Source organism: Aestuariibaculum sp. M13 (assembly GCF_024723255.1).
Taxonomy (GTDB): Bacteria; Bacteroidota; Bacteroidia; order Flavobacteriales; family Flavobacteriaceae; genus Aestuariibaculum; species Aestuariibaculum lutulentum.
This window is the reverse complement of the sequence record NZ_JANIAC010000001.1, coordinates 1523658-1581328: the sequence shown is the minus strand read 5'-3', so window position 1 is coordinate 1581328 and position 57671 is coordinate 1523658. Positions and strand designations below refer to the sequence as shown.

General features: G+C 35.7%; 44 protein-coding genes (1 of these 44 only partly in view). 15 read left to right on the top strand and 29 right to left on the bottom strand.

All coding sequences use genetic code 11. The features are described from left to right. The 8 genes from NO995_RS06835 to NO995_RS06800 form a co-directional block, all read right to left on the bottom strand. Positions 1–1703 carry the 5' portion of a BatD family protein gene (locus NO995_RS06835; protein WP_258226897.1) on the bottom strand. It extends 70 nt beyond the left edge of the window, so the window shows 1703 of its 1773 coding nt (coding positions 1–1703); it begins with the start codon at positions 1701–1703; its stop codon lies off the left edge, out of view. An 82-nt stretch (positions 1704–1785) separates the two neighbouring features. Beyond that, on the bottom strand, positions 1786–2661 hold the full coding sequence (locus NO995_RS06830) for a tetratricopeptide repeat protein (RefSeq protein WP_258226822.1): 876 nt from the start codon (positions 2659–2661) through the stop codon (positions 1786–1788). 108 nt (positions 2662–2769) lie between these two features. Further along, positions 2770–3807 carry a VWA domain-containing protein gene (locus NO995_RS06825; protein ID WP_240572616.1) on the bottom strand — a complete coding sequence of 346 codons (1038 nt, stop codon included), beginning with the start codon at positions 3805–3807 and terminating at the stop codon, positions 2770–2772. A 37-nt stretch (positions 3808–3844) separates the two neighbouring features. Further along, entirely contained in the window at positions 3845–4852 is a 1008-nt protein-coding gene (locus NO995_RS06820) for a VWA domain-containing protein (protein ID WP_258226821.1), read from the bottom strand. Next, entirely contained in the window at positions 4852–6528 is a 1677-nt protein-coding gene (locus tag NO995_RS06815) for a BatD family protein (protein WP_375141542.1), read from the bottom strand. The genes NO995_RS06820 and NO995_RS06815 overlap by 1 nt, the downstream gene beginning before the upstream one ends. A gap of 7 nt (positions 6529–6535) precedes the next feature. Then, complete coding sequence (locus NO995_RS06810) at positions 6536–7402, bottom strand: DUF58 domain-containing protein (RefSeq protein ID WP_258226819.1); 867 nt, start codon at positions 7400–7402, stop codon at positions 6536–6538. A gap of 44 nt (positions 7403–7446) precedes the next feature. Then, positions 7447–8448 (bottom strand): AAA family ATPase, encoded by a 1002-nt coding sequence (locus tag NO995_RS06805; protein WP_375141546.1) that lies wholly within the window; start codon positions 8446–8448, stop codon positions 7447–7449. Between the two features lie 187 nt (positions 8449–8635). Beyond that, positions 8636–9775: a DUF4382 domain-containing protein gene (locus NO995_RS06800; RefSeq protein WP_258226817.1), complete on the bottom strand. Its 1140-nt coding sequence runs from the start codon at positions 9773–9775 to the stop codon at positions 8636–8638. A 271-nt stretch (positions 9776–10046) separates the two neighbouring features. Between NO995_RS06800 and NO995_RS06795 the strand changes: the two genes are divergently transcribed. Then, positions 10047–10799 carry an SDR family NAD(P)-dependent oxidoreductase gene (locus NO995_RS06795; RefSeq protein WP_258226816.1) on the top strand — a complete coding sequence of 251 codons (753 nt, stop codon included), beginning with the start codon at positions 10047–10049 and terminating at the stop codon, positions 10797–10799. A 3-nt stretch (positions 10800–10802) separates the two neighbouring features. Then, positions 10803–11936 carry an ATP-binding protein gene (locus NO995_RS06790; RefSeq protein WP_258226815.1) on the top strand — a complete coding sequence of 378 codons (1134 nt, stop codon included), beginning with the start codon at positions 10803–10805 and terminating at the stop codon, positions 11934–11936. Between the two features lie 151 nt (positions 11937–12087). On the opposite strand, the gene NO995_RS06785 is transcribed toward NO995_RS06790, so the two are convergent. Together NO995_RS06785 and nhaA are read right to left on the bottom strand one after the other, a co-directional pair. After that, entirely contained in the window at positions 12088–13641 is a 1554-nt protein-coding gene (locus NO995_RS06785) for an aldehyde dehydrogenase family protein (RefSeq protein ID WP_258226814.1), read from the bottom strand. Positions 13642–13689: 48 nt separating this feature from the next. Further along, on the bottom strand, positions 13690–15054 hold the full coding sequence (nhaA, locus tag NO995_RS06780; protein ID WP_258226813.1) for a Na+/H+ antiporter NhaA: 1365 nt from the start codon (positions 15052–15054) through the stop codon (positions 13690–13692). A 149-nt stretch (positions 15055–15203) separates the two neighbouring features. Between nhaA and NO995_RS06775 the strand changes: the two genes are divergently transcribed. Together NO995_RS06775 and NO995_RS06770 are read left to right on the top strand one after the other, a co-directional pair. Next, positions 15204–16226: an isoaspartyl peptidase/L-asparaginase family protein gene (locus NO995_RS06775; protein WP_258226812.1), complete on the top strand. Its 1023-nt coding sequence runs from the start codon at positions 15204–15206 to the stop codon at positions 16224–16226. A 51-nt stretch (positions 16227–16277) separates the two neighbouring features. After that, positions 16278–16736 (top strand): hypothetical protein, encoded by a 459-nt coding sequence (locus tag NO995_RS06770; RefSeq protein ID WP_258226811.1) that lies wholly within the window; start codon positions 16278–16280, stop codon positions 16734–16736. Positions 16737–16739: 3 nt separating this feature from the next. Here the strand turns inward: NO995_RS06770 and NO995_RS06765 are convergent, their stop codons facing one another. Genes NO995_RS06765 through NO995_RS06755 form a run of 3 tightly spaced genes read right to left on the bottom strand, consistent with a single transcriptional unit; the run spans position 16740 to position 18392 of the window. Continuing rightward, positions 16740–17276: a YciI family protein gene (locus NO995_RS06765; protein ID WP_258226810.1), complete on the bottom strand. Its 537-nt coding sequence runs from the start codon at positions 17274–17276 to the stop codon at positions 16740–16742. Beyond that, positions 17267–17737 carry a CYTH domain-containing protein gene (locus tag NO995_RS06760; RefSeq protein ID WP_258226809.1) on the bottom strand — a complete coding sequence of 157 codons (471 nt, stop codon included), beginning with the start codon at positions 17735–17737 and terminating at the stop codon, positions 17267–17269. The genes NO995_RS06765 and NO995_RS06760 overlap by 10 nt, the downstream gene beginning before the upstream one ends. After that, on the bottom strand, positions 17724–18392 hold the full coding sequence (locus NO995_RS06755) for an NAD(P)H-binding protein (RefSeq protein ID WP_258226808.1): 669 nt from the start codon (positions 18390–18392) through the stop codon (positions 17724–17726). Before NO995_RS06755 ends, NO995_RS06760 begins: the two co-directional genes overlap by 14 nt. Before the next feature lie 56 nt (positions 18393–18448). Between NO995_RS06755 and dinB the strand changes: the two genes are divergently transcribed. Next, a complete protein-coding gene (gene dinB, locus NO995_RS06750) occupies positions 18449–19546 on the top strand; it encodes a DNA polymerase IV (RefSeq protein ID WP_258226807.1) in 1098 nt (365 codons plus the stop codon). Positions 19547–19609: 63 nt separating this feature from the next. Here dinB and pyk read toward each other — a convergent pair whose 3' ends face one another. The 5 genes from pyk to NO995_RS06725 all read right to left on the bottom strand — a co-directional run bounded on the left by pyk (position 19610) and on the right by NO995_RS06725 (position 23893). Then, entirely contained in the window at positions 19610–21043 is a 1434-nt protein-coding gene (pyk, locus tag NO995_RS06745) for a pyruvate kinase (RefSeq protein WP_240572600.1), read from the bottom strand. A 3-nt stretch (positions 21044–21046) separates the two neighbouring features. Continuing rightward, the gene (locus NO995_RS06740) at positions 21047–21529 is read right to left on the bottom strand and encodes an IPExxxVDY family protein (RefSeq protein ID WP_240572599.1); all 483 of its coding nucleotides are present in this window, start codon (positions 21527–21529) and stop codon (positions 21047–21049) included. A 119-nt stretch (positions 21530–21648) separates the two neighbouring features. Then, positions 21649–22389: a ribonuclease III gene (gene rnc, locus NO995_RS06735; RefSeq protein ID WP_240572598.1), complete on the bottom strand. Its 741-nt coding sequence runs from the start codon at positions 22387–22389 to the stop codon at positions 21649–21651. A gap of 7 nt (positions 22390–22396) precedes the next feature. Continuing rightward, on the bottom strand, positions 22397–23647 hold the full coding sequence (fabF, locus tag NO995_RS06730; RefSeq protein WP_240572597.1) for a beta-ketoacyl-ACP synthase II: 1251 nt from the start codon (positions 23645–23647) through the stop codon (positions 22397–22399). A gap of 12 nt (positions 23648–23659) precedes the next feature. Further along, entirely contained in the window at positions 23660–23893 is a 234-nt protein-coding gene (locus tag NO995_RS06725) for an acyl carrier protein (RefSeq protein WP_008269813.1), read from the bottom strand. Positions 23894–24080: 187 nt separating this feature from the next. Here NO995_RS06725 and NO995_RS06720 point away from each other — a divergent pair, with 187 nt between their 5' ends. The 4 genes from NO995_RS06720 to NO995_RS06705 all read left to right on the top strand — a co-directional run bounded on the left by NO995_RS06720 (position 24081) and on the right by NO995_RS06705 (position 28294). Further along, positions 24081–24653: a phosphoribosylglycinamide formyltransferase gene (locus tag NO995_RS06720; RefSeq protein WP_258226806.1), complete on the top strand. Its 573-nt coding sequence runs from the start codon at positions 24081–24083 to the stop codon at positions 24651–24653. 37 nt (positions 24654–24690) lie between these two features. Further along, positions 24691–25332: a ribonuclease H family protein gene (locus NO995_RS06715; RefSeq protein ID WP_258226805.1), complete on the top strand. Its 642-nt coding sequence runs from the start codon at positions 24691–24693 to the stop codon at positions 25330–25332. 55 nt (positions 25333–25387) lie between these two features. After that, on the top strand, positions 25388–26314 hold the full coding sequence (locus NO995_RS06710) for a PfkB family carbohydrate kinase (RefSeq protein WP_258226804.1): 927 nt from the start codon (positions 25388–25390) through the stop codon (positions 26312–26314). Positions 26315–26395: 81 nt separating this feature from the next. Next, positions 26396–28294: an amidophosphoribosyltransferase gene (locus NO995_RS06705; RefSeq protein ID WP_258226803.1), complete on the top strand. Its 1899-nt coding sequence runs from the start codon at positions 26396–26398 to the stop codon at positions 28292–28294. A 715-nt stretch (positions 28295–29009) separates the two neighbouring features. Here the strand turns inward: NO995_RS06705 and NO995_RS06700 are convergent. Continuing rightward, entirely contained in the window at positions 29010–29618 is a 609-nt protein-coding gene (locus tag NO995_RS06700) for a superoxide dismutase (RefSeq protein WP_258226802.1), read from the bottom strand. 126 nt (positions 29619–29744) lie between these two features. Here NO995_RS06700 and NO995_RS06695 point away from each other — a divergent pair, with 126 nt between their 5' ends. The 6 genes from NO995_RS06695 (at position 29745) to NO995_RS06670 (ending at position 40241) form a co-directional block, all read left to right on the top strand. Further along, the gene (locus tag NO995_RS06695; protein WP_258226801.1) at positions 29745–32876 is read left to right on the top strand and encodes an exodeoxyribonuclease V subunit beta; all 3132 of its coding nucleotides are present in this window, start codon (positions 29745–29747) and stop codon (positions 32874–32876) included. A gap of 135 nt (positions 32877–33011) precedes the next feature. Beyond that, a complete protein-coding gene (locus tag NO995_RS06690) occupies positions 33012–34319 on the top strand; it encodes an OmpA family protein (RefSeq protein WP_240572590.1) in 1308 nt (435 codons plus the stop codon). Positions 34320–34446: 127 nt separating this feature from the next. Then, positions 34447–35838, top strand: a complete 1392-nt coding sequence (locus NO995_RS06685; RefSeq protein ID WP_258226800.1) for an OmpA family protein — start codon at positions 34447–34449, stop codon at positions 35836–35838. A 79-nt stretch (positions 35839–35917) separates the two neighbouring features. Beyond that, positions 35918–38686: a PD-(D/E)XK nuclease family protein gene (locus NO995_RS06680; RefSeq protein ID WP_258226799.1), complete on the top strand. Its 2769-nt coding sequence runs from the start codon at positions 35918–35920 to the stop codon at positions 38684–38686. Beyond that, positions 38687–39529 carry a S9 family peptidase gene (locus NO995_RS06675; protein ID WP_258226798.1) on the top strand — a complete coding sequence of 281 codons (843 nt, stop codon included), beginning with the start codon at positions 38687–38689 and terminating at the stop codon, positions 39527–39529. It begins immediately after the preceding gene. Next, a complete protein-coding gene (locus NO995_RS06670; protein ID WP_306468583.1) occupies positions 39522–40241 on the top strand; it encodes an NUDIX domain-containing protein in 720 nt (239 codons plus the stop codon). The genes NO995_RS06675 and NO995_RS06670 overlap by 8 nt, the downstream gene beginning before the upstream one ends. Before the next feature lie 66 nt (positions 40242–40307). Here the strand turns inward: NO995_RS06670 and NO995_RS06665 are convergent, their stop codons facing one another. The 10 genes from NO995_RS06665 to NO995_RS06620 form a co-directional block, all read right to left on the bottom strand. Further along, entirely contained in the window at positions 40308–41495 is a 1188-nt protein-coding gene (locus tag NO995_RS06665; RefSeq protein WP_258226797.1) for an aldose epimerase family protein, read from the bottom strand. Positions 41496–41561: 66 nt separating this feature from the next. Next, on the bottom strand, positions 41562–43547 hold the full coding sequence (locus NO995_RS06660; RefSeq protein WP_258226796.1) for an alpha-L-arabinofuranosidase C-terminal domain-containing protein: 1986 nt from the start codon (positions 43545–43547) through the stop codon (positions 41562–41564). A 19-nt stretch (positions 43548–43566) separates the two neighbouring features. Beyond that, on the bottom strand, positions 43567–45930 hold the full coding sequence (locus NO995_RS06655) for a glycoside hydrolase family 127 protein (RefSeq protein WP_258226795.1): 2364 nt from the start codon (positions 45928–45930) through the stop codon (positions 43567–43569). A 2-nt stretch (positions 45931–45932) separates the two neighbouring features. Beyond that, complete coding sequence (locus NO995_RS06650) at positions 45933–46919, bottom strand: arabinan endo-1,5-alpha-L-arabinosidase (RefSeq protein ID WP_258226794.1); 987 nt, start codon at positions 46917–46919, stop codon at positions 45933–45935. 9 nt (positions 46920–46928) lie between these two features. Continuing rightward, the gene (locus NO995_RS06645) at positions 46929–47903 is read right to left on the bottom strand and encodes a glycoside hydrolase family 43 protein (protein ID WP_258226793.1); all 975 of its coding nucleotides are present in this window, start codon (positions 47901–47903) and stop codon (positions 46929–46931) included. Between the two features lie 30 nt (positions 47904–47933). Then, on the bottom strand, positions 47934–49634 hold the full coding sequence (locus tag NO995_RS06640; RefSeq protein WP_258226792.1) for an arabinan endo-1,5-alpha-L-arabinosidase: 1701 nt from the start codon (positions 49632–49634) through the stop codon (positions 47934–47936). 11 nt (positions 49635–49645) lie between these two features. After that, positions 49646–51202 (bottom strand): alpha-N-arabinofuranosidase, encoded by a 1557-nt coding sequence (locus NO995_RS06635; RefSeq protein ID WP_258226791.1) that lies wholly within the window; start codon positions 51200–51202, stop codon positions 49646–49648. 255 nt (positions 51203–51457) lie between these two features. Next, the gene (locus tag NO995_RS06630; RefSeq protein WP_258226790.1) at positions 51458–53023 is read right to left on the bottom strand and encodes a RagB/SusD family nutrient uptake outer membrane protein; all 1566 of its coding nucleotides are present in this window, start codon (positions 53021–53023) and stop codon (positions 51458–51460) included. 31 nt (positions 53024–53054) lie between these two features. Then, entirely contained in the window at positions 53055–56414 is a 3360-nt protein-coding gene (locus tag NO995_RS06625) for a TonB-dependent receptor (RefSeq protein WP_258226789.1), read from the bottom strand. A gap of 99 nt (positions 56415–56513) precedes the next feature. After that, positions 56514–57668: a FecR family protein gene (locus NO995_RS06620; RefSeq protein ID WP_258226788.1), complete on the bottom strand. Its 1155-nt coding sequence runs from the start codon at positions 57666–57668 to the stop codon at positions 56514–56516. Between the last annotated feature and the right edge of the window lie 3 nt (positions 57669–57671).

Sequence of the window (57671 nt, the reverse complement as noted above, 5' to 3'; positions counted from 1 at the left end):
ATATCCATTGGCGTATATCGTGCCAATTCGCAGCTCTCTAATATGCTTTTAAAATCTTTAACCACATCATGTTCTACTTGCTTTTCAGTTAGTAATTCAGTAATATTCTCTTTACTTAAATCACTGGTTTCGATATGCAGTTTTGCTTTTAGATAATTATGTAATGCTTTCTCTAAAGCAATATAAAACTCTTCTTTTTTACCTAAAGATTTCTTGGCATGACCTAAATACTTTCTTGCCAGTTTATCTGCCTTACGAATTTTATTTCCGTAAACATCGGCATCGCGAACGGCTTTTTGTTTTCTAATAACAATAGCTACCGGGATTACTAAAAACGGTAATAATAATAAACTCCAGAATATATTAGTCTTGAAAAACTGAGAACGTTTCATGCTCTCAAATGCCGTATCTGTTTTTATAAACGCAAATTGATCGTTATTTAGTGTCACGGCTTGTTTTACCGTACTTGCAGTTCCTACGTTATTTGCAGAAGTATTATTGGTAGGACCTTCTAAAACATCAATAACCATTTCCTCCGACGACAAACGTTTATAGGTTTTCGTTTTTAAATCGAAATATGAAAATGAAATACTCGGAATCGGGTATTTACCTTTATACTGCGGCACTACCGTATAACTATCGGAAATACTTCCCTGCATGCCCGATAAATTAGTCCTCACCTCTTCATTGTATTCCGGTTCGTAAACCTCCAATGAACTTGGTAAAGATACCTTTGGCAACTTGAATAGTTTTAAATTACCGTTACCTTTTACTGTAACTTTAAGCTGAAGCGATTCTGCCGCACTTAACTCCTTTTTAGAGGCGGTAACATCGAAAATAAAATCTCCCACAGCACCGGTAAAATCCGATGGTTTACCGGCTTCTGGCAAGGCTTTTACATGAATCGTTCTGTTTCCTGCTGAAACCGTTCTGTTAGTTCGCGTCATTAACACCCCTCCAAAAATATCGCGACGGTTTGTAGGTACGCGTAAAGCAATATCCAATGTTAAAGGTTCAATAGTTAATTCACCTGTTTTCTGCGGATATAACACGGTTTTACGTAATACTAAGAAGCGATAATTTTCACCTTTGTAGGTTCCGTTTTGTACTTTTTGTCCTTGGGTATCTATATTCTGACTCCAGAAATCATTAAAACGAGGCGTGTCAATTTCATTCCAGTTATCGACAGCAACTGTAGGCGACACATAAAGTTTATAAACCACAGTAATCGCTTCATTTAAATACGGATCTTCCTTTGAGACCTCAGCCACCAAGTGCACACTTTCCGATGCTATATAATCCGGATTATTAGGATCCTTCGGAATATCGACTGCTGCAGTCACTTCAATTTTAACAGGCACTGTTTTATATACTTCCCCATCTATAGTTATAGACGCCTGGTTTATGGTAAATAATCCACGGCTTTTAGGAGCTAAAAAATAACTGTATGTTTTTTTAAAGGTGCGCACACCATTAATCCAGGAATTACTAACCGACTGATTTGGCCCACCAACAACAGTAAAATTTGAAAAATCGGGAGGATTAAAATTATCGCCATCCTGATTCATTTCAAAGTCTATGCGCAGGCGCTCGTTAACACCTAAAGTTTGCTTGCTTACTTTTGCTTCAAAGGTTACTTGTGCTGTTAAAATACTTGTAAATAGTATAGCTAACAGAAAGGTTATGTGTTTTATAAGTTTCATCATATTACGACATTAGATCTTTTGTTTACCCATAGGATTTCGTTTGAAATTGCAATTTGTAAACTGAAAATCGTCTATCCGTTTACCAGTCTTTTTCTGTTTTTATTTTTACGCCTTTAACCTTTTCTGCGTTCATTTTTTCCTGAACTTTTTGCTCCTGGTTATTCATGGCTTCTAATAAATTCTTTATTTGCTGAGGTGACATTTGCCCTTGTCTAGGTTGCTGAGGCTGTTCTTTCTCATCGCCCTGTCCTTTATCATCTTTTTCGTCTTTAGGCTTACCATCTTCATTTTCTTTATCATCACCATCCTTCTTATCCTGGTCGCCTTCGTCTTTATTATCTTTATTCTGATCGTCTTTGTCGTCGCCCTGATCTTTATCGTCTTTGTTTTGCTGATCTTCCTTATTCTCCTGATCCTTGTCCTTCTGCTGATCCTGATTATCTTTATTATCCTTATTATTTTCGTCCTGATCCTGCTGATCCTGATCTTTTTGTTGCTCAGCACATACTTTAGCCAACCCTAAATTGTAACGGGTTTCTTCATCTGAAGGATCATTCCTTAAAGCATTTTTATAAGCTTCAACAGCTTCCTTACACTTCTTATTCTCCATTAATACATTCCCAATATTATGGAATGCCTTATGCTTTTCAGATTTTGAAGTCGCGGTTTTAGTAGCCTGCTCTAAACGGTACAAGGCTTCATCTATATTTCCTTTTTTAATATAGGAATTCCCTAAATTATAAATTCCTGCAACAGATGATGGTTGTTCTGAAACTGCTTTTCTGTAAGCCATCTCTGCTGAAACAAAATCGTCATCCTCGATTAAATTATTAGCTTCATAAACATAACCATCGGCCTTTTTTTGTGCCAACAAAGCAAGCTTTTGCGCTTCTTCATCCTGAGCAAAAGCATTACAAACAAATAATGATAATATGATTAATACTAAGTTTTTCATCACTAATTTTATAATTCTAAGATATAAAACCCTATATTTTTGATAGTTAAAAATTATATAAAATATTCTTTTTAAATCCCTTTAATAAGATTTCCGCTTTCGCGGAAATTATAGGTTTTCATTAAATAAATTCAATTTCTTTAACCAGGCGGTTTTACGGTCTAATAAGAAAATATCAAGCAATAAAAAGAAAATAGCGAAGCCTAAAAACCACTGAAACTGATCTTTAAAATCGGCAAACTGTTTGGTTTCAAATTCCTTTTTATCCATATTGTTTAAAATGTCTCGAATACTTTCTACAACCTCGTTAGTATTCCTTCCATTTATATAAACTCCATTAGCCTCGCTGGCAATGGTTTTAAGTGTTTCTTCATTTAATTTTGTAATAACCGTTTCGCCGTTACTATCTTTCTTGTAGTTTAAAAGCACACCATTTCGCTTCTCTGGAATAGGACCACCTTTTACATCTCCAACACCAATTGTAAAAATACGAATGCCCTGTTCGTTAGCTTGCTCAGCTACAGCAGCGGCTTGCTCACTGTGATCTTCCCCATCAGAAATAATGATTAAAACACGATTGGTTTGTTCTTCATCATCAAAATAAGTGGTTGCTAATTTAATGGCTTCATTGATTGCTGTTCCTTGCGACGATAACATATCGGTATTCATGCCTTGCAAAAACATTTTTGCAGACGCATAATCGGTTGTAATTGGTAACTGCGGAAATGCTTTTCCCGCGTATGCGATAATACCCACACGGTCGCTTGCCAGATTATTAATAATTTGTGTTACCAGCTGCTTTGCTTTTTCCAATCGGTTTGGTGCAATATCTTCGGCTAACATACTTTTAGAAACATCGACAGCAAAAACCACATCTACACCTTCACGCTTTACAGTTTCCAATTTAGAACCTACTTTTGGATTTACCAAAGCAATAGCCAAACATGCAAAAGCCAGACTTAAAACAATAACCTTTAATACCGATTTAAACAATGATGTATTAGGACTTAATCGCTTAAGTAAAGCTTTATCGGCAAATTTACGTTGTGCCCTGTGTTTCCATATTTGAAGCACCAAAAAGAATAGGATTATTACCGGAATAACACCTAATACCCAAAACCATATTTTCTCTTCTAATTGATACATATTCTCTCTTTATCTTTCTTGGAATTGTTTAATTGAATTAAACAAAACTTCTAAAAATAGTGTTACGTAGCAAGAATTCTAAAAGTAGCATGAAACCTGCTAAAATAACTAACGGACGATATTTTTCGTCGTAGTTGTAATATTTAAATTCTTCTATTTCTGTTTTTTCCAGTTTATTAATTTCCTCGTAAATATCCTCAAGCTTTTTGTTGTCTGTCGCTCTAAAATACACGCCCCCTGTCACCTTAGCAATTTCCTTTAACAAAACCTCATCAATTTCAACCTGAATACGGCCATATTGAAACTCACCGGTTCTTGGGTCTATAGCCACCGGTGACAGCGCCATACCATTTGTTCCTAACCCAATGGTGTAGACTTTAATTCCATATTCAACAGCTAACTCACTGGCTATTTTAGGGTCTATAAAACCTGAATTATTCACTCCATCGGTTAACAGAATAATCACTTTACTCTTGGCTTTACTATCTTTTAAACGGTTAACCGAAGTGGCCAATCCCATACCAATGGCAGTTCCGCCTTCAATAACGGTATTATATTCAATCTCCTTTAACGAACGTAATACAATGGTTTTATCGCTAGTAATTGGCGTTTTGGTATAACTTTCTCCGGCGTATTCCACCAAACCAATACGATCGTTTGGTCTTCCTTTAATAAATTCGGCTGCGACATTTTTTAAAGCTTCAAGTCGGTTTGGACGTAAATCTTTCGCCAACATACTTGCCGATACGTCAATCGCCATAACAATATCGATACCACGTGTTGTTTTTGTTTTCGTCGATACATCAACCGTGCGTGGTCTGGCTAAAGCTGTAATTAATAAACCTAAAACCAATAATCGTAGTGCAAAAAGCAGGTGTTTAAATTTCGGCAATACCGAATTGGTCACCTTAAACCCTTTAATGCTTGATATTTTTAACTCGGCAGTTTGCTTATTATGTTTAAACACATACCACAAAATAGCGAATGGTAACAATAACAGTAACCAGAAAAATTCTTTGTTTAAAAACTCTATTCCTTCAAACATTACTTTTCTGATTTATTAAGTTCAACTGAGTTTAAAATACGCTCTACCATCTGATCTGCATAAGTATCATTCTTTTTCCATGTTAAACTAATTTGCTGAATAACACTTCCGGATGTAAAACCTAAAATAGCATAATTAGCTGTTTCAAATTTATCGGTATTTGGCACAGGCATATCTAAAGTTCCGAATACTTTTAATCCTTCAGCACCGTTAGGTGTGGTAAACTTTTCGCTTTTTGTAACTATATTTTGAGCTCCGGCTTGTTCTAAAACCTTCAAACTGTTATCTAAGGCTTTTTGCAAATCGATTTTATTCTCCTGCCCTTGATTTTGACTTAAATTTTTAATTTTAGTTGTCGTTACAACAACATAAAAACGATCAATTAAACTACCATAAGTAAACTGAGTTAAATCTATTTGTTGTGCAATATCTTCTGGTAATTCAGGCGTTGTACGTCTTAACACTTTAGGCGTAGAAATGGTTACCGGTGGTACACCATAATCACTGGTTACCCATTCGCCTTCTAAAAGTTCCTTCGTTTCGTGACCAATAATGGTATCCTTTACATAACCAAAACCATATTTAATTCCGAAACCAACAAAGGTTGCCGTTAACAGGAATAAACTAATAACTACCGTTAAAATGATTTTGTTTCGTTTCTTTTTACGTTCCTGCTCGGCTCTATATTTTTCATCCAGAAGCTTTTCTTCTTCACTTGGTTCTGGAAGAGCTTCTTTTACGTGATCGATTTCTAAGTCGATGGTTTTTCTATCTAATTTAGCCAATTCTACGTCTACCGCAGACTTCGCGAACTTTACTAAATCGGCACGTTTTAAAATGCTTTCAAGATTTTTAATGTCTTCCTGACTAATATCAACCTGATTACCATCTTTCAGTAATTTTAATCGGCTAATTAACTCATCAGTTGTACTTTCTAATGCACGATCGTAAACTTTTTCGTCGAGATATTTTCTAATGATAAAGGTTAACTCTGAATAGTAATCTTTAATTTCATCATTCTCTAAATAATGACTTTCATCTAATTTTTTTAAAGCTAGTTTTGCACGGTCGTAGGGAGGCAACAAAGCTATTTCCTCTTCTTCTGTTAACGGTTTCTTTCTCCAGATAAACCAATAAATCAGGAATGCAATAGCGCCTACAATCAACAAAGCTACCAACGCATATTTCCACCAATTACTCGCTGGTTTTTCAACTTCAATAATAGGTTTAATATCGTAAAGCCCTTGTTTTGTAGTATCTATAACCACATTTCTTACCTCAACCTGTAACGAATCGGTAAAAAAGGTTTTATCACCAACAATAATTTTTTGTCTCGGAATAGTATAAGCCCCTGAATCGAACTGCGTTAATCCGTATTTTTTAATCAGGTTGAATTTCTCTTTATTCTTCAAGGTATCTACATCGTATGAATCAATAACCTCTAACGGATTGAAGGTTTGTCCTTCAGGAAAAACAACCAGATTCGTAGAATCGGTTTCCACAGAAACCGTATAGGTAATTTGTTGTCCGATTTTAATAGACGTAGAATCGATAGTCGATTTAACCTGCGCACCGGCAACAAACGAAAACAATACAAAACATACAGAAAACAAGATTGAAATCGGAAGGTTTTGACCTTTAGATTTTTGATTCATAATGTTCATTTTGTAACTCATATATGGTTTATCCTCTTCGTTTAAAATAGCCCAACATTTTTTTAACATAGCTCTCATCAACACGACAATCTATAGTTCCTGCTCCAGCCTTGTTAAAGCTTTCTTTATAATAATTTACTTTTTCCTGATAGTACTTCGCGTAGTTTAAACGTACTTTTTTAGACGATGTATTTACCAGCATATATTCACCAGTTTCCTCATCCTGCATTTGTACAACGCCTAAGTTTGGAATCTCTTCCTCACGTTTATCATACACACGAATTCCGGTTACATCGTGCTTGCCTGCGACAATTTTCATGGTATGATGATAATCGTCGGCAATAAAATCTGACAACACAAACACAATTGCCTTTTTCTTCATGACGTTTTGCATGAATTTTAATGCTTCTGCTAAATTGGTTTGTTTGCTTTCCGGTTCAAATTCAATTAACTCCCGAATAATACGAAGAACATGAGAACGTCCTTTTTTAGGCGGAATATAAAGCTCGACCTTATCGGAAAATAAGATTAATCCGATTTTATCGTTATTCTGTGTTGCCGAAAAGGCCAACGTTGCAGCAATTTCGGTAACCACTTCATTTTTAAATTGCTGATCGGTACCAAATAGTTCTGAACCCGACACATCGACCATAAGCATCATGGTGAGTTCGCGCTCTTCCTCAAACACTTTTACAAAGGGTTCGTTATAACGTGCAGTAACGTTCCAATCGATATTACGGACATCGTCACCAAAATGATACTGACGAACTTCACTAAACGTCATACCACGCCCTTTAAAGGTAGAATGGTATTCTCCTCCGAAGATATGATCAGACAAACGACGTGTCTTAATCTCTATTTTTCGTACTTTTTTTAGTAAATCTTTTGTATCCATTTTTCAATCATCATTAATAAACAAGCAAACTGCAACAGATACTATTAAGGCACTTCTATTTCGTTTACAATTTTATTGATGATGTCTACTGAAGTTACATTTTCTGCCTCAGCTTCGTAAGTAATACCAATTCTGTGTCTTAACACATCGTAAACCACAGCTCGCACATCTTCTGGAATCACATATCCACGACGTTTAATAAAGGCGTAACATTTAGCAGCTGTTGCTAAGTTAATACTACCACGTGGTGATGCTCCGAATGATATTAATGGTTTTAAATCGGCAAGTTTATATTTTTCAGGATAACGTGTTGCAAAAATGATATCAAGAATGTACTTCTCGATTTTCTCATCCATATAAACCTCACGCACCGCTTTTTGTGCATTTAAAATCTGTTCAATAGATACTACAGGATTTACTTTCTCCCAAGCCCCTTTTAAATTCGCGCGCATAATTAACTGCTCTTCTGCTATTTTAGGGTAGTCGATAACGGTTTTTAACATAAAACGGTCTACCTGAGCTTCCGGTAACGGATAGGTTCCTTCTTGCTCTACCGGGTTTTGTGTTGCCATTACTAAGAATGGTTTATCTAACGGAAAGGTATCATCTCCAATAGTTACCTGCTTTTCCTGCATCGCCTCAAGTAACGCCGCCTGAACTTTTGCAGGCGCTCTGTTAATCTCATCGGCTAAGACGAAGTTTGCAAAAATAGGTCCTTTTTTGATAGAGAAATCATTGACCTTCATGTTATAGATTAAAGTACCAGTAACATCGGCAGGTAATAAATCTGGTGTAAACTGAATACGGCTAAAACTACCGTGAACCGCTTGCGACAAGGTATTAATAGCTAAGGTTTTTGCCAGACCCGGAACCCCCTCTAATAAAATATGCCCTTGACCAAGTAATCCGATAAGCAATCTTTCAACCATGTACTTTTGCCCTACGATAACCTTATTCATCTCAAGCATTAGTAAGTCTACAAAAGCACTTTCTTTTTCAATTTTTTCGTTAATTGTCTTAATATCAATTGTACCTGTATCTTCCATCATTATTAGAATTTTTAAAAGCCGAATATAATACGCTTATTCGAGCAATGCAAATTGTTAATTTTTTTCTTCGAAGCCTGTTAACAATTGGTTAAAATAAATATTTTAAGAAGTTAATAATAGGTTAAAACAAAAAAAAGCAATGCGAATTGCATTGCTTTTAAAATTTTAAGGATTTTATTAATTATTATGCAGAAGCTGTTAAAGCAACTTCACCAACTGCAGTATCTGCACCCGGATTAACTGTTACTTCAATAGTTACACCATCATAACCTTCAGCAGAAACCGTTAAGGTATAGGTTCCCGCAGGCACATCTTCTAAAAGGAAAGCGCCTTCAACTGTCTCAACCGAAATAACAACATCGTTAGATGCATCTTCATCTCCCATATCGTCAACAAGAATTGAGGCTGCAGCATTAATGCCCTCTGCCAAACCTGAAACCGTACCAGATACAGAACCCGGTTTTAATGCTAAAACAATAGGCTGTGCTATAGTCGTAATTTCACCATTTATAACAACGACATCCAAAGCACTTGCACTTCCATAATCTGATGATTCATTTTCTGGAGTAGCTATCACTTCATAAGTTCCTGCTGGCACTCCCCATAATGCAAAACCACCATTCTCGTCTGTATAGGCAGAAATAACAAAATCGTCTTCAGTCTCTTCTGTTCCCATATCATCTACTAATACTGAAACCATCGCAGGAAGTGCTTCCATTGGTTCTACAGTACCTTCAATAATACCAGAATTTACCTCTGCACTTGCGTAAATTACAGGCTTTAAAATAATATTATCTGAATTTCCAGCCATTACAATAGATTTCTCAACATCGAAATCTAACACGTAATCGTAAGTGAAACCTTCTTCTAAAACCGCGTCAATTTTCATTTTTAATCCTGATTGCTGCGCACTTGGAGTTTTTAACGGGTAATTTTCAATAGTTCCTTCTTCGTCTATGGCAATATCGATATTGTTTCCATCACCTAACACTAAACGCATTTGGCTTAAGGTTCCGGCTGGAATCTGGTATTGATCAACCAATACTTTACTAAAACCTCCTGTAAAGTCTAATAAATTAACCATTCCGCCGTTAGCTTCAAGAGAAATCCATCCGCTCTCACTATCGCTGTTATCGTTCATTTTAATCATCACATCAACAATGTTTACATTTACGGCAGCATAATCGCCAGGGGCATCAACAAGTCTAACTGAAATTTTTGGTGCTTCGGCGCTTACTCCATCAGAATCAGAGTCTTTACAACCGAAAACAAAAGTTAATAATAACAGTGGTAAAATAAATTTTAGCTGTTTTAAAGTTTTCATAGGGTAATTTTTTTTAGATTAACTATTGTATATATACGCAGCAAAATAGAATACGGACTATATACAACCTCTATTTACTGAATCCAAAACCACTATAAAAGCGGCAAAGGCTATCAACAAAATAAAGTTTAATTTCTTTTTCAATTTTAAAATTCGGAGAATCAATTTACCCATTTAAACTTGTTTTTAAGTACTTTTATATATGAATTGCAGATAAATTGATATGAACTGCAAAATACTTGACCTTTAAATTTTATTACTAAAATTACTGATGACAAAAACAGCCTTAATAACCGGAGCAACGAGCGGAATTGGAAAAGCAACGGCATACGAATTTGCTAAACACGGTATTAAATTGGTGTTATGCGGCAGACGTTTAGAGCGCCTGGAAATGCTGAAAAATGAATTAAACACTTTAACTAAAGTTCATATTTTAAACTTTGATGTAAGTAACAAAACCGAAACGTTTAAAGCCCTTGAAAATCTACCCGAAGATTTTAAAACCATAGATATTTTAATAAATAATGCGGGAAATGCGCATGGTCTAGATCCTATTCAAGACGGCAGTATCGACGATTGGGATGCCATGATGGACATAAATGTAAAAGGACTGCTTTATGTAAGTAAAGCCATTATTCCACAAATGACTGAGCGTCAATCCGGACACATTATTAATATTGGTTCATCGGCAGGAAAAGAAGTATACCCAAAGGGCAATGTATACTGTGCCAGCAAACATGCAGTATTAGCAGTAACTGAAGGTATGCGCATTGATTTAAATCCGTTTGGCATAAAAGTTAGTGCTGTAAATCCGGGATTGGTTGAGACTGAATTTTCACAAGTCCGTTTTAAAGGCGATGAAAAAGCCAAAGATGTATATAAAGGATTCAAAGCTTTGCAAGCCGAAGATATTGCAGAAATTATCTATTTTGTAGTATCGCGTCCCATCCATGTTAATATTGCCGATTTACTGGTATTTCCAACAGCGCAAGCCAATAGTACTACCGTGAAAAAAGAATTATAATTTATGATTAACAAACGCCTGCTTATAAAACATTTATTAGCCCATAATGACGAAAACAGCTTTTACGACAAAAAGCGCAAGGTTGATATTAGTTTTAAAGAAGGTAAGGCAAAGTTTTTAAAACATGTTTGTGCGCTATCAAATAGTAATCCTAAAAACAATTCGTATATTCTAATTGGCGTCGAAGATCACGACAACCAGATTGTTGGTGTCGACTTTTTTGACGATAGTAAAATTCAAAACCTGATTAATGCGTATTTAACCAATCCCCCAATTGTGCAGTATGAAAACATCTCGTTTCCACATTTACCCGACGACAAAGTTGTTGGATTGGTTACCATACGTCCTACAGGAAAAATAACCTCACTCCGAAAAAATATCTGGAAATATTACGGAGGATCTGTTTTCTTTAGAGATGGCAGTATGAGTATGCCTAAAGTGTTTGATATTGAAATAAAGGATATCAACTCTAAAATTGTTGAAGCCATTGAAAACAATGCACAAAACAATATTGAACACACCTTAAACGGCGTTTTCGACTTTATGAATCTTCATAAAGATTACAATCCACAGTATAAAGTTTTTAAGGAGTATTTTGTAGTCTGTTGGTCAGGTCAGAAGAAAGTTGTAAAAGATGAAACTTTTTACTCTCGAGTAGATATCAAACTCATCAACGAACAGGTACTACTGTTTTTTTCAGCTTTAGATGAAGTTGCCATAACCATAAACGACGATTCTTTTAAAATTGTTGAATATGTAAATCTTGGATTTCAAAACGCAAACAAGTATTACCAACTTGAAGAAACAATTATTCAATTTGAAAATAACGCCAGTTATAACATTGATACCAAATTACTTTTCGAGCCACCACAATACGATAAAAAGGTACTATATCATATTTACAATACCAATAACACTATTTTAGAGAAGCTGAAGAAAGGGCTTTCGTTTACCCCAAATGAAGAAGCCGATTTAAAAAATTTACCGGTTACCTACTTAATATGCTACTTTAATTCGTTTCACGATGCCATCGATAAACTTAATGAAGCAAAACCTTATTTAAGAAATTATAGTGAATCGCTATACCAACTTTATAAAGAAACCATCAGAATTTTAAGAAAAGTAAAATATAGTTGATAAAAAGTTTCTTAATTTTAATTTAATATAAAATATTCACACCATATAGGAAAATTCATTATATTTGAACTGCTATTAATCTTTTTAAGATATGACCTTGTTTCTAATCGAGCTTGCTCAAACTGAAACAAGGTCTTTTAGTTTTCTGCAATTACAAATCGAATTTTATACCTTGAGCTAAAGGTAATTCAGTCGTATAATTAATGGTATTGGTTTGACGGCGCATATAGACTTTCCATGCATCAGAGCCTGATTCACGTCCTCCGCCAGTTTCTTTTTCACCACCAAAAGCACCACCAATTTCAGCTCCCGAAGTTCCTATATTTACATTAGCAATGCCGCAATCTGATCCTGCAACAGATAAAAAGCGTTCGGCTTCACGTAAATTATTGGTCATAATTGCCGATGACAACCCTTGAACCACGCCATTTTGAATCTCAATGGCTTTTTCCACATCACCTGAATATTTCAACAAATACAGTACTGGTGCAAATGTTTCATGCTGAACAATATCGAAATGAGGTTGCGCTTCGGCAATTGCTGGTTTCACATAACAACCACTTTCAAAACCTTCCCCTGATAAAACACCGCCTTCAACAATTATCTTACCACCTTCTTTCACAACTTTAACTAATGCATTTTGGTAATTCTTAACAGCATCGGTATCAATTAATGGTCCAACATGATTTTTTTCATCCAGCGGATTACCAATACGTAATTGTTTATAGGCATCGACAATAGCCGATTTTACTTTATCGTAAATACTGTCATGAATGATTAATCGACGTGTACTGGTACAACGCTGTCCTGCTGTTCCGACAGCTCCAAAAACAGCTCCAATAACCGTCATTTTTATATCGGCATCCGGAGTTACAATAATAGCATTATTACCTCCCAATTCGAGCAAACTTTTTCCTAAACGTGCAGCAACTTCCTGAGCCACAATCTTACCCATTCTAATAGAACCGGTTGCCGAAACCAGAGGTATGCGTTTATCTTTAGTAATTAACTCCCCAACCTGATAATCGCCATTTACTAAACACGAAATCCCTTCAGGTAAATTATTCGCTTTAAAAACTTCGGCTGCAATATTCTGACAAGCAATACCACAAAGCGGTGTTTTTTCACTTGGTTTCCACACACATACATCTCCACAAATCCATGCTAATGCCGTATTCCACGACCATACTGCTACTGGAAAATTAAAGGCTGAAATAATACCAACCACACCAAGCGGATGGTACTGCTCATACATACGATGCCCCGGACGCTCTGAATGCATCGTTAAACCGTGAAGCTGACGCGATAGTCCCACAGCAAAATCGCAGATATCAATCATTTCCTGAACTTCGCCAAGACCCTCTTGATAAGATTTTCCCATTTCGTAAGAAACCAGCTTACCCAGAGCTTCTTTCTTCTCGCGAAGTTTTTCACCAAACTGACGCACTATTTCACCACGCTGCGGTGCAGGCATTAATCGCCAGGTTTTAAATGCCATTGTTGCTGTTTCTAAAACCTGTTCATAATCGGCTTTTGTAGTTGATTTTACCTGAGCAATAAGTTGTCCATCAACAGGAGAATAACTTCCGATTAAATCTCCCGAACCAAAATTATCCGCCCCTGTTGATGTTCCTTCATTTATATCTTTAACCCCTAAAATTTCAAGAGCTTTATCTATACCAAAACTTACAGTTTCTGCCTGCATATTTTATCGATTTATTATTAATTTTAATATTCTTTACGAATATAACAATTAAATAACGGTTTTCTCGAACAGATATTCAGAAGATTTCACTGGAACTTCTTTTTCTTCTTTATGCTTTTTATTAACTAAACTTCGAATAACCAAATAGCCTAAAATACCTGAAATGAGGGAACCCCCTAAAATTCCGACTTTAGCCGAACTCAACAACACTTCATCTGCAAATGCTAAATTGGCAATGAATAAAGACATGGTAAAACCAAGTCCGCCGAGTAAAGCTGCTCCTAAAATATATTTGAAATCAACCCCAACAGGTAAGTATGCTATCTTGGCTTTAACAGCCAACCAGGAAGCCAAACTTATACCTATAAATTTACCTAAAATCAATGCAATAGCTATCGGAACAGCTAAACCAAAATTAATCTCCGAATCACTAGCTAGACTCACTCCAGCATTGGCAAAAGCAAATACCGGCATGATAAAAAAGACAATCCATGGGTGTAAATCATGTTCTATTTTCTGCAATGGTGAATTAATGCTTTCTGAAGCCATTCTAATATCGATAGCCGCATGAACATGCTCTTCTTTTAAAATATGGTGTGTTGTAATATGCTCGCGTTCTTCAGAAAATCTTTTTAAAGACGCTTTAATTTTTTCAAAGAAACCATCTAAAGTTGTGGTTCTTGTTGCCGGAATAGTAAACGCCAGCAATACTCCTGCAATGGTTGGATGTATTCCCGATTTTAAAAACAAAATCCAAACAACAACACTTAATGGGAAGAAAATAAATTTAGAGAAGTATTTTTTCATTCCTAAAATTGTCATGAAAAGTAAAATAACAGCCGAATACAGAATAAGCATTAAATTGATGTCGGTGACATAAAACACCCCAATAACAACAACCGCTGCCAAATCATCTACAATAGCGAAAGCTGTTAAAAAGACCTTTAATCCTAATGGTACTCGTTTACCAAATAACTTTAAAACACCAAGTGAAAATGCAATATCGGTCGCCATTGGTACCCCCCAACCTGATTTCAATTCCGGATTTGAAATCATTGTTATATATATGATAATAGGAACAATAACGCCTCCCAAAGCGGCTATTACAGGCAATGATGCTTTTCTGATGGACGATAACTCCCCGTCTAATATTTCTCGTTTAATTTCAAGCCCTACGTGAAAAAAGAAGATAGCCATTAAACCATCGTTAATCCAAAGATAAAAGGGTTCGGTTAACTCAAATCCATTATGCACAAATCCAAAGGTAAATTCACTTTTTAATAAATCGTGATACATAGAACTCCAAGGAGAGTTCGCTACAATTAATGCCAAAGCTGTAGTAAACAACAATAAAAAGCTTCCTGAGTTTGAAGACTTTATAAAGCGGTTTATAGGGTCTAATATCTTATTCATTTTTCAAAAAAAATCTGTTTCGGATTCCAAGATACAAATAACAACCCCTGTAAAATATGACAATTATCAAGTTTAGAATGAAGCACTTATATGAAATCTAAATTTTATAAAAAACACCTACCTTTAAAACAACCAAAAATCCATATCTCATGTCTCGATTTATTTTAGCCTTTTGCTCATTTATAATTTGTCTTTCATGTAAAAATGAAACTAAAAGTATTGAAGCCTTAACAACTAAGGAACCAACTTTCGCCATCGTTATTCACGGTGGAGCAGGAACGATTTTAAAGAAAAATATGACGCCTGAAAAAGAAGCGTTATATAAAGCGAAGCTGGAGGAAGCTATTAAAGTTGGTTATCAAATTTTAAAAAACGGAGGCAGTAGTTTAGATGCCGTACAAAAAACAATTAATGTTTTAGAAGACTCACCTTTATTTAACGCTGGAAAGGGAGCAGTTTTTACTAACGCAGGAACTAACGAACACGATGCCTCCATTATGGATGGAAAAACATTAAATGCCGGAGCATCAGCGGGAACTAAAACCGTTAAAAATCCGATAGATTTAGCTCGAGCGATTATGGAACATTCTCCCCACGTAATGTTATCCGGAGAGGGCGCGGAGCAATTTGCAACCGAACAAGGTTTACATATTGTAGATTCTTCATACTTCTACACAGAAAACAGATTTAATTCCCTTAAAAAAGTAAAAGCCTCTGAACAGGTTGCTTTTTACGATGACGAAATTAAAGATTCTAAATTCGGAACTGTGGGTTGTGCTGCTCTAGATAAAAACGGCAATCTTGCAGCAGGAACCTCGACCGGAGGCATGACCAACAAACGCTGGGGACGTATTGGTGACTCCCCAATTATTGGTGCGGGAACGTATGCTAACAATAATACCTGTGCTATTTCATGCACCGGTTGGGGTGAATTTTTTATCCGTTCGGTGGTTGCTCATGATATCTCTGCTCTTATGGAATATAAAGGCTTATCAATTGAAGAAGCTGCCAAAGAAGTTATACAAAATAAAGTACCGGCTTTAGGTGGCGATGGCGGTATTATTGGGGTTGACAAACACGGTAATATTGCTATGGAATTCAATACGGCTGGCATGTACAGAGCCACTATGAATGCTAACGGCGACTTATATATTGGAATTTACGGAAATTAAACGCAACCTTTTCTTACTTTCTGTATCTCATCTTTAAATGATATAACTACTATGAAAATTTTCAGCTTATTCCTTGGTCTTTTTATTTTATTATCTTGTAATTCAGATTCTGATGAAAACGGAATTGACTGTTCCTCGATAACTATTGTACCTCCATCTATATTATTGAAAATAACAAATTTAACTGGTGATAATTTAATTGAAAAAGAAACTTATATCTCTAATAATATTACAATAGAATTTAATAATGATTTATATAAAAATGTTGTAAATCAAAACTTTGAAAATTTCAAAAATCTTATAAATATTCCGCTTTACGGCACCGATATGGAAAGAGAATATAAAATCAACTTATCTGAAACAGAAACCGACATTTTAAATTTAAATGTATCATTTAAGGAAGGCGCTTGCGGAATTAAAATAGCAACTCCCAACTCAGCTACTTACAATGGTAATACAGTTACTATAGAAGATTACAACAACAATTATCTTATTACCGTTGTAAAATAGATATTATCTTAACGAGAATCCTTTAGCAGCCCACCACGGATGGATTTCAATAATTAAGCGTCCGGCTTTTACCATTGGGTCCGCATTGGCTAAACTATCGGCCATTTTTTGTGTAGGTACATTATATATGGTAATACCTCGAATATCACCATCATCTCCAAAAGGTCCTGAAATATCTGCATACCCTAACTCATACATTTTACCTAAATGATTAAGGTGTGCTTCCTGCAGTAATTCGGCTTCTTCTTCGTTTTGCGAACGTATTGGTCCGCTTTTTAAGAAGGCCATAAAGTACTGCTGCATTAAAATGGTATCCTGTGTTTTTTCATCAACATAATCAAAAGTTTTAAACCCTTTAACGGCAAGTTCTTCCTTAATTTGTTGCATAGTTTTAACCACAGGTTTTTTTACAACTTCTATCGTATCCTTTACGTCTTCAATAGACTCAGAAATGACTTCCGTCTCTTTGGACTCATTTTTACAGGCAACAAAAGCCAATAGCAATACAAAAACCGATGCTGTTCTTTTTATTATTTCCATAGTTTAAATGCGTGTTTACTTAGTTGTGAATTATAATATTTTACATCACCGGTGACTTCTGTTCCAAGCCACTCGGGTTTTATAAATTGATCTTCTTTAGTTACTAATTCTACTTCGGCTACAATAAGCCCTTCATTATCGCCGTAAAACTCATCGATTTCAAACGTATGCTTTCCGGCTTTTACTTCATAACGCGTTTTATCGATAACGCCTTCCTCGCAAATTTTTAAAAGGGCCTCTGCTTCATTTTTAGCAATTTCCCTTTCCCATTCAAAACGTTCCAGACCATCGCTTGACGAGGGACCTTTCACCGTGATGAATCCTTGTTCCCCCTTTAAACGTACACGAACCGTTCTGGCCTTGTCGGTATTTAAAAATCCTTGAATTATTCTCGTTTGCTTATACGCTTCAGCTTTAAAAGCTGTAGACTTTACTAAAAATTTACGTTCAATTTCTATCATTTAGATTAGCTATGCTTTTAATTTTATCTGAAGGAATACGCTTTTCATTATAAACATTATTATCCAGCCATACCATCGCCCGAGCGATTGTCTCAGGTTTTATAGATTGGTACTTTTTCAATTTACCAACCAACAAAGGATCTATCACTCGCATAAGCCATTTTGCTAATGACTCACCCAAACGCTTTTCTTCTCGGTTTCCCGCAATTAATGACGGTTGCAACAAAAAGGTATTTTCAACCTTTTGATCCAACACATCATGCTCCATGTCTCCTTTTAATCTGGAATAAAACACCGAGCTATTTACATTGGCTCCTAAAGCCGACACCACAACAAACGTATTGATGTTATTGCGCTTACACATTTGCGCTGCCATAACCGGAATACCATAATCTATCTTAGTGTAAATATCCTGATCTGGCGTTTTGGCCTTCGTAGTCCCAACACAACAAAACACCACATCGGCTTTAAATTGATTAGAACTCGATTCAAGATTAAATAAATCAACAAAATGTTCCTCCAACTTAGCGTGTTTTACCCCGCAGGCTCGTCGGCTAAAAACAATAACTTTTTTATACCTGTCATCTTCTAAAAGCAGCTGTAAAACCAGTCCTCCAACCAATCCAGTGGCCCCTAAAATAATTGCTGTTTTCAAATTATTGTTTTTAATGAAAATCGTTTGCTTTGATAAAGATATTATAAATTTACAATATGCTACCGACCACTAACATAAGAAAAATTATTCATGTGGATATGGATGCTTTTTATGCGTCTGTAGAGCAAATGGACAATCCCGAGCTTAAAGGGAAACCCATTGCAGTTGGCGGTGGTGGTAAACGCGGTGTTATTAGTGCGGCTAGTTATGAGGCTAGAAAATTTGGCGTGAAAAGTGCCATGTCTGGAACATTGGCGGCTAAATTGTGTCCGGATTTGATTTTTGTGCGTCATAATTTTGAACGTTATACTGAAATCTCAAAGAAGATTAGAAAGATTTTCTTGGAGTATACCGACCTCGTGGAACCCTTGTCTTTAGACGAAGCTTACTTAGATGTTACCCATAACAAAAAAGGCAACCCAAGTGCCTCACTAATTGCCAAAGAAATTCGCGAACGTATTTTTAATGAAATCGGATTGACAGCTTCTGCAGGTATTTCCATTAATAAATTTGTAGCGAAAGTAGCCAGCGATTATAACAAGCCCAACGGACAAAAAACCGTAAATCCGGAAGAAGTTATTGAATTTTTAGAACAACTCGATATTCGAAAATTTTATGGTGTTGGCAAAGTTACTGCTGAAAAAATGTATCAGTTAGGTATTTTCACAGGAATGGATTTAAAACAAAAATCTATTGAATATTTGGAAGAACACTTCGGGAAATCCGGTTCCTATCATTACTATGTGGTTCGAGGTATTCATACCAGCGAAGTAAAACCAAATCGCATTAGAAAAAGTTTAGCAGCCGAACGTACCTTTAGTGAAAATCTATCTAGCGAAATATTTATGTTAGAAAAACTGGAACACATCGCCGATGAAGTTTCACGACGCCTTACAAAAAGTCATGTTTCAGGAAAAACAGTAACCCTAAAAATAAAATACAGTGATTTCTCTCTTCAAACCAGAAGTAAAACGTTGCCTTATTTTGTTTCCGACAAACACCTCATTCTAGATACCGCAAAGGATTTACTCTATCAGGAAAAACTAAAAAATTCGGTACGCTTATTAGGTATTTCCTTATCCAATTTAAACACCGAAACAAAAAAAGAACCGGAACAAAAAAGCGTAAGTGTGCAGTTAAAATTTGGATTTTAATCTTAAAAAAAAGCCACTTAAATTCTTAAGTGGCTTTAAATTATATATTCTATTCTAGGACTTTTACTTAGTAATCTCTCTTACTCGAAGTGTATTTACCATACCTTTTTCGGCGATTGGCATAGACGCTAAACTCACGACCATATCTCCTTTCTTAACGAACCCTTGATCTCTAGCCATTCTGTTAATATCACCCACAGTTTCATCTGTAGACACAAATCTATCATAATAAAACGCCTTAACTCCCCATAATAAACTTAACTGCGTTAAGATGCGTTTGTTTGGTGTAAATACTAAAATATGACAAGATGGTCTCCAAGCTGAAATCTGAAATGCTGTATATCCACTATTCGTTAAAGTAGAAATCGCTTTCGCATCAATCTCGTTTGCCATTAATGCTGCATGATAACAAATCGATTTAGTAATGAAACGTTTTGTGCGTACATGAGGAGGTAATTGAGGCACTTGAATTAATGGTGAATCTTCAACGTTTTTAAGAATATTCGCCATTTGTCTAATTACCTGTACCGGATACTGACCAACAGAAGTTTCTCCTGAAAGCATCACTGCATCGGCACCATCCATAACCGAGTTTGCAACGTCGTTTACTTCAGCACGAGTTGGCGTCAAACTACTAATCATGGTTTCCATCATCTGAGTTGCAATGATTACAGGGATTCTAGCTTTTTTAGCACGTAATACCAATTGCTTTTGAATTAACGGCACTTCTTCTGCAGGCACTTCTACCCCAAGATCTCCACGAGCAACCATTAAACCATCACAGTTAGCAACAATAGCATCTATATTTTTAACAGCTTCAGGTTTTTCTATTTTTGCTACAATCGGAATTTTATGCTCGCTGTGCTTTTCGATTAAATCTCGTAATTGCTGTAAATCTTCAGCATGACGAACAAATGATAATGCAATCCAGTCAACATCTTGACTAATTGCGAAAATCGCATCTTCAATATCTTTTTCCGTTAACGCCGGCTGAGAAATATTTGTATTTGGAAGGTTAACACCCTTTTTAGATTTTAAAGGACCTCCCTGAATTACTTTTGCTTTAACTTCAGAATCTCCATCTGTTGAAACAACTTCAAAGATTAATTTACCGTCATCTAAAAGAATACGCTCCCCTGGTTTTGCATCCTGAGGAAATCTTTCATAGGTCATGTAAACACGCTCCTTAGTTCCTTCGAAACGTTCTCCTGTAGCAAAAACAATTTCATCACCCGGATTAACAACAACCTCTTCCTTCATGACCCCAACACGAAGTTTAGGACCTTGTAAATCGGCTAAAATCGCCGCAGAAAAACCAAATTCATCATTCAGTTCACGTATCATTCTTATGCGCTCGGCAACATCATTATAATCGGCATGAGAAAAGTTAATTCTAAAAACATTTGCGCCTTCTTCAAGCATTCCTTTTAGAACTTCTTTTGTACTTGTAGCAGGACCTAAGGTTGCTACTATTTTGGTTTTTTTATTTAATGGCATTAGCTAAAAAATTAAATTTTCTTTTGACTTCAATTTATTAATATCAACACTAAAGGCTGTTGCTACTTTAGGAATACTCTTTATACTTTGCAGTATATATTTTTCTTTATTGGTACTAAACTCGTTATCTATTTTTAAAAAATAATTAACTGCCTTGTGTTCCGGTATTAAATAGGATAATCTTGTTATCTTTTCCTGTAAATCGAACAACGATTTACCCATGTCTGGTTGATGTATTTCAGTTTTACATGCATTGGAAACCAAATTCCATGTGGTTAACTGTCTTTCATCTTTCCATTCAAATACAGAATAGGCTGACTGATCTATATTAACATCAATATCTGCATCTTTTCGAGCCAGACTAATTCCTAAATGTTTGTTTAAAAGATAAGCTAAACGGTAATCGTCAATAGAACAATGAATCGCAATTAAAGTATGTGATACTTCTTCAAAAACATCATCCAGAATAAGTTTGTGAATAGCCATAACTTATATTAAACGTTGTAAATATAATACTTAATAACATTCAACTGTTATAACTTTATATTAATATTTAGAAGAATTTTAACTAAAACGTTGTAGTTAATAGCTTTGTTTGATAAGTTTTACAGCATTTTTGATATTTTATTCTGAAATACAAAAAACGCTCGCTTTGATGCTTTTTCCTCTGCTTTTTTCTTTGATGTAGCCCTGGCTTTAGCCACGACTTTATTGTCTATTGAGAGCTTAACCGAGAAGTGTTTTACTTCATCTATACCGGTATCGTCGTAAACATTATAGTTGAATGTTTTCTTCTCCTTTTGACACCATTCGATAAGTAAACTTTTATAACTAATAACTTTACCTTCCAGACGTTCAATATCTACATAAGGAATAATAATGCGATTGTAGATAAATTTTTCACAGTATTCGTAACCGCGATCTAAAAAAATAGCACCAACTAAGGCTTCGAATAAATTTCCGTGAATATTTTCTCCAAACTGACCCGGTGGAATTTTGCTTTCAACCAAATTAATCAGTTTCAACTCCTTCCCCAGTTCGTTAAGATGCTCTCTACTAACTACTTTAGAGCGCATTTTTGTCAAGTAGCCTTCGTCTCCACTTGGCACTTCTAAATAAAGATGGGAAGCAATAACAGCACTTAACATGGCATCTCCTAAAAACTCCAATCGTTCATAATTAACAGCGTTTCCTTTGCTGTCTTTAATATTCATCGAGCGGTGTGTAAATGCCTTTTTGAAGTATTTTAATTCTTTAGGTTTAAACCCAAGAATCTTATGTATTTGCATAAAAAAATTCCCGTTGCGTTTAAAACGGGAATTTAATATGTTACGAATGTTTCTCATTCGGGATTTAGTCTAATTTCTTGAATAATACACAAGCGTTATGTCCGCCAAATCCAAATGTATTACTCATAGCCACTTTAATGTCTCGCTTTTGAGCCTTATTCAAAGTTAAATTTAATTCAGGATCAATGTTTTCGTCTACCGTTGTATGGTTAATGGTTGGCGGAACAATTCCGTTTTCCATAGCCAAAATAGTCGAAATAGCTTCAATAGCACCTGCAGCACCTAATAAATGCCCGGTCATTGACTTGGTTGAATTAATATTTATGTGTTTTGCGTGATCGCCAAACACCTCTGAAATTGCTTTAAGTTCTGCAACATCTCCTAATGGTGTAGATGTACCATGTGTATTAATATGGTCTACGTCTTCAGGATTTAAACCTGCATTCTCTAAGCAATTTTTCATTACGGCTACTACGCCTTTTCCATCTGGATGTGGTGCCGTCATGTGGTAAGCATCAGAAGATAAACCTCCACCTATAAATTCTGCGTAAATTTTCGCACCTCTTGCTTTTGCGTGCTCATATTCTTCTAGAACAAGTGCTCCTGCACCTTCACCCAATACGAAACCGTCTCTTGTTCCGTCAAACGGACGAGAAGCTGTTTCTGGGCTTTCGTTTCTAGTAGATAAGGCATGCATAGCATTGAAACCTCCCATTCCTGCAATTGTTACTGCTGCTTCGCTTCCTCCTGTAACCACTACATCACAATGTCCTAAACGAATAGAGTTTAGCGCATCGAACATAGCGTTTGCTGAAGAAGCACAGGCTGAAACCGTTGTATAGTTAGGCCCCATAAATCCATGTTTAATGGATATATTTCCTGGTGCAATATCTGCAATCATTTTAGGAATAAAGAACGGATTGAATCTTGGCGTACCATCACCTTTTGCATAGTTCAATACCTCGTCTTGGAAAGTCTCCAAACCTCCAATACCTGCACCCCATATTACCCCAACACGTAGCTTGTTTACTTTGTCTAAGTCTAAATTCGCATCTGCAATAGCTTCGTCTGAAGCTACCATAGCATATTGCGTAAACCTATCCATTCTACTCGCTAGCTTACGGTCTATGAAGTCTGTTGCTTTAAAGTTTTTCAACTCACAAGCAAACTTGGTTTTAAACTTCTCGGTATCAAAATATGTTATAGGCGCAGCACCACTTTTACCACTAATTAGGCCTTCCCAATATTCATCTTTGGTATTCCCAATTGGTGTTAAAGCGCCCAATCCTGTGACTACAACTCGCTTTAATTCCATAAAGTACTTGGCTTATTTTGCTTCTTCGATATATGATATAGCTTGACCTACAGTTGCAATGTTCTCTGCTTGGTCGTCTGGAATCTGGATGTCGAATTCTTTTTCGAACTCCATGATTAATTCTACAGTATCTAAAGAGTCTGCTCCTAAATCGTTAGTGAAGCTTGCTTCAGTTACAACTTCGTTTTCATCAACTCCTAATTTGTCTACGATAATCGCTTTTACTCTTGATGCAATGTCTGACATAATCTTTTAATTTTAAGTTTTAATTAGTTGGCAAAAATAAAAAACTTTATTTTTATAACACACGTTTAACATTAAAAAAGTGTTTCTAATTTACTAAATTCCTTTTAAGAATTTAAATTTAACCCGCTAATTGTTAATAATTATTCTTTTTTTTGCCGAACAAAACATAACATCAATAGGTCTGTAAATGAAACGTATTGTCATTTTTGCGTCAGGAAGTGGTTCAAATGCCGAAAATTTAGTTGCATATTTCAACAACAGTGATATAGCTTCTGTTGTGCAAATACTCACAAACAATCCGCAAGCTAAAGTTCTAGATCGCGCGAAACGATTAAAAGTTAGTGCGCTATCATTCAACAAGGTCGCTTTAACAGAAACAAACGACGTTTTAAATCTATTGAAAGCCACAAAACCAGATTTAATTGTCTTGGCTGGATTTTTATGGAAATTCCCTGAAGCAATAATAAATGAATACCCTAATAAGGTCATTAATGTTCACCCGGCACTGTTACCTAAATTTGGTGGTAAAGGCATGTATGGCATGAACGTACACCAAGCCGTTGTTGAAAACAAAGAAACTGAAACAGGAATCACCATTCATTATGTTAATGAAAATTACGACGAAGGCGCTATTATTTTTCAAGCTAAATGTGTTGTAGACGCAAAGGATACCGCCGAAGATGTTGCTGCTAAAATTCACGAACTAGAAATGGAACATTTCCCTAAGGTTGTCGAGCAACTATTAACAAAGCAAAACTAACACCTACAATATATTAGGTATACAGTCGCAATAAACCATGTCTAAAAAAAAGAAGAAATACTATACCGTTTGGAAAGGACATAAAACTGGTGTTTTTGAAACATGGAACGATTGCAAAGCTCAAATAACGAATTACGAAGGTGCTCAGTATAAATCATTTGAAACCTTTGAAGCCGCCAAAAAAGCTTTAAACGGAAATTACAAAGATTTTATCGGAAAAAACAAATCGTTTAGCAGCACATTATCTCCGGAACAATTAAAGAAAATAGGGCAACCTAATTACAATTCCATTTCGGTTGATGCCGCTTCAAGCGGAAATCCGGGTGTTATGGAATATCGTGGTGTCGATACCAAAACCAAACAACAACTCTTTATTCAAGGTCCCTTTCAGGAAGGCACTAACAATATAGGTGAATTTTTAGCCATTGTTCACGGTTTGGCGCTTCTAAAAAAGAAAAATAGCAACCGTATTATCTATACCGATTCTAAGACTGCCATAAGCTGGGTTAAAAAGAAAACCTGCAATACCAAATTAGAGCGCAACGAAAAAAACAAAGATCTTTTTGAATTGGTAGACCGGGCTCTTAACTGGTTAAAGACCAACAACTACACGACAACCATAGTAAAATGGGAAACAAAAGCCTGGGGTGAAATCCCTGCAGATTTTGGACGAAAATAAATTCGGTTTTTAGCAGTTAAAAGACGTATATTTGCACCAAAATTAAAAAACCTCTATGGGTAAGTTAGTTATTGTTGGCACAGTAGCCTTTGATGCTATTGAAACGCCGTTCGGAAAAACCGACAAAATACTTGGTGGTGCAGCCACTTTTATTGGATTATCTGCTTCACATTTTAACGTAGACGCTGCAGCCGTATCGGTTGTTGGTGGCGATTTTCCTCAAGAATATTTAGACCTATTATCAAATAAAAATATTGATATTTCAGGAATTGAAATCGTTAAAGAAGGAAAAACATTTTTCTGGAGCGGTCGTTACCACAACGACATGAACAGTCGCGACACTTTAGTAACAGAACTTAACACATTGGCAGATTTCAATCCCGTAGTTCCTCAGGAACACAGAAATGCCGAAGTGGTTATGTTAGGAAATCTTCATCCAATCGTCCAACTAAGTGTTTTAGAACAAATGGAAGAAAAACCGAAACTGGTTATTCTTGACACTATGAATTTCTGGATGGACTGTGCTTTAGACGATTTACATAAAGTAATCAAGAAAATTGATGTAATCACCATTAACGATGAAGAAGCCAGACAATTAACTGGAGAATATTCTCTTTTAGTTGCTGCTAGAAAAATTCATGAAATGGGACCAAAATATGTAGTGATTAAAAAAGGAGAACACGGTGCCTTATTGTTTAACAACGATAATGTATTCTACGCTCCTGCTTTACCATTGGAAGAAGTTTTCGACCCAACAGGTGCCGGCGATACATTTGCTGGAGGTTTCGCAGGATATATTGCAAAAACCGGAGACACATCATTCGAAAATATGAAAAATGCCGTAATTTATGGTTCAACATTAGCCTCGTTTTGTGTTGAAAAATTCGGTACCGAACGTATGCAGAATTTAACCGAAGGTGAAGTCCATAAACGCTTATTACAGTTTAAGCAGTTAACACAATTTGAAATAGAATTAGCATAAAACCGCGCGCTCGAATTTGAGCGCGTTTTTAATTATAAACGTTATTATTTACGCAAAAGCGACAAACACAATAGATCTAAAATGAGTGATGCTTTAAAACACGAATGTGGTATAGCCGTGGTTAGGTTATTAAAACCACTAGAGTACTACAAAGAAAAATACGGAAGTGCATTTTATGGTGTAAACAAAATGTATCTGATGATGGAAAAACAGCATAACCGTGGTCAAGACGGGGCTGGTTTTGCAAGTATTAAACTAGACATGAAGCCTGGTGAGCGATACATAAGCCGTGTTCGTTCTGTAGCACAACAACCTATTCAGGATATTTTTGCTCAAATTAACGATCGTATCAACACCGAGCTTACAGCTCATCCGGAATATGCAAACGACGTTGCTGCACAGAAAAAAAACATTCCATACATTGGTGAGGTTATGCTAGGGCACGTACGTTACGGAACATTCGGGAAAAACAGCGTAGAAAGTGTTCACCCATTCTTAAGACAGAACAACTGGATGCATAGAAACTTAATTATGGCCGGTAACTTTAACATGACGAATGTTAAAGAATTATTCGGAAACTTAATTGAGCTAGGTCAGCACCCTAAAGAATATACCGACACCATTACTATTATGGAAAAAATTGGTCATTTCTTAGACGACGCCGTTGCTAAACTTTATAAAGATCTTAAAAAAGAAGGATTCAGTAAAAAGAATGCTTCACCTCAAATTGCTGAGCGCCTAAAAGTCTCTAAAATTTTAAAAAGAGCGGCTAAAAACTGGGATGGTGGTTACGCTATGGCAGGTTTAATTGGTCATGGTGATGCGTTCGTATTACGCGATCCAGCAGGTATTCGTCCTGCATATTATTACCAGGATGACGAAGTTGTAGTTATCGCTTCAGAACGTCCTGTAATTCAAACAGCTTTCAATGTAAAATTTGATGATGTTCATGAATTAGATCCAGGAAAAGCTATCATCATTAAAAAATCTGGAGAAGTTCGTTTCAAACAAATTTTAGAACCATTAGAAAGAAAATCATGTTCTTTTGAGCGTATTTATTTCTCTAGAGGTGGTGATGCTGAAATCTATCAGGAGCGTAAAAAATTAGGTAATTTAGTAATGCCTAAAGTTCTTGAGTCTATCAACTACGATATTAAAAACACGGTATTTTCATTCATACCAAATACTGCTGAAACTTCTTTCTATGGAATGGTTGATTCTGCCGATATCTATTTAAATGAAAGAAAAACTGCTGCAATATTAGAAGGACAGCATTCGCTTTCTTCCGAAAAAATTAAAGAAATCTTATCAGAGCATATCCGCGTTGAAAAAATCGCTATTAAGGATGCTAAACTTAGAACTTTTATTACCGAAGATAGCAGCCGTGACGATTTAGTAGCACACGTTTACGACATTACTTATGGTGTAATTAAGCCAGAGGACAACTTAGTTATTATTGACGACAGTATTGTACGCGGAACAACACTTAAGAAAAGTATCTTAAAAATGTTAGACCGTTTAGGACCTAAACGTATTGTTGTTGTATCGTCTGCGCCACAAATTAGATATCCAGACTGTTACGGAATCGATATGGCCAACTTAGAAAGCTTGGTAGCATTTAGAGCGGCTTTAGAATTACTAAAAGAAAATGGACAGTATCATATAGTTGAAGAAGTTTACAATAAATGTATCGAGCAAACCGAATTAGCAGATAAATATGTTCAAAATTTTGTGAAGGAAATTTATGATCCGTTTACAGATGAACAAATTTCTGATAAAATCGCTGAACTTTTAAGTCCGGACAGCATTAAAGCTGAAGTAAAAATCATCTTCCAACCTGTAGAGAATTTACATGAAGCATGTCCGAAGAATTTAGGAGACTGGTATTTTACAGGAAACTATCCAACTGTTGGAGGTAACCGAGTAGTAAACAGAGCTTTTATTAATTTTTACGAAGGGAATAAAGAACGTGCTTATTAATTAAGCACTTCTTAAAAGATGACCTCTAAAAATATATAAATCTCATTTCATCTAAGATAAAATACATTTTAACTAAAAAAAATGCACTTTATCTAATAAATAATTTAATCACCTGAATTACATCTACTTTAGTAGGACCATAACATAAGTAGGTTAAGTTCATGGTAGATTTGGGGCAAAAAAAGGTGAACGCTTGTTCGCCTTTTTTTATGCTTTTTAGTTTCCTACACCAAAAACTCCTTAACAGTTTAAAATTCCTACCTAATTCACTTTAAACCAAAATTTTAGCACTTCAACTAAAATATTTTAACACTTCGCACTTCCCATCTATATTTGCTGAACCATAACATAAGTAGGTTAAGTTCATGGTAGATTTGGGGCAAAGAAAGGTGAACGCATGTTCGCCTTTTTTTATGCTTTTTAGTTTCCTAAAAACCAGAACCTTTACAAAAACTTAAATTTAAGGATATTCTCTTAAGCCAAATTATTGGTAGTTCACCCAAAATATTTTATCACAATTTTTTACCACAATATATTTGCTGTACCATAACATAAGTAGGTTAAGTTTATGGTAGATTTGGGGCAAAAAGGTGGGCATTCTGTCCACCTTTTTCATTTCTATTCCATTCTAAATACTACTGAAACTTTCAAATTAAAGCATAAAAAAATCGCCTGAATTACTCCAGGCGATTTCTAATATAATTTCAAAAACTAATTACTTAGCTTCAGCGTAACGTCTTTCAACTTCATTCCAGTTAACTACTTTAAAGAAAGCATCGATATAATCTGGACGACGGTTTTGATAGTTTAAGTAATATGCATGTTCCCAAACATCAAGACCTAAAATTGGAGTTGCTCCACAACCAATTCCTGGCATTAACGGGTTGTCTTGGTTAGCAGTAGAACAAATCTCTACTTTTCCACCTTTATGAACACATAACCATGCCCAACCAGAACCAAAACGTGTTGCAGCAGCTTTACTGAAAGCTTCAACAAATTCTTCCTTAGAACCAAATTCAGCTACAATAGCATCTTTTAATTCACCAGATAAATATCCTCTGTCTTCTGGATTCATTACAGACCAGAATAAAGAGTGGTTAAAATATCCTCCACCGTTGTTTCTAACAGCAGCGTTATTTAAATCTAAATTGGTTAAGATATCTTCAACAGATTTTCCTTCTAACTCAGTTCCTGCAATTGCAGCGTTGAAATTATTTGTATATCCTTGATGGTGCTTAGTATGGTGAATCTCCATAGTGCGAGCATCAATGTGAGGCTCTAAAGCATCGTAAGCATAACCTAATTCAGGTAATTCGAAAGCCATAATTTTTTGTTTTAACTATTAATAAATATTTTAAGTTCAAATTTACACATAAATGCCCTCAATTAAAAATAATTAATCGTTATGAAATGATTGATTGTTTCTATCTTGTGTTCAAATTTGAAATTTATGCTGCAAACCCCACCGTTTACTATATATAATGCCTCTGCAGGAAGCGGAAAAACCTTTACTTTGGTTAAAGAATATTTAAAAATTTTATTCAGTTCTGATACTTCCGATCAATTTAAACGCATTTTAGCCATCACTTTTACTAACAAAGCCGTGGCTGAAATGAAAGAGCGTATTATTGAAGTATTAAAGCAGTTTTCAGATCCTGAAATTTTAAAGCAACCAAACACCATGTTTGACCTTATTAGTAAGGATTTAAGTATGGAACCTTTAGAGCTGCATAAAAAATCTATCAAATTACTAAATACCATCATTCACAATTATGCAGCTTTCGATATTTCGACTATTGATGGATTTACACATAAACTCATAAGAACCTTTGCCTACGATTTAAAATTGCCTATAAATTTTGAAGTAGAACTCGATCAGGATACGTTACTCAATCAGGCTGTAGATAGTTTAATTGCCAAAGCAGGAACAGACAAAGCCCTGACTAATGTTTTGGTTGAATTTGCACTGGAAAAAGCAGACGATGATAAAAGCTTCGATATCGCCTTCGACTTTAATAAAATAGCAAAACTCTTAGTTAACGAAAATGACATTCCGTTTATTGAAACGCTAAAACATAAAACGCTAACTGATTTCAACTCTTTGAAAATTCAGCTTAAAAAAGACATCAAAACAACTGAAAAAGCTATTACTGAAGCAGCCCAGGACACCTTAGATTTAATTGAAGGTGCTGGCTTAGAATTTGGTGATTTTTCAGGGAGTTATTTACCTAAACATTTTAAGAAAATAAGCGAAGGTAATTTTGATGTTGCTTTTACCTCTAAATGGCAGGAAAAAATAGAATCTGCAACACTCTACCCAAAAAAAGTAAGCGGTGATGTTGCATCGACCATCGAGTCTATTCAACCTCAAATCGCATCGGCTTTTGCTTTAACAAAACAGGGTATTTTTCATGTAAAATTCCTGAAAGCCTTTTATAAAAACATAACACCGCTATCCGTGTTAAACGCCATTAATAAAGAGTTAAAAGCACTAAAATCAGACCAAAATAAAATGCTTATTTCTGAATTTAATACCATTATTAGTCGGGAAATAAGCAACCAGCCCACGCCATTTGTTTACGAGCGTCTTGGCGAAAAATTCAATCATTATTTTATTGATGAATTTCAGGATACTTCGGTTATGCAATGGCAGAATTTAATTCCGTTATTAGACAACTCCCTTTCGGCAGATAAAGGAACAACCATGCTGGTAGGTGATGCCAAACAAGCTATTTACCGCTGGCGAGGCGGAAAAGCCGAACAGTTTATAGATTTGTTCCTTGATAAAAATCCGTTTCAAGTCGAAAAAGAGTTAAAAAATCTGCCAGCTAACTTCAGGAGTTTTAAAGAAGTAGTAGATTTCAATAATAAGTTTTTCAACTTTCTTGCGCAGCAGGTATTTAGCAACAACACCTACCAAGACCTTTATGAAAAAGGACAACAAGAGATTAGTAAAAGTGAAAGTGGCTACGTAGAATTATCCTTTTTAGATATAGATAAAGAAGATGATCGAGACGAGCTTTTCTGCAAGCAGGCTTTAAATACCATTAATCGTTGTTTAGAAAATAATTTTAAGCTGGAAGACATTTGTGTTTTAGTTAGAAAAAAGAAGGAAGGTGTGGCTGTGGCTAATTATTTAAGTCAGTTTAACATTCCTATTATATCTTCCGAAACCTTATTAATTAACAATGCTCCGGAGATTGTTTTTATAAACAATATTTTAAAATTATTAATTCAACCCAAAAACAATGAAGTAAAAATTGAAATTTTAAATTATTTGGCTGATTTCTTTAACATTGAAGATAAACACGAATTCTTTAGCGAACATTTAAAATTAGAGTTGCACGAATTCTTTAAAAGTTATGAAGATTACGACATTTATGTAAACAGTAATTATTTGCTTCAGCTACCTTTATATGACCTTACCGAAACATTAGTAAGAAGTTTTAAGCTTGTTGAAAATTCTAATGCATATATTCAATTTTATTTAGACCTTGTTCTGGACTTTTCTCATAAAAAAGGATCGGACATCGAAGGATTTTTAGATTATTTCGATGCCAAAAAAGAATCCTTGAGTATTGTTTCTCCAAAAGGTCAGGATGCTGTTCAGATTATGACCATTCATAAATCTAAAGGTTTAGAATTTCCTGTGGTTATTTTCCCTTACGCAGATTTAGACCTCTACAGAGAAATTGAACCAAAAGAATGGTTTCCTATCAACGATGATATGTATCATGGCTTTTCTCATACCTTATTAAATTTCAATAAAGACTTCGAATATTTTGGAGATATCGGATTAGAAATCTTTAATAACCATCGTTCGGAACAGGAATTAGACAATATAAACCTTTTATATGTTGCACTAACACGCCCTGTAGAACATCTTTATATTATTTCAACGAAAGATCTAAGCACAAAGGGAGAACCTAATAAAAATAAATATTCGGGTCTATTTATAAATTACCTGCAACATCTTAACCTTTGGGATAATAATCAAAATTCCTACTCTTTTGGATCTCCTGAAAAAACAGTGAATCATGAAAATTCATCTAATGAGACCATTACCGTAAATGAATTTATATCGACAGCTAGAGAAGACCATAACATAAATATTGTTACAAAATCAGGAATGCTTTGGGACACAAATCAGGAAGAAGCCATTGAAAAAGGGAACCTTGTTCACAACATTATGTCTAAGATTATTTCTAAAAATGATGTTGATAATGCTATTAATGAATTTTTATCTGTAGGAACAATCAACCATTCGCAAGCAGATCAACTAAAAGATGTTATTAACGAAATTGTTAATCACCCTAAACTACAAAACTATTACAACAACGATAACACAGTTTATAACGAACGTGATATCATCTCAAAAGAAGGTATCATTCTAAGACCAGACCGTATTGTTTTATTTCCTGATAATCAATGTATAATTATTGATTACAAAACCGGAATGGAAGACAAAAAACATGCTCAGCAATTACAATCTTACGAAGATGTTTTAAACGAAATGCACATTTTTGTACTCAAAAAAATCCTAATTTATACAAACGAAGAGATAACAATTAAAGAAGTCTAAATCTTATAAATAAACTCTAATTTACCTTTCATGCGATTTTTATGCATTTAATCGAAAAAAAAAGATTCGTGTTTCAGAAACTTTATAAACCTTTAAATTTGCTAGCTTAAAAAATTGTTCAAACAAATCTGACACATGAAAAAAATTATTTTATTTTTCGCTTTAGTTGTTGTAGGCTTAAGCACCCTACAAGCACAGGATGCTAATAACCGTTGGTTAATTGGGATTGGTGTAAATGCGGTAGATACTTATCCAACAAATGTTGGAGATTCTCACTTCCCAGGCCAAAGCTGGTGGACTGACGAATACTTTAACGCAACAGACCACTGGAACATTGCTCCTTACCCTTCTTCTTTAACAGTTTCTCGTTACTTAGGTGGAAACTTCTCTTTTGGAGTTTTTGGTTCTGTAAACAAAATTTCAAAAGTTGGTGATGCTTCTACTTACTTAGGAAAACAAATTGATGACTTCTCATACTATGGTGTTGACGGATTCTTCAAATACAGCTTTAATACAGAAGGTGCTTTCGAACCTTTCTTAAAAATTGGTGGAGGTTACTCTTGGATTGACACAGTTGGAGCTGGAACATTAAATGGTGGAGCTGGTTTTAACTGGTGGTTCACTAAAAAGAAAAATGTTGCTTTAAACTTCCAATCTACTTACAAGCACTCTTTCGAAGATTATTTAATTCCTCACTTCCAACACAATGTTGGTATCGCTTACAAATTTGGAGGCAAAGATACTGACGGAGATGGAATTAAAGACAGCGAAGATGCTTGTCCAGAAGTTGCTGGTTTACCTGAATTCAATGGTTGTCCTGATAGCGATAACGATGGTGTTCAAGACAGCGAAGATGAGTGCCCAGAAGTAGCTGGTTTAAAAGAATTAAACGGTTGTCCTGATTCTGACGGTGACGGTGTTGCTGATAAAGATGATAGATGTCCTGATGCTGCTGGATCTAAAGAATTAAACGGTTGTCCTGATTCTGATGGTGACGGTGTAGTTGATATCGACGATAAATGTCCTAACGAAGCTGGTCCTGCATCTAACAACGGATGTCCTGAAGTTGTTGTAGATAACACTCAAGAATTAATCGATGCACTTGCAAAAACTATTTTCTTTGAATTTGATAGCGCTAGATTAACTCCAGACAATCAAATTACATTAAACAAGATTGCTGATTTAATTGAGAAAACTGACAAAACCTACAACTTAACTATTGAAGGTTATGCAGATAACGTTGGTCCTAAATCATACAACCAAACATTATCTGAAAAAAGAGCTAAAGCTGTTGCTGATTATTTAACTAGTACTGGAGTAGCTCCTGCAGACGTTTCTACAGTTGGTTTTGGTGAAAACAACCCAGTTGCTGATAACAAAACTAAAGAAGGTAGAGCTGAAAACAGAAGAAGCGAGATCAAAATCACACTAGTTTCTAAATAAAAAAACTTACATCTTTTTTTTTAAAAGCCTCACAATGTGAGGCTTTTTTTATTATATTTATTTTGTTAATAAATTTTAACAACTTAAATTTGTTTACGATTAACACTTAAAAATTAAACTTTTGAATATGAAAAATCTTAGCAGATTATTGTTCGCTATGTTGTTAGTGCTAGGCTACAGCAACATGAATGCGCAAGACAAAAACAATCCTTGGCAGATTACTATTGGTGCAAATGGCGTAGACGCTTACCCTTCTGGTGATGGCGTAGTAGGCAATGCTCAATTTAGTGAATCTATTTTCGATGAATTTTTCAATGTAGATGACCACTGGAATATCTTACCTTCATTATCTACAATTTCGGTATCTAAATACATTGGAGGAGGATTCTCTTTTGGTGTTGCCGGATCTTTAAACAAAATTGAAAAATGGGGTGACGTTCCTGGATCAGATCCAGAAGAAGTAAATGAAGTTGACGATTTATCATACTACGGTGTAGATGGTACAATTAAATACAACTTCTTACAAGGAACAACTATCGATCCATATCTTGGTGTTGGTGGTGGTTATACTTGGGTAGATGAAATCGGTGCCGGTACTTTAAACGGAACTATTGGTTTGAACATTTGGTTCAGCGAAAACATCGGTTTAACTTTCCAATCTTCTTACAAACACGCTTTCGAAGACTATTTACAAACACATTTCCAACATACTGCTGGTATCTCAATCAAATTTGGTGGAGCTGATAGTGATGGTGATGGTATTTACGATAAAGACGATGCTTGTCCTGAAGTTGCTGGTACTAAAGAATTCAACGGATGTCCTGATACAGACGGTGATGGTATAGAAGACAGCAAAGACGATTGTCCTAACGAAGCTGGTTCAGCTGAAATGAATGGTTGTCCTGATACAGACGGTGACGGTATTGCAGATAAAGACGATAAATGTCCTACAGTTGCTGGTTTAGCTTCATTAAACGGATGTCCAGATGCTGACGGTGACGGTGTTACTGATGGTGAAGATAACTGTCCAAACGAAGCAGGTCCTGCATCTAACAACGGTTGTCCTTACGCTGATGCTGACGGTGACGGTGTATTAGATAAAGATGATTTATGTCCAGACAAAGTGGGTACTGTTGCTAACAACGGTTGTCCTGAAGTAACTGAGGCTGTTCAAAAAGCTCTTAACGACTACGCTAAAACAATCTTATTCGACACAGGTAAATCAACAATTAAATCTCAATCTGCTCAAGTATTAGATGATATTGTTGCTATCTTAAAAGAATACCCTAACGCTAAATTTACAGTTGAAGGTCACACTGACAGCGTTGGTAGTGAGTCTTTAAACCAAAAATTATCTGAGTCTAGAGCTAGCTCTGTTAAAGATTACTTAACTAGCAACGGTATTGATGCAGCAAGACTTTCTTCTCAAGGTTACGGCGAGTCTAAACCAATTGATACAAACTCAACTTCTGCAGGTAGAGCTAACAACAGACGTGTTGAGATTAACTTAATAAAATAAGAAAACTAGATTCTAGTTTTTAACAAATAAGTTTTAGAAAAACGCTTCGGATATCCGGAGCGTTTTTTATTTTTATCCAATGACGACGTTTATTTTCGATGTTCTAAAAGATTTACAAGACAACAATAAAAATCTTTCAGAATTAACCTTTGTTTTACCAAGTAAAAGAGCAGGGCTCTTCTTAAAACACCAACTTTATAAAGTTTGTAAGCAAACTATTTTTGCTCCTGAAATCATAAGTATTGAAGAATTTGTCGAAGAACTTTCCGGATTAAAAACCGTTTCGAATACCGAATTACTTTTCGAATTCTATAATACCTATCTTGAATTAACTCCTAAAGAAGAAGCCGACTCCTTTGAAGTCTTTACCAAATGGGCGCAAATTTTATTACAAGACTTCAATGAAATTGACAGATACCGTATTCCTCAGCAAAAGATTTTCGACTATTTAAGCGATATTAAGGAAATAGAACATCACCATTGGTCGTTGGAAGAAAACCAAACTGACTTCATCAAAAATTATTTAGCGTTTTGGAACAAACTTCATAGCTATTATAATAACTTCTCTAAACAGCTTAAATTAAAACAAATAGGCTATCAAGGCTTACTATACCGAGAAGCGGCCGATAGCATTTCTAAATACATTAAAGAAAACCCGGAAAAGCAGCATTTATTTTTAGGATTTAATGCCTTAAACACCTGTGAAGAAACCATCATTCAAGCTTTACTTAAAGAGAATTTAGCAGATATTTACTGGGATATTGACGCCTCATTTTTCAATAACACCTATCATGATGCCTCGTTATTTACCAGACAGCATAGAAAAAACTGGCCTCATTTTAAAGAACATGACTTTAAATGGATCACACAAAATTATACCGTAAATAAAAATATATCCACCTTCGGTATTCCAAAAAATATTGGACAGGCTAAGTATATAGGTTCACTTTTAAAAGACTTACAGCAAAACAACCCAAATCTTGAAAACACTGCGGTTGTTTTAGGTGACGAAGATTTATTAATTCCAGTTTTGAACTCCATTCCAGACGGCATTAATGCTCTTAATATAACCATGGGATTTCCCTTAAAATCCATTCCACTAGCCTGGTTATTCGAATCGCTGTTTTACATTCATAAAACTCCATCTAAAAGCTTTTATTACAAAGATGTGATTAACATTATTTCACATCAGTTTATCAGACCATTGTTTTACGTTGATGATGTAGACTATGCTTCAAAACTTATTGAAACTATTGATGGCAATAACATTATTTACCTAACAGCAGAGCGCTTAAAGGCTATTGCCCCTAAATCCGGTAAATTGATTGATTTACTTTTCTCAAACTGGAATAAATCTATCGATTTAGCTTTAAAAAACTGCTCATCTTTAATTGTTATCATTAAAAAATATCTTGATCAGGATAAAGACTCGAACCTACTTGCCTTAGAATATTTATATCGATTTAACGAGTTGTTTAATGAACTGAACAACCTAAATTCTAAATATGAGCATATCACAGATATTTCAACCCTTTTCGGAATTTATAAAGAACTTTTAAGCTCAGAAACCCTAGACTTCCAAGGAGAGCCACTGCAAGGCTTACAGGTTATGGGAATGCTGGAATCGCGTGTTTTAGATTTTGAAACTGTCATTATCTCATCGGTTAACGAAGGAGTTTTACCTTCCGGAAAAAGCAACAATTCCTTTATTCCTTTCGATTTAAAAATCGAAAATAAATTGCCCACATACAAAGAAAAGGATGCGGTATATACCTATCACTTTTATCGTTTATTACAGCGTGCTAAAAATGTATATATTCTTTATAATACTGAAGCCGATGTTCTTACTGGTGGCGAAAAAAGCCGATTTATAACTCAGTTAGAACTCGAAAATATTCACAACATCAACCACCAAATTCTGGCGCCAAAAGTACCTGTTTTAAAACTAACAGAACATACTGTTGAGAAAACAGAACAACTGGTTAACGAAATTAAAGCTGTTGCAGAAAAAGGTTTCTCGCCTTCTTCATTAACGTCGTATATTCGAAATCCTATCGATTTTTATTATCAAAAAATATTAAAAATTAAGGAACACGATGATGTAGAAGAAACCGTTGCTGCCAATACCTTGGGAACAGTTGTCCACAACACGCTCGAAGATTTCTATAAACCTTTAGAAGGCTCGTTTATTTCAGTGGAAATTATTAAAAATTTAAAAACCAGAATTGACGAACGCGTTACATTTCATTTTAAAAATGAATATAAAGAAGGCGATATTACTAAAGGTAAAAACCTGATTATTTATGAAATTGCCAAACGTTATGTTTCTAATTTTTTAGACTTCGAAATTAAAGACTTAAAAGCCGGAAATGAGATAAAAATCATAGCTATTGAAGCCGACAATAAAGTTGAAATTACAGATATTCCTGAATTAGATTTCCCTGTTAAACTGGTTGGAAAAGTAGACCGTGTTGACCAATACAACGGCATCACCCGAATTATAGATTATAAGACAGGGCGTGTTGACCAGAATCAGGTTGAAATTGTAAACTGGGAAGACTTAATCACCGATTATAAAAAATACAGCAAAAGTTTTCAAGTATTAACTTACGCCTACATGATGCAACTCATGAATCAAATAAACCTTCCCGTTGAAGCCGGTATTATCTCTTTTAAAAACTTAAGTGCAGGTGTTTTAAAATTTGCAAAAAAGGACAAATCGGGTTACGGAGCAAAAAAAGAAGTTTTAATTACTCAGGAAACTATTGATAATTTTAAGATTGAATTAAAAAACCTTATTTTAGAGATTTGCAACCCTAACATTCCGTTTACAGAAAAAGACGTTTAAATGCTAACCAAAAAGCAAACTATTATTAATGGCTTACACCAAAAACCCATTTTAATTGATGCAACCTACACATCAACTAAAATCAATCAGCCCATTATCATATTTTGCCATGGCTATAAAGGCTTTAAAGACTGGGGTGCCTGGAATTTAATGGCCAACGCTTTCGCGGAAGCAGGATTTTACTTTATAAAATTTAACTTCTCGCATAACGGCGGGACGGTAGAGCAACCCATAGACTTTCCTGATTTAGAAGCCTTCGGAAATAACAATTACACTAAAGAACTTGACGATTTAAAAACGGTTATAGACTGGGTTTGTAATACTCCTAAACTTCAAGAGTTTGCTAATACAAATAACATAACCTTAATAGGTCATAGTCGTGGAGGAGGCATTACCTTAATTAAAGCAGAAGAAGACACACGAATTAAAAAACTTATTAGCTTAGCCAGTGTCTCTGATTTTGAAAATCGAATGATGCAGCTTTGCGATGCCAGCCAATGGCAGGAAACAGGTGTTACATTTGTAGAAAATGGCAGAACCAAACAGCAGATGCCCCATTATTATCAGTTTTACGAAGATTTTAAAGCAAATCAAGACCGTTTTAATATTGAACGCGCCGCAAAACATTTAAATATACCTCATCTCATTATTCATGGCAATGCCGATACTAGTGTATCTATTACTGAATCTAAACATATCCACAATTGGAATACAAACAGTAAATTTGTAACCATAGAAAACGCCGACCACGTTTTTGGAGCTAAACACCCTTGGGAACACAACAAACTACCACTTCAACTAAATACCGTAATTCAAAAGACTCTAAACTTTTTAAATGAATAACATGACAGCCACGAAAGAAACACATACCTACGAAAACGGAGAAAAAATTTATGTCGCCACCGATTGTATTATATTCGGTTTTGATGATGGTATTTTGAAACTTTTAGTTTTTGAGCGACGTGTTAAACCTAAACAAGGAGAGCTATCTCTTATTGGAAGTTTTGTTAGTCCAAACGAGAGTGTTACAGAGGCGGCTCAACGTGTTTTAAAGGAGATTACAGGTCTGGAAAACATCTATATGGAAGAACTAAAATCTTATTCAGACACGAGTAGAGATGATGGCGCTCGCTGTATATCTATAGCTCAATACGCATTAATACGTATTGGTGAATATGACAAAGAATTGGTTGCAAAACATGGCGCACATTGGTTTGAAGTCGATAAATTACCTAAACTGGTTTATGATCATGGTGATATGGTGCAAGATGCTTTAGAGCGCTTAAAATTAAAATCGAGATTTTACCCAATTGGTATTGAGTTATTACCAAAACAATTTACCATTCCGCAGCTTCAAAAATTATACGAGGTTATTCATCAAAAGGAATTAGATCCAAGAAATTTTAGAAAGAAAGTTTTGTCTTTAAAGCTCCTTATTCCGTTAGATAAAAAAGATAAATCGGGATCTAAAAAGGGAGCATATCTTTATAAATTCGACTATAGAAAATATAAAAAGCTTGAAGAAAAAGGCTTTAATTTTTCTTTGTTTAAATAAAAACATGCAACATAAAAAAATCCCAATAAATTACTTATTGGGATTTTCTTTTGATTAACACTTTGGTTATTTAGTATTGAACTTAAATATTGTTGTGGTTTGATAAGTATCATCAGGATTTAAAGTAACCGATGGAAACTCTGGTTGGTTTGGAGAATCTGGGTAGTGCTCGGTCTCTAAACAAAAGCCCGTTCTATGACCATAAGTTCCTCCGTTTTTAGAAGGTAATGTACCGTCTAAAAAGTTTCCAGTGTATAATTGAATTCCTGGCTCATCTGTATATACTTCTAATACTCTTCCACTGGTTTTATAGTAAGCTGATGCCGCTAAACGCATCCCTTCATCCTGATTGTTTAACACCCAACAGTGATCGTACCCTAAACCACGTTTTAACTGTGTATCTTCAGCATTAATATCCTGACCAATTGGCTTCGCTGCCCTAAAATCGAATGGTGTTCCTGTAACATCTGTTAATTCTCCTGTTGGAATTAAAGTCTCGTCAACCGGTACTAACTGATCTGCATCAATCATTAATTCGTGCCCTAAAATAGTTTGAGACTCATTTCCTGTTAAATTAAAGTACGAATGTTGTGTTAAGTTTACAATGGTTGGTTTATCGGTTGTCGCTTCATAAGCTACTTCCAGTTCATTGTTATTATTTAAGGTATAAACCACTTTTGTATCTAAATTACCTGGATAACCTTCTTCCATATCCTTACTTAAATACGTTAACACTAAAGAAGCAGTACTATCGGTTTGTGTTTCCGAAGCCGTCCAAACCACTTTATCGAATCCTTTTTTACCACCGTGTAAGTGATTTGGACCGTCGTTAGTTGCTAAAGTATATTCTTCTCCATTTAAAGAAAATTTCCCTTTTGCAATACGATTCCCGTATCGACCAATTAAAGCTCCAAAAAACGTTGGATTTGTTTCATAAGGTGCTAAGGTTTCATATCCTAAAACAACGTCTTCATATTTTCCATTTTTATCTGGCGCTGTCCAGTGTGTAATAATACCTCCAAAGGTGATAATACTGACTTCCATACCTTTTTCATTTTTTAAGGTATACTGCTCTACAGCGATACTATCGGAAGTTATTCCGAAAGGTTTCTTTGAAATCGTTACTAAAGGTGTTGGTTCGGTTACAATATCATCTTGAACCGTATTTTTTTTGTCACTTTTGCATTGCACACTTAGTAAAGCTGCACCCAATAAAGCAAACGTGTAAAGGCCTTTTTTAAATGTATTATTCATTTTATCTTTATTTAGTTATTCTTGAAACTGGATATAAAATTAGTCTTAAAATTGTTAAATTCACACTTATCGCAATTTAAATTTAATAACAGACACCGAATAAGGTTGTAAATTCAAATTAAGTATTCCGTTTTTATTCTGAATTTCAGCAGTTACAGGAACAATATTATCTGGGTTTTCAAATGAATTTTCATCCTCCAGGTTTTCACTTTTAAGAACAACTAATGCTCCTTTTTTATAAACCTTTTTCCCTTTTAAATTTATTGTAACCTCCTGTGATTGCTTTGAGGTGTTTACCACTTTTACAATCACTTCGTTTGTTCCTGAATCGGTAACTGCTGAAGCATATAATTCGTTTTGTCCTGTTAAATCTTGACCATCACTGGTTACCGAAATTAAATCGGTTCCGCGATTAGTTGAAAACAACTTTTGAACCTGATAATTCACTGTTCCATAAGATTCTAAGTTGTTAAACCAAATCATATCTGGTGTCCATTGCCAGCCTTCTTCATGAGCCATTAACGGCGCATACGATGTTAAATTTACCACCTCAGCATTACGCTCTAATCCTGTTATGAAAGCCGCTTCAGAGAAGGCACATTCCCAGTTATTTCTGTTTTCAGGGCTAGCAATAGCAACACTTTGTGCAGCGTATTCTCCTGCAAAAATTTTAGGTCCTTTTCTATCGTAACTATCATAACGTGTTGCGTTCTCTCTAAACCATTCTGGGCTACGATAATAATGTTCGTCTATAATTTCGGCATTTAGTTTTTTAAGCTCTTCCATCCCATATTCGAAGTAATCGCCATCAGGGAACGGACCACTTCCTGAAACAATAATCATATCCGGGTATTTTGCCTTAATAGCTTGTTCAAAAGCTTTATAACGCTCAATATAATCTGGTCCCCATTGTTCGTTACCAACACCAATATATTTTAAATTAAAAGGCTCTGGATGCCCCATGTCGCTTCTTAACTTTCCCCAAGATGTATGGATAGATCCGTTAGCGAATTCAATTAAATCTATGGCGTCCTGAACATAAGGATCTAGCTCATCCATAGGCACCAACTCCCCTGAATTAAACTGACAAGCCATACCGCAGCTTAAAATAGGTAGAGGCTCGGCTCCTAAATCTTCAGACAGCTGAAAATATTCGAAAAACCCTAAACCAAAACTCTGATAATAATCGGGTGTTAATCGATGACTAAACTCGGTATTCCATCGGTTTACCAAAACCTCTCTGTTTTCGATTGGGCCAACTGTTTTTTTCCATTGATAACGTCTTGCCAGTGTGCGCCCTTCAACAATACAACCTCCAGGAAATCTTAAAAATCCTGGATCTAAATCGTATAATAACTGTACTAAATCTTTGCGTAATCCTTTTTCTCTGCCTTTCCATGTATCAACAGGAAATAAAGAAATCATGTCTAAATCGATTTCTCCGGTACCTTCAAACGTAATTTTAAGTTTCGCCTTTGCCAATGTTTTACTGGCTGTAATTTGTGCTTTATAATCTGTCCAGTCTGATGATGTTATATCTACTGAAGTTTCTCCTAAAACCACATTATTTTCATCAATAAACTGAACATTTATTTTACCAATGTTTCCACTATGCTTAGCAGCTGATAAATACAAATTATAGCTTTCGCCTTCTTTGATTCCCATACCACGGAACCCCTCGTTAATCAATTGATAGCCTTGATCATCATTTACTTTAACTCTAATAAAATTGGTGTTTCCGGGGTTATCTGCATATTTCACGATAGATCCAATTCCGGAATTATTATTAAATGAATGTCTATCACTGTTGGGTTGTATCCAGCCTAAAAACGGATCGACCGTAAACTCGAACGATCTGTTTTTTATCATTTCTGCATACAAACCGCCATCGGCAGCAAAGTTGATATCTTCAAAAAACACACCATACATCGTTGGTTGAATCTCTGCTATTTTATTATTGATATCTACCTCTAAATCGGTTTGCCCAACCACCAAAAATGCATTTAACATCAAGGATAAACCAATAGCTTTTGTTAAACGTTGTTGTATCATAATATTTAGTTTAGTTGTATTAATTTTTAGTTTCACTAATTAAACGCACTCCGTAAATACCTCCAGCTATCGAGCCTTCTTCTGCTTCAAAATGTACGTTTAATATATCTTTTTCCTTAGTTAAATCACTAGGAATTTCATAGTCTACATCGTAAAACACATTGCCTTTAGAACCATCTAATGTTACCTTGGCTATTCGTGTTTCATTTATTAAAATATTGAAGGATCTACCTGTATCTCCACCAAAATAAGTGACACGTAACGCTTTTGCCTTATGTTCTTTATTTTTCATGTTATAACTGAACCAACCTGACGCATCACGCCAATGGCGGTTTTGATGTACTCCGTTATTAGAACGTTCAGATACTATACCATGGTCAGATTCTGGTTGCTGTTCTCCCGGCGCTACATAATCGATAGTTATCGATCTTAAATACGTTTCGGCTTTTTGCTTTTCTTCAAGAGCCTGCTTCATTTTAGCTAAACTTTCAGGTGTTTCATTCTTGAAATAAATAGCATATCGTTTCTCATGAATTTTATAAAATGGCTGAAGTACCAAATCTTTAAACTGACTTGGCGACGCCATATCTCCAGTTGAAAAGGTTAACGGCTTTCCTTCAACAGGTTTTATATTTTTTAAAATACGTTGAAGATTTTCAGCCACAAACATAGGCGCTTCGGTTAATGGTAAAAACGGGCCATTGGCGATATGTCCGCCACGGCTATCATCGGCGAATAAACCTACCTGATTATCTTCTCCTGTTACCGCAGCCAAAACAATAGGTCCATACTTAACCGACACATAACCTGACTCATCCGGAATTTGCTCCAAACCCAAATGCATAGGCAATTCCATTTCAATATTGTCTCCCTTTTTCCATTTACGTGTTAAGGAAATATAGTGTCCCGGTTGGGTTTCAATCTCTATTAACTTTTTATTGATGAATAATTTTAACTCGCCCGGTTTTACCCAAGTGGGATGGCGCAATTTTAAAGTGGCATTTGTTTTCTTTTTACTTTGCCAAACCAGTTGCGATTTAGCCTCTTCCGGGAAGTTTGTATTTTGTGTTAATGTTGCTTGTTTTTCTTTCCAGTTAACTTTTGATGGAATAAACAGATTCACATAAAGTGTATCTTCTTTTTTGGCATAAATAAGTTCGTTATACTTGGTATGATTTTCTAAACCAGACCCAACACAACACCAAAAACTGGTTTCCGGTTGTGAATACACACGATAATGTCCCGGACGCATCGGTGTAAAATAGACAAAACCACCATTAGGATTTTGTGAAGATAAAATATGGTTATATAGTCCTCTTTCGTAAAATTCAATGTATTTATTTTCTCCTGTGTCTTCAAACAACAGCTTGCTTAATTTAAGCATATTGTAGGTGTTACAGGTCTCAGGACCTTGCTCGCCTGCTAAAACGGAACTAAAATCATCTATAGGGTTGAAATGCTCACGCACGCTATTTCCACCAATACTTAGCGAACGATGTTGAGTAACATTATTATAAAAATGTAATGCCGAATTGTGATAAATTGAATCGTGACTTAACTGACTAATTCTTTCAAAACCAATAAACTTAGGAATTTGCGTATTGGCATGCATTCCAGTAAGGATATCTTTATTTTCAGCCAACGGATTTAACAATGCCTTTTCGGAAAAACGCTTTGCCAATTCTAAATAGGTTTTATCATCTGTAATCTTATAAACCTCAGCAAAGACTTCGTTTAATCCACCATGTTCCGAACGTAACATATCCTGAACCTGAGCTTCGGATAAATCCTTAGTAACGTCAATAAACCAATCGGTTAATTTAATAAGCATCACTTTTGCCTCTTCTTTACCAACATGCACCCAAGCATCTTTTAATCCTGCAAAAGTTTTATGAATATTATAAAGCGGTACCCATTTGTTATTTAAGCTAAAACTTCCTGCTTCAATTTTTCCAGATTTAATTTCCTGCCATAAGTCTGAACTTCCTGGAATACCTCCAATATACCCATTACCATTTGATTCCTGAACACCTTGTAATTCAGAAAGCGTGTAATCCAGTAACTCTTCGGCTTTAGCATCGTTAGTTGATGCCAAATACATAGACAATGCCGATACATAATGCCCAAGAATATGTCCATCTAACCCTGTATTTTCCCAATTGGTATAAGACGTCGCTTTTGGTTCTAATCCGGCTTCTCGTAAAAAAGGCGCTAATAATCGGTCTGCATTAAGTTTTTGAATGTAGTTAAAATCGGTTTCTGAGGCTTGTTTAAAAACACCTGAAGTTACACTCACCTGATTTAAAGGGAATACCTCGACCTGCTTCTGTGCCTGAGAAAACAAAGTACTTAATACCAGTAATTTTCCGATTAACTTTTGCATGTCTATTCTAATTTTGTCTTTAAACTCGGCCAGCCAGCTTCGTCCCAGATTAACTCACCAACCTTAAGCTTTGGTGAACCATTATCGTTTGCATCATAGGCATGGAAAAACATATAATCCTTACCATTAAATGTATAGGTGCTATTATGTCCTGCACCATACCAGTTTTTATTCCCTTCAACTAGTAAAGTTCCGCCACCTTCAAAAAGTGACTTTCCTGCTTTATCTAAATAAGGTCCTGTGGCGTTTTTAGAACGGCCAACCACGACTTTGTAGGTACTTTTTTCACCTCGACAACATAAATCCCAGGACAGAAATAAATAATAATAATCATTCTTTTTGAAAATAAATGGCGCCTCTAAGGCGGCATCACCCGGATTTGTGTCGGACAATTCGAAAGAACGTTCACGTCTGGCAATAGTGTGCCATTGCTGAGGTTCTGCAATTGATAATAAATCCGGATTTAACTTTACCATTTTTAAACCATCCCAAAACGACCCAAAAGACAACCACGGTGTATTGTCTTCATCAAAAATTAAATTCGGATCGATGGCATTCCATAAATCGCGATTAGGTACCGATTGAATAACAATACCATGATCTATCCATTTATAATTTTCATCGGAAGGATTTAACGTGGTGTTTGTAGCAACGCCAATAGCCGAAGTGTTTTTTGCAAAGGCAGACACCGAATAATACAAGTAATAAGTTCCGTTATAAAACGAAATGTCGGGTGCCCAGATATGATTTTTAAAATCTTGAACCACCTGATCTGTCCAATCTGGTTTTTCAGGAAATACCGAAGGTTCCTTTTTCCAGTTTTTTAAATCTTTTGAACTAAAACAGCTAATGCCTCGACCTGTACAATACAAATAAAACGTATCACCCTGCTGAATCACTACTGGATCGTGTACACGAATGTCCTGCGCAAACGTCAGCATTCCGAAGAACAATACTATTAGACTTAATTTTGATGCAAGTGATTTCATAATAATCTTTTATTCCTGAATACCTTCGGAAGTCATAATAACGCGTTTCATCGTACCGTCTTCATTATAATACAAACGATCTACACAAACAGAACGTCTAAAACTTCCACCATGTGTTGGAATGCTTCCGTTATGATAAATGAAATAATCCTTCCCTTTAAATTCAATAATCGCCTGATGATTCGTGTTACTGTTTCCGGCTACTTCGTTTAAAATCCCTTTAAATTCCCAATGACCAGTGATAGATTTACTCATAGCATAGGCTATTTTTTCTGGAAATTGGTACGCATAAGATAAGTAATACCAATCGCCTTTTTTATGGATCCAAGGTGCCTCGGTAAAGTTTGGTAAATCGACCGTCATAATCGGGCCGTCTAGTTCAACCATATTTGGTTTAAGCTTGGCATATTTACAAACCGTATTTCCCCAAAACAGATACGCCTGACCATCATCATCCACCCAAACTGTTGGATCGATATCGTCCCAGCTAATTTTAGTTTGCGTGGTCATATCGTTTGTAATTAGGGCCTTTCCAATGGCATCTACAAAAGGCCCGGTAGGACTGTCTGACACTGCCACACCAATAGCTTTTCCGTGAATACTACCGTGCTCGACTGTTACATACCAATAAAATTTCCCGTTATGTTCAATAACCTGCGAGGCCCAAGCCTCACCGGAAGCCCATTTAAAATCTGTAGGTTTTAAAGGCACAGGATGTTCCTGCCAATGTACCATATCTGAAGATGAATACACCAGCCATTCGTGCATGCGATAGGCATTAACATCGTTTGGTGCCTGATCATGACCTGCATATAAATACACTTTATCATTGTGTACAATAGCCGCAGCGTCAGCGGTATATTTTTCTGTGATAATCGGGTTATTAAACTTCTCTACGGCTTGCATAGCTTCCGAAGTTTTTGACGACTTACAAGACACGGTTAAGGCTAAAAGCCCGCTTAAACATACATAAGTTAATTTCATTCTCAATTTCGTTTTGTGTTGGTCATTGATTTATATTTTCTTACCCCATACTGGCAATCCTCCACCAGTAAGTCCAGAATAAGTAATAGTCACTTTTCTGGTACTTGCTTCCCAGTCCCAGGCATCTTTCACTTTACATTTCACTCCATTAATGGTTAATGTTTTCGTCGAACTATCATAAGACCATGTCCCTGAAACGCCCCCGGTTACTTTTTTATCGGCTGTGAGGTTTATGGTTTTTGATGTCTGAATAGTTTTATACTGATAATTCATTTCTATATGTTCCCAAGAGCCAATAAAAGAAGCTTCAGTAATCTCTGTTGTTGGTACACCAGCATAACGTTCTGGTGCAATAACCGGCCAACCATCGTCAGTCCATTGAATTTCACGTACATGTCCCATCATAATCGCATTGGAAACGGCTATACCTGGAACATTTTCAGGTAATCGTCCCTGTGACGCATAAAACCATTCCTGCGTATCAGGATTTTGAAACACGGCATTATGTGAGAATCCAACCCACCCCGTATGATTTTTAAAACCATAAGGATGCGTTATCATTGGATAACAATCTGCACCAGCCGAAACATCTGCTCCATTAATTCCCAAATAAGGTCCAGTAATAGTTTTAGAACGTGCAACTCGGGTGTTATAAGCAACCGATAATTCATCGTAAGCCATGAACAAATAGTAATAATCAGTATCCGGATTATATAGAATTTCAGAGCCTTCTGAAGCTTGCCAACGGCTACTACCACGCTTGGCTATGGTAACACCATAATCTTCTAAAGCGTCCAATTTATCAGGTTTACCGGTTTCTGGATTCAGCTTTAAAGCTGCAATGCCTGAATGCCATGACCCGTATATTAAATACTGTTCATTTTGTGGGGTTTCAATAAATGTTGGATCGATAGCATTGAATTTAAAATACCCACTCCAATCATTTCCACTGGTTCTGGTATAGGTTTCCAAGCCATCTGCCACAGAGCAAACGACCATCCCTTTATCTGTCCAGATATTCGATGCCAAATCATTGGTTTCCATTAAACCAATAAACGCACGCTCTGTCCATGAGGTATTAAAATCACTTCCAACAATAGGCTCAATAACCACGATACTATAATACATTCTGAATTTATCGCCTACTTTTCTAACACACGGCGCCCAATAACCATACTCTGGATTTTCAATGGGTGGTAAAGCCGGATCCATTTTAGCACGCATGCTATTTAAAGTATCCTTTACCCAAACAGGAGCTGAAGTCATCGTACTACCTCGATATTCCCAATTTACTAAATCTTTCGATCTTCTGTGATGAAAATGACCGTGACCGTCATGTGCGTTACCATAAGAGGCATCGGTTTGATACATGTAATAATACTCACCATCTTTTACCACCGATGGGTCATGTACATTTGCCAAATTCCATTGGGAACGACTACTCCACGAAGCTATCGACGAATAATTGTCAGAATATGTTGGTCCGTTAAATGTTTCAACTACAGGAGGTTCATAACCACACTCAACAGCATTTTCTACCGAACCTGTATAGGTTCCTCCATTACCATCGGCATAGGTTATAATTTGTGTAGTTCCGTTACATTCTTTACTAATAACTGTCCCTGCTTTTTCAAAGTTTTCGCTATCATCCTTAGAACAGCTCATTATCGTTAAAGCCACTAAAAATAGAATTCTTAGAGCTTCAACCTTAAATGTTTCACACCTTTTCATAAGCTTGAGTATTATTTTCCCTCTAGCATCACAACAGAGAAAGGAGGAATGGTTACAGTAAGCTTATTCTTTTTTAATTTGAAATCTTTGAAGTCTTCAACCTTAACTGTTGAAGGATTATCAAATGTATTATGGTCTTGCAGTTTTTTAGAGACTACAATATTCGCCGTAAAATCTTTTACATCTAAATTAGTACAATCAATTTCTATGATGTTTTCTTTTTTAGAATCGATATTTACCAGTGAAATATGCACTAATCCGTCTTTATCTTTTGAAGCTGAAGCTGAAATAGCAGGAAGTGATTCTCCGTTAAAAGTATACTTTGGTGACTCGAATGAAAGTGGTAACAATTTCGCATCCTGATGCGCTGTATACATTTTCATAACGTGATATGTTGGCGTTAGCAACATCTTTTCATCCTTGGTTAAAATCACCGCCTGTAATACATTAACCGCTTGCGCCAGATTAGCCATTTTAATTCTGTCTGCTCTTTCATGAAGCATATTTAATGTTAACCCCGCAATCATGGCATCACGCATAGAATTTTGCTGATAGGCAAATCCTGGATTTGTACCTTCTTCAACGGCATACCAGCTTCCCCATTCATCAACCACTAAAGCCACCCGTTTTTTAGGATCATATTTATCCATGATGGCAATATGATTATCTAAAATTTCGCTGGTTTTTAAACAGGTTTTCATGATTGAGAAATAATCAGACTCATCAAATTTTGTTGCCGAGCCTGACGGTGGCCATCCTGTACGTGTATAATAATGTACTGAAATTCCCCACATCATGTGATGTGGTACATCTCTCATCATTACTTCGGTCCAGCGGTAATTATCAGCATCGGCACCCGAAGCAATTCTTTTAATATCTATTCCAGGATAGTTTCTGGCATACGTGGCATATTGTCTGTACAGATTAGCAAAATACTCTGGTGTCATGTTACCACCGCAACCCCAACTTTCATTTCCAATACCCCAGTATTTCACACGCCAAGGTTCTTCTTGCCCGTTCGCTTTTCTCCATTGCGCCATGCTTGTATTACCATCGTAATTACAATACTCGACCCAATCGTTCAATTCTTCAACCGTTCCACTACCTACATTTCCAGCAAGGTAAGGCTCAGCACCAAGCAACTCACAAAGTTCTAAAAACTCATGAGTTCCAAAGCTATTATCCTCTTCAACCATACCCCAATGGGTATTTACAATAACAGGTCTGTCTGCTTTAGGGCCAACGCCATCCTTCCAATGATATTCGTCGGCAAAACAACCACCCGGCCAACGTAAATTAGGAATCTTTAATCCTTTAAGCGCTTCAACAATGTCGTTTCTAATTCCATTTGTATTTGGTATGTCACTATCTTCTCCTACATAAAAACCATCGTAAACAGAGCGCCCTAAGTGCTCGGCAAAATGCCCGTAAATATGTTTGCTAATTACTGGGGCATTATCATCCACCTGAATGGTTATAGAAGTTGTATTATCTTGCGCATTTAAACCCGATGTAGCCATTACAAATAAAGCTAGGGGTTTTAATAGTTTAGTTTTTAAAGCTGTCATTAGTTGTTGGTATAAATTTTATACATTTCTCTCTACAAACACATTAAGTGTTTAATGTACACTTACAAATAAATCAAAAAAAGTTAATATATCCAAGACTGAGAGGCAAATAACTGTAACATTAACATTTATAAATTAATATTTTATATGTACCTGTGTATTGATATGTGTACTTTATTAAAAATCATATGGCAAGTCTCAACCTTACTTGCCATATGAAAATTAACTAACTCAAATATTAAGTCCTACACAGGTTTAGTATCCTAAGTTTTGTGTTGTTCCCGGGTTATTATCAATTTCTAACTGAGGAATCGGGAAAAACTCTCTTCCTTCAGAATATGTGGCATACTCGGCATCTCTAGACTTTAACCAATTTAATTTATTAGTGTCTTCTAACCATCCCCAACGACGAATATCATCGAAACGGTGGCCTTCTAAAGCAAACTCTAAAAAGCGTTCGTGACCAATTTGCTCACGCATTTCTGCCTGGCTCATTCCTGGTTTTGTAACACTTAAATCCGGCAGATTTACACGATCTCTAACCTCTTGAATATAGGTATATGCTGATGCCGTAGCTCCGGTTTCATTTAAGGTTTCGGCATACATTAACAACACATCAGAATATCGCATTAAACGCTCGTTAATTCCTGAACGCCAATCGTATTCATTAGCATATTCTCCATCCGAATTTTGATATTTTCTACAGAATAAATCATTTAAATCTGATGGATTATTACCATAAAATGTTGCAAAATCCTGCCCGTACAACATCATACCTCCTGGTTTATTATAAAACATTGTGGCATCTAATCTTGGATCGACTTCTCCTCCTATGGTAGCCTCTTCATGAAATTCATTAAATAACGTCCATGTAGGCTGTACATCGGTCCAACCAAAAGCTCTAGGTCCGTAAGTAATCGCTCTAGCTGATGTTTTCCCCCAACCTGATTGTGGCGCACCACCCCAGCCTAAGTCTACACCGCCAGCTTCACGACTAAACTGAACCTCGAAAACAGATTCTGAATTGTTTTCATTTTTATCGGTGAAATTATCGCGGTAGTTAGATACTAATGCATATACATTTAAATCAATCACCGCTTTAAAAGCATCTCTTGCATTAGTAAAATCCTGTGTAAACAAATATGCTTTTCCTAAATAGGCTAAAGCTGCCCCTTTGGTTGCACGTCCCACTTCACCTAAATCTAAACCAGAAATGCCGCTGGTATATGACACAGGCAACATATCTGCAGCCATTTTAAAATCTTCGATAACCTGAGCCCAACCTTCAGCTTCGGTCTTTTGCGGATAAAAAGCTGCTAACTCAACAGGAACCGGTACATTTTTAAACATATTTACAGCATGGAATAAATATAAGCCTCTTAAAAAGTAAGCCTGACCTAAAATTCTGTTTTTTAATGCTTCATTTTCCATCGCAATTCCAGGTACTTTATCTAACACTTGGTTAGCACGATAAATGCCTTGATAATAGGTTTCGTAAGCCCATCCATAAATGGCGGCATCTGCTACGTTTGAATTAAATCGCCCTACGTTGTACATCGCTCCCCATGGGCTATTACTTCTACAATCGTCTCCTTTTAAATCTAATAATAAAGGCGTACTTCTCATATAGGTTCCGTCGGTAAGGAAACTACCGTAAGCTGCATTTACACCTTGAAGTGCATCTTGGTCATCGGCCCAAAACGAATCTACTGCATCGTTATTTGGATCTACTTGTATTAAATCATCCTCTGCCACACAACTGCTAATCACGATTGATAAGGAAAGGAAAAGTGATACATATTTAAACTTTATATATTTCATTTTAATTTCTTTTTTAATTATTAATTACTCCTTAAAAACCTACTTGAACACCTAAAGAAATCGTTCTTGGGTTCGGAAAAGACCCTCCATCATAACCTCTGGAGAATAAGCCATCATTACTATTAAAATCGGGATCGTAACCACAATAATTACTAATAGTAAATACGTTTTGAGCATTAATATATACTTTCGCTTCCTGTAAAACACCATTCGCTCCAACCGGGATTTTATACCCTAATTCTATATTCTGAAGTTTCAAATAATCGGCATTTTCAACAAAGCGGTTAGAATCTCTAAGATTTGCATTCGGATCACCAATTATTGGGCGAGGTACATTAGTATCTGTATTGGTTGGTGTCCAGTAATTCAACATATCAGTATGATGATTGGTATATTGCCCAATCATTAAATTACGATATAGCCCGTTGAAAGCTTTATGTCCTCCCGCTCCCTGGAAGAAGAATGATAAATCGAAATTTTTATAATTACAGCTAAAGTTTAATCCGTAGCTGTATTTTGGAATGGTAACACCCTGATAGGTTCTATCCTGATCGTTAATAATGCCATCGGCTGCGTCAGGTATACCATCGCCATCGGTATCAACGGTTAATTGATCTTTAAATTTAATATCACCGGCCGCAGCACCAATTTGTGTTGGTGAGCTTGCTACCTCCTCGGCAGATTGAAAAATTCCATCAGTCTCATAAGCAAAAATTTCTCCTATAGATCGTCCGACTTCGGTTTTTGAAGCAGCCCCATATATTGGGTTTCCATCAAGACCTATTTGTAACACTTCATTTTTCAGGGTTCCTAAATTGGCCGAAATGTTATACTGAAATTCACGAGCATTGTTACTGTATGAGGCTGTAAATTCGAATCCTTTATTCTCTACAGCTCCAGCATTTGTGGTGATACTCGCTGGAAATGCCCCAGTTGAATATGGTAATGGAACTCCAATTAATAAATCGGTAGATTTTTTCACGTAATACTCTCCAGTAACCTGCAATGCGTTTTTAAAAAACCCTAATTCAACAGCTGCATTGGTAGTTTTTGTAATCTCCCAGTGCACATCCGGATCTAACGAACTTACAACAGTTGTTCCCGGTGCTAATTCGTTATTAAAGTTGTAACTCGCAAATTGGTTAGTAGTAGTTGCAAAGAAATATGGAGGAATAGTATTGTTTCCTAACTCACCGTAACCACCTCTTAATTTTACAGTGCTTAACCAATCTGGTAAGGTTATAAAATGCTCGTTACTAAGTTTCCAAGCTCCTGAAAATGAATAGAAATTACCTTTATTGTTTGTCTCACTAAATAATGAAGTTCTATCCTGTCTGAAGTTTGCAGTAATTAAATAACGATCGTCGTACGAATAATTTAATCTGCTTAAATATGAAATTCCAGTAATGGTACTTTCATATTCTCCGGTACTTGTTGCATCGGCATACTCCAAATGACTAATCGTTCCTGGTTCGTAGCCAACTCCTCTGGACCAATGGTTATAATATTCATTGCGTTCCTGAATTAACCCACCTAAAACCGTAATATTATGCTTTCCTAACTCGACATTATAGGTTAACAAGTTATTTAAAAATGTTCTGGTTTGATTTCCTGTAGACACATCTAAAGATGCTTCATCGTTTGTAGTAATATAATACCAACCTAAATCGCTTGGTGGAATAAACGTTCTGTTTTTCCAGTCTAGTCGATCAAAACTGGCATCTAATTTATATTTTAAGCCTTTTACAATCTCTACTTCAGCCCAAACATCGCCAATAAAACGATTTCTTCTGGCCGTATTATCTATTAAGTTATTATACCCAATAGCATTCATGGAGATCGCACGTTGGGTTAAATTATCGGTACCGCCGTAACCCCCTAATCGATTTTCATCATACACCGGCATGGTTGGAATGGCTCCTACGATATCTGAAATTGCCGACTGTCCTGCCAAATATTCATTAAAGTTTTCTTTACCTGAATCGGTATACCCTAACTTAGCTCCATACTTGAATTTTCCTTTTTGACCATTCAAATTCAGATTGGTTGATATTCTTTCGTAGTCCTGTGGAGAATCAACATAACTGCTGTTTTTAAAGTAATCAAGATTTAAATTATACCCTAAACTTTCGGCTCCACCATTGAAACTTACCGAATGGTTTTCTATGTATCCGGTTTTAAAAGCCGCATCCTGCCAATCGGTATTAACATCACTAATATAAGCGGCATTGTTTGGGTCGTTACCCGGCGCAATGCTTAATCCTGCATTCACCTCGGCAGCACTTGTAATATTCTGATAACCTTCCCTATCGGTTACCGACCATGTGTTTGCTACATTTTGAATACCAAATAACGATTTAAGATTAATATTAAATTGTCCTGCTTTTCCTTTTTTGGTTGTGATAATCACAACTCCGTTAGCACCACGAACACCATAAATAGCAGCAGCCGATGCATCTTTTAATACCTGCATAGACTCGATATCTCCAGGAGCAAAATCGAATGGACTGTCTACAATCATTCCATCAATAACAAATAGCGGATTGTTATTACTAAATGAATTAACCCCTCTAATTTTTATATTGACAAATCCACCTGGCTCTCCAGAAGATTGCACTGTTACTCCAGCAACCTGACCTTGTAACATTTTCGCGGCATCATATGTTACTGTCTTTTTAGCTTCATCTACATCTACAACACTTACAGATCCAGTTAAATCTGACTTTTTCTGTGTCCCATAACCAACAACAACAACCTCATCTAATGCTGCTGCATTTTCTCTTAACATGATAGTTAAAGATCTTTTTCCTTCTAAGGATACATCTCTGGTTGTATACCCAACATACGATACTATAAGCACAGCATCAGCATTGGAAACGGTTAAAGTAAACTTCCCGTCAAAATCGGTTTGGGTCCCTGTATTTGTTCCCTTAACAATAATATTTGCTCCCGGCAACGGTAGCCCTGAACCATCTACTACAGAACCTGAAATTTGAATGCCCTGAACGTCATCTAAAATTAGCTCTGCTCTTTTCTTTATAACAATGGTGTTATTCTTAGACACTTCAAAGTTTAAATTATTGGCATCTAAACTTTCGTTAAGCAAATCCTGTATTTTAACCAGTCCCTTTTTTAAATGAACTTTTGGCGTGTTTTTAAATAAATCTTTCGGGTAAATAAAATGATAATCGGTTTGTTCCTTAATTATTTTGAACACCTTGTCTACACTTACTACTTCATCCTTGCTGATAAATACTTCTTCTTGAGCAAAAACGTTAACTGAATTCAAACTGAAAACAGTGGTACATAATAAGAAGATAAATGCTCTCATAATAAACAATAGCAGCCGTTTTCGCGTACGCGAACGGTCCGTAATTAATTTAATTTTCATAATTTAGTTGTTGGATTAGTTAAACATTAGTTTTAATTAATTTAGTTTAGGAGAGACGAAGTTCGATACCGCCAAATGTCAAAACTTCGCTCTCTTTTTTTATTTTAAAATGATGGTCTTATCGTTTATTTGGTAATCGGAAATGATTCCGAAATTTTGAATGGTTTTAAGAATCTCAAGGATATCCTGATTCTTACCTAAAACCCCAATAAATTCTTCCTTTTCAAGAACTTTATTTTCGAAAATTACATCGGTATCATACCATCTGGATAGTACCGTCATAATTTCTTTTAGGTTTTTATTTTCAAAGCTGAAGATACCTTCTCTCCATGAAATTTCATTATACACATCCACTTCATACACTTTAAATGTATTGGTTTGTAAATCGAGGTTGGCCTGCTGACTTGGTTTTAAAAACTCTTTTTTGTCATTAAAACCAACCTCTACTTTACCTTCAACCAAAGTCGTGTATATATTAAATTCTTCCTTATATGCTTTTACATTGAATTCTGTTCCTAAAACCTTAATCTCCTGTTCATTGTTATAAACTTTAAACTTAGAACCTTTATTTTCGGTACTTGGAGACACATCAAAATAAGCTTCACCATAGATTAATTCCACCTTACGTGTATCACCCTCTACAAAACTTACCGGGTATTTTAATTGTGATTCTGAATTTAACCACACTTTAGTACCATCTGAAAGTTCAACATAAAACTGTCCTCCGCGTGGAATGGTTAAATAATTATAAGCGAGTTGTCCCTTTTTCGAATCTGGCCTTTTGTAAACTAAATTTTCACCATCACTATTGGCATTCTCTCCCTCGAACGAAGTCCCTTCTCCTAATTCTACATGCGTACCATCTTCCAGAGTTAATGTTGCCTTATCGGAACCTATTTCAATATTATTTACAATAATTTGAGGAGTTTCATCTGGAGTATAATTTTGTTTGATTAAGAACCCTATGGCTAAGAATGTTACTAAAACAGCCGCCGCCGCATAATACCAATTCATTCTTTTAACTGGTTTTGATATTTTCTTTTTAACCAGTTGCCAATCCGCTTCTTTATCAATTTTACTTGATAATACCTCTCTATTCTCAATGGCTTCCTTATTCGTTAATTCGTTTAGAATATAAGCTCGATCCTCTTCAGAGAAAAGCTCTGTTTTAAGCAACTTTTTTGGAGTCCTATTGTTTAATAAAGACTTTGCAGTCTTGTTTGATAGTTTAAATATTTTATTGAAAACAGACATTTA

Bases quoted from the DNA above. Each gene is read 5' to 3' on its own strand.
- NO995_RS06830 (WP_258226822.1), bottom strand. From the start codon at position 2,661: ATGAAAAACTTAGTATTAATCATATTATCATTATTTGTTTGTAATGCT.
- NO995_RS06810 (WP_258226819.1), bottom strand. From the start codon at position 7,402: ATGGATACAAAAGATTTACTAAAAAAAGTACGAAAAATAGAGATTAAG.
- NO995_RS06625 (WP_258226789.1), bottom strand. From the start codon at position 56,414: ATGAAAATTAAATTAATTACGGACCGTTCGCGTACGCGAAAACGGCTG.
- pyk (WP_240572600.1), bottom strand. From the start codon at position 21,043: ATGCCATTAAATAAAAAAACCAAAATAGTAGCAACCTTAGGTCCTGCT.
- NO995_RS06630 (WP_258226790.1), bottom strand. From the start codon at position 53,023: ATGAAATATATAAAGTTTAAATATGTATCACTTTTCCTTTCCTTATCA.
- NO995_RS06650 (WP_258226794.1), bottom strand. From the start codon at position 46,919: ATGAAATCACTTGCATCAAAATTAAGTCTAATAGTATTGTTCTTCGGA.
- NO995_RS06775 (WP_258226812.1), top strand. From the start codon at position 15,204: ATGTCTCGATTTATTTTAGCCTTTTGCTCATTTATAATTTGTCTTTCA.
- NO995_RS06725 (WP_008269813.1), bottom strand. From the start codon at position 23,893: ATGTCAGACATTGCATCAAGAGTAAAAGCGATTATCGTAGACAAATTA.
- dinB (WP_258226807.1), top strand. From the start codon at position 18,449: ATGCTACCGACCACTAACATAAGAAAAATTATTCATGTGGATATGGAT.
- rnc (WP_240572598.1), bottom strand. From the start codon at position 22,389: ATGAGAAACATTCGTAACATATTAAATTCCCGTTTTAAACGCAACGGG.
- NO995_RS06760 (WP_258226809.1), bottom strand. From the start codon at position 17,737: ATGATAGAAATTGAACGTAAATTTTTAGTAAAGTCTACAGCTTTTAAA.
- NO995_RS06800 (WP_258226817.1), bottom strand. From the start codon at position 9,775: ATGAAAACTTTAAAACAGCTAAAATTTATTTTACCACTGTTATTATTA.
- NO995_RS06700 (WP_258226802.1), bottom strand. From the start codon at position 29,618: ATGGCTTTCGAATTACCTGAATTAGGTTATGCTTACGATGCTTTAGAG.
- NO995_RS06660 (WP_258226796.1), bottom strand. From the start codon at position 43,547: ATGATACAACAACGTTTAACAAAAGCTATTGGTTTATCCTTGATGTTA.
- NO995_RS06655 (WP_258226795.1), bottom strand. From the start codon at position 45,930: ATGCAAAAGTTAATCGGAAAATTACTGGTATTAAGTACTTTGTTTTCT.
- NO995_RS06825 (WP_240572616.1), bottom strand. From the start codon at position 3,807: ATGTATCAATTAGAAGAGAAAATATGGTTTTGGGTATTAGGTGTTATT.
- NO995_RS06670 (WP_306468583.1), top strand. From the start codon at position 39,522: ATGAATAACATGACAGCCACGAAAGAAACACATACCTACGAAAACGGA.
- fabF (WP_240572597.1), bottom strand. From the start codon at position 23,647: ATGGAATTAAAGCGAGTTGTAGTCACAGGATTGGGCGCTTTAACACCA.
- NO995_RS06690 (WP_240572590.1), top strand. From the start codon at position 33,012: ATGAAAAAAATTATTTTATTTTTCGCTTTAGTTGTTGTAGGCTTAAGC.
- NO995_RS06815 (WP_375141542.1), bottom strand. From the start codon at position 6,528: ATGAGTTACAAAATGAACATTATGAATCAAAAATCTAAAGGTCAAAAC.
- NO995_RS06675 (WP_258226798.1), top strand. From the start codon at position 38,687: ATGCTAACCAAAAAGCAAACTATTATTAATGGCTTACACCAAAAACCC.
- NO995_RS06805 (WP_375141546.1), bottom strand. From the start codon at position 8,448: ATGGAAGATACAGGTACAATTGATATTAAGACAATTAACGAAAAAATT.
- NO995_RS06720 (WP_258226806.1), top strand. From the start codon at position 24,081: ATGAAACGTATTGTCATTTTTGCGTCAGGAAGTGGTTCAAATGCCGAA.
- NO995_RS06820 (WP_258226821.1), bottom strand. From the start codon at position 4,852: ATGTTTGAAGGAATAGAGTTTTTAAACAAAGAATTTTTCTGGTTACTG.
- NO995_RS06695 (WP_258226801.1), top strand. From the start codon at position 29,745: ATGCTGCAAACCCCACCGTTTACTATATATAATGCCTCTGCAGGAAGC.
- nhaA (WP_258226813.1), bottom strand. From the start codon at position 15,054: ATGAATAAGATATTAGACCCTATAAACCGCTTTATAAAGTCTTCAAAC.
- NO995_RS06795 (WP_258226816.1), top strand. From the start codon at position 10,047: ATGACAAAAACAGCCTTAATAACCGGAGCAACGAGCGGAATTGGAAAA.
- NO995_RS06680 (WP_258226799.1), top strand. From the start codon at position 35,918: ATGACGACGTTTATTTTCGATGTTCTAAAAGATTTACAAGACAACAAT.
- NO995_RS06685 (WP_258226800.1), top strand. From the start codon at position 34,447: ATGAAAAATCTTAGCAGATTATTGTTCGCTATGTTGTTAGTGCTAGGC.
- NO995_RS06715 (WP_258226805.1), top strand. From the start codon at position 24,691: ATGTCTAAAAAAAAGAAGAAATACTATACCGTTTGGAAAGGACATAAA.
- NO995_RS06665 (WP_258226797.1), bottom strand. From the start codon at position 41,495: ATGAATAATACATTTAAAAAAGGCCTTTACACGTTTGCTTTATTGGGT.
- NO995_RS06635 (WP_258226791.1), bottom strand. From the start codon at position 51,202: ATGACAGCTTTAAAAACTAAACTATTAAAACCCCTAGCTTTATTTGTA.
- NO995_RS06710 (WP_258226804.1), top strand. From the start codon at position 25,388: ATGGGTAAGTTAGTTATTGTTGGCACAGTAGCCTTTGATGCTATTGAA.
- NO995_RS06645 (WP_258226793.1), bottom strand. From the start codon at position 47,903: ATGAAATTAACTTATGTATGTTTAAGCGGGCTTTTAGCCTTAACCGTG.
- NO995_RS06790 (WP_258226815.1), top strand. From the start codon at position 10,803: ATGATTAACAAACGCCTGCTTATAAAACATTTATTAGCCCATAATGAC.
- NO995_RS06765 (WP_258226810.1), bottom strand. From the start codon at position 17,276: ATGGAAATAATAAAAAGAACAGCATCGGTTTTTGTATTGCTATTGGCT.
- NO995_RS06770 (WP_258226811.1), top strand. From the start codon at position 16,278: ATGAAAATTTTCAGCTTATTCCTTGGTCTTTTTATTTTATTATCTTGT.
- NO995_RS06620 (WP_258226788.1), bottom strand. From the start codon at position 57,668: ATGTCTGTTTTCAATAAAATATTTAAACTATCAAACAAGACTGCAAAG.
- NO995_RS06740 (WP_240572599.1), bottom strand. From the start codon at position 21,529: ATGGCTATTCACAAACTTATTCTGGATGATGTTTTTGAAGAAGTATCA.
- NO995_RS06705 (WP_258226803.1), top strand. From the start codon at position 26,396: ATGAGTGATGCTTTAAAACACGAATGTGGTATAGCCGTGGTTAGGTTA.
- NO995_RS06785 (WP_258226814.1), bottom strand. From the start codon at position 13,641: ATGCAGGCAGAAACTGTAAGTTTTGGTATAGATAAAGCTCTTGAAATT.
- NO995_RS06640 (WP_258226792.1), bottom strand. From the start codon at position 49,634: ATGAAAAGGTGTGAAACATTTAAGGTTGAAGCTCTAAGAATTCTATTT.